The 56,819-nt window shown below is 73.0% G+C and carries 49 protein-coding genes (2 of these 49 cut by a window edge); 27 read left to right on the top strand and 22 right to left on the bottom strand.

The window, feature by feature from the left end:
- On the bottom strand, positions 1 to 1,713 hold the 5' portion of the coding sequence (gene htpG, locus ABD350_RS30090; RefSeq protein WP_344351957.1) for a molecular chaperone HtpG. It extends 189 nt beyond the left edge of the window; the window shows 1,713 of its 1,902 coding nt (coding positions 1-1,713); it begins with the start codon at positions 1,711 to 1,713; the stop codon falls past the left edge of the window.
- Between the two features lie 294 nt (positions 1,714 to 2,007).
- Between htpG and ABD350_RS30085 the strand changes: the two genes are divergently transcribed.
- On the top strand, positions 2,008 to 2,487 hold the full coding sequence (locus ABD350_RS30085; protein WP_344351955.1) for an SRPBCC family protein: 480 nt from the start codon (positions 2,008 to 2,010) through the stop codon (positions 2,485 to 2,487).
- Positions 2,488 to 2,618: 131 nt separating this feature from the next.
- Here ABD350_RS30085 and ABD350_RS30080 read toward each other — a convergent pair whose 3' ends face one another.
- The 6 genes from ABD350_RS30080 to ABD350_RS30055 all read right to left on the bottom strand — a co-directional run bounded on the left by ABD350_RS30080 (position 2,619) and on the right by ABD350_RS30055 (position 8,052).
- A complete protein-coding gene (locus ABD350_RS30080) occupies positions 2,619 to 2,828 on the bottom strand; it encodes a hypothetical protein (RefSeq protein WP_344351954.1) in 210 nt (69 codons plus the stop codon).
- 8 nt (positions 2,829 to 2,836) lie between these two features.
- On the bottom strand, positions 2,837 to 3,553 hold the full coding sequence (locus ABD350_RS30075; protein WP_344351952.1) for a hypothetical protein: 717 nt from the start codon (positions 3,551 to 3,553) through the stop codon (positions 2,837 to 2,839).
- A gap of 207 nt (positions 3,554 to 3,760) precedes the next feature.
- Positions 3,761 to 4,984, bottom strand: a complete 1,224-nt coding sequence (locus tag ABD350_RS30070) for an alginate lyase family protein (protein ID WP_344351950.1) — start codon at positions 4,982 to 4,984, stop codon at positions 3,761 to 3,763.
- Positions 4,985 to 5,107: 123 nt separating this feature from the next.
- Positions 5,108 to 6,037: a DUF6807 domain-containing protein gene (locus ABD350_RS30065; protein ID WP_344351948.1), complete on the bottom strand. Its 930-nt coding sequence runs from the start codon at positions 6,035 to 6,037 to the stop codon at positions 5,108 to 5,110.
- Complete coding sequence (locus tag ABD350_RS30060) at positions 6,034 to 7,149, bottom strand: Gfo/Idh/MocA family protein (RefSeq protein WP_344351946.1); 1,116 nt, start codon at positions 7,147 to 7,149, stop codon at positions 6,034 to 6,036. Before ABD350_RS30060 ends, ABD350_RS30065 begins: the two co-directional genes overlap by 4 nt.
- A gap of 621 nt (positions 7,150 to 7,770) precedes the next feature.
- Complete coding sequence (locus ABD350_RS30055; RefSeq protein WP_344351944.1) at positions 7,771 to 8,052, bottom strand: metal-sensitive transcriptional regulator; 282 nt, start codon at positions 8,050 to 8,052, stop codon at positions 7,771 to 7,773.
- Positions 8,053 to 8,403: 351 nt separating this feature from the next.
- Between ABD350_RS30055 and ABD350_RS30050 the strand changes: the two genes are divergently transcribed.
- Positions 8,404 to 10,659: a heavy metal translocating P-type ATPase gene (locus ABD350_RS30050; RefSeq protein ID WP_344351943.1), complete on the top strand. Its 2,256-nt coding sequence runs from the start codon at positions 8,404 to 8,406 to the stop codon at positions 10,657 to 10,659.
- A gap of 76 nt (positions 10,660 to 10,735) precedes the next feature.
- Here ABD350_RS30050 and ABD350_RS30045 read toward each other — a convergent pair whose 3' ends face one another.
- Positions 10,736 to 11,881, bottom strand: coding sequence for a MalY/PatB family protein (locus ABD350_RS30045; protein WP_344351941.1), 1,146 nt, complete (start codon positions 11,879 to 11,881; stop codon positions 10,736 to 10,738).
- Positions 11,882 to 12,971: 1,090 nt separating this feature from the next.
- Here ABD350_RS30045 and ABD350_RS30040 point away from each other — a divergent pair.
- The 9 genes from ABD350_RS30040 (at position 12,972) to ABD350_RS30000 (ending at position 25,034) form a co-directional block, all read left to right on the top strand.
- Positions 12,972 to 16,001: an amino acid adenylation domain-containing protein gene (locus ABD350_RS30040; RefSeq protein ID WP_344351939.1), complete on the top strand. Its 3,030-nt coding sequence runs from the start codon at positions 12,972 to 12,974 to the stop codon at positions 15,999 to 16,001.
- Between the two features lie 7 nt (positions 16,002 to 16,008).
- Positions 16,009 to 16,794 carry a leucyl/phenylalanyl-tRNA--protein transferase gene (locus ABD350_RS30035; protein ID WP_344351937.1) on the top strand — a complete coding sequence of 262 codons (786 nt, stop codon included), beginning with the start codon at positions 16,009 to 16,011 and terminating at the stop codon, positions 16,792 to 16,794.
- Positions 16,795 to 16,841: 47 nt separating this feature from the next.
- Positions 16,842 to 17,603 (top strand): N-acetyltransferase, encoded by a 762-nt coding sequence (locus ABD350_RS30030; protein WP_344351936.1) that lies wholly within the window; start codon positions 16,842 to 16,844, stop codon positions 17,601 to 17,603.
- 89 nt (positions 17,604 to 17,692) lie between these two features.
- Positions 17,693 to 18,751 carry a methyltransferase gene (locus tag ABD350_RS30025; RefSeq protein WP_344351935.1) on the top strand — a complete coding sequence of 353 codons (1,059 nt, stop codon included), beginning with the start codon at positions 17,693 to 17,695 and terminating at the stop codon, positions 18,749 to 18,751.
- An 11-nt stretch (positions 18,752 to 18,762) separates the two neighbouring features.
- The gene (locus tag ABD350_RS30020; RefSeq protein WP_344351933.1) at positions 18,763 to 20,628 is read left to right on the top strand and encodes an acyl-CoA dehydrogenase family protein; all 1,866 of its coding nucleotides are present in this window, start codon (positions 18,763 to 18,765) and stop codon (positions 20,626 to 20,628) included.
- On the top strand, positions 20,625 to 21,287 hold the full coding sequence (locus tag ABD350_RS30015) for a thiaminase II/PqqC family protein (RefSeq protein ID WP_344351931.1): 663 nt from the start codon (positions 20,625 to 20,627) through the stop codon (positions 21,285 to 21,287). Before ABD350_RS30020 ends, ABD350_RS30015 begins: the two co-directional genes overlap by 4 nt.
- Positions 21,288 to 21,462: 175 nt before the next feature.
- A complete protein-coding gene (locus ABD350_RS30010; protein WP_344351929.1) occupies positions 21,463 to 23,004 on the top strand; it encodes an MFS transporter in 1,542 nt (513 codons plus the stop codon).
- Positions 23,005 to 23,208: 204 nt separating this feature from the next.
- Positions 23,209 to 24,444 (top strand): cytochrome P450 family protein, encoded by a 1,236-nt coding sequence (locus ABD350_RS30005; protein ID WP_344351928.1) that lies wholly within the window; start codon positions 23,209 to 23,211, stop codon positions 24,442 to 24,444.
- A 29-nt stretch (positions 24,445 to 24,473) separates the two neighbouring features.
- The gene (locus tag ABD350_RS30000; protein WP_344351927.1) at positions 24,474 to 25,034 is read left to right on the top strand and encodes a pyridoxamine 5'-phosphate oxidase family protein; all 561 of its coding nucleotides are present in this window, start codon (positions 24,474 to 24,476) and stop codon (positions 25,032 to 25,034) included.
- A gap of 100 nt (positions 25,035 to 25,134) precedes the next feature.
- Here the strand turns inward: ABD350_RS30000 and ABD350_RS29995 are convergent, their stop codons facing one another.
- The gene (locus ABD350_RS29995) at positions 25,135 to 25,419 is read right to left on the bottom strand and encodes a heavy-metal-associated domain-containing protein (RefSeq protein ID WP_344351926.1); all 285 of its coding nucleotides are present in this window, start codon (positions 25,417 to 25,419) and stop codon (positions 25,135 to 25,137) included.
- 352 nt (positions 25,420 to 25,771) lie between these two features.
- Between ABD350_RS29995 and ABD350_RS29990 the strand changes: the two genes are divergently transcribed.
- The 5 genes from ABD350_RS29990 to ABD350_RS29970 all read left to right on the top strand — a co-directional run bounded on the left by ABD350_RS29990 (position 25,772) and on the right by ABD350_RS29970 (position 33,485).
- The gene (locus ABD350_RS29990) at positions 25,772 to 26,755 is read left to right on the top strand and encodes a hypothetical protein (protein ID WP_344351924.1); all 984 of its coding nucleotides are present in this window, start codon (positions 25,772 to 25,774) and stop codon (positions 26,753 to 26,755) included.
- Positions 26,756 to 26,898: 143 nt separating this feature from the next.
- A complete protein-coding gene (locus tag ABD350_RS29985) occupies positions 26,899 to 28,020 on the top strand; it encodes a hypothetical protein (protein WP_344351922.1) in 1,122 nt (373 codons plus the stop codon).
- Positions 28,017 to 30,146, top strand: a complete 2,130-nt coding sequence (locus ABD350_RS29980) for a bifunctional serine/threonine-protein kinase/ABC transporter substrate-binding protein (RefSeq protein WP_344351920.1) — start codon at positions 28,017 to 28,019, stop codon at positions 30,144 to 30,146. Before ABD350_RS29985 ends, ABD350_RS29980 begins: the two co-directional genes overlap by 4 nt.
- Positions 30,146 to 32,347: a bifunctional serine/threonine-protein kinase/ABC transporter substrate-binding protein gene (locus ABD350_RS29975; RefSeq protein ID WP_344351919.1), complete on the top strand. Its 2,202-nt coding sequence runs from the start codon at positions 30,146 to 30,148 to the stop codon at positions 32,345 to 32,347. The genes ABD350_RS29980 and ABD350_RS29975 overlap by 1 nt, the downstream gene beginning before the upstream one ends.
- A 157-nt stretch (positions 32,348 to 32,504) precedes the next feature.
- The gene (locus tag ABD350_RS29970) at positions 32,505 to 33,485 is read left to right on the top strand and encodes a hypothetical protein (protein ID WP_344352109.1); all 981 of its coding nucleotides are present in this window, start codon (positions 32,505 to 32,507) and stop codon (positions 33,483 to 33,485) included.
- Positions 33,486 to 33,865: 380 nt separating this feature from the next.
- Here the strand turns inward: ABD350_RS29970 and ABD350_RS29965 are convergent, their stop codons facing one another.
- Positions 33,866 to 35,110 carry an MFS transporter gene (locus ABD350_RS29965; RefSeq protein WP_344351918.1) on the bottom strand — a complete coding sequence of 415 codons (1,245 nt, stop codon included), beginning with the start codon at positions 35,108 to 35,110 and terminating at the stop codon, positions 33,866 to 33,868.
- Positions 35,111 to 35,207: 97 nt separating this feature from the next.
- Here ABD350_RS29965 and ABD350_RS29960 point away from each other — a divergent pair, with 97 nt between their 5' ends.
- Together ABD350_RS29960 and ABD350_RS29955 are read left to right on the top strand one after the other, a co-directional pair.
- Entirely contained in the window at positions 35,208 to 35,750 is a 543-nt protein-coding gene (locus tag ABD350_RS29960) for a TetR/AcrR family transcriptional regulator (RefSeq protein ID WP_344351917.1), read from the top strand.
- A 158-nt stretch (positions 35,751 to 35,908) separates the two neighbouring features.
- Positions 35,909 to 36,337, top strand: a complete 429-nt coding sequence (locus ABD350_RS29955; protein WP_344351916.1) for a hypothetical protein — start codon at positions 35,909 to 35,911, stop codon at positions 36,335 to 36,337.
- Positions 36,338 to 36,744: 407 nt separating this feature from the next.
- On the opposite strand, the gene ABD350_RS29950 is transcribed toward ABD350_RS29955, so the two are convergent.
- The 3 genes from ABD350_RS29950 to ABD350_RS29940 form a co-directional block, all read right to left on the bottom strand.
- The gene (locus ABD350_RS29950) at positions 36,745 to 37,614 is read right to left on the bottom strand and encodes an MBL fold metallo-hydrolase (protein WP_344351914.1); all 870 of its coding nucleotides are present in this window, start codon (positions 37,612 to 37,614) and stop codon (positions 36,745 to 36,747) included.
- A gap of 165 nt (positions 37,615 to 37,779) precedes the next feature.
- Complete coding sequence (locus ABD350_RS29945) at positions 37,780 to 38,268, bottom strand: AAA family ATPase (protein ID WP_344351912.1); 489 nt, start codon at positions 38,266 to 38,268, stop codon at positions 37,780 to 37,782.
- A gap of 79 nt (positions 38,269 to 38,347) precedes the next feature.
- On the bottom strand, positions 38,348 to 39,112 hold the full coding sequence (locus ABD350_RS29940; protein ID WP_344351911.1) for an FAD binding domain-containing protein: 765 nt from the start codon (positions 39,110 to 39,112) through the stop codon (positions 38,348 to 38,350).
- A gap of 347 nt (positions 39,113 to 39,459) precedes the next feature.
- Between ABD350_RS29940 and ABD350_RS29935 the strand changes: the two genes are divergently transcribed.
- Positions 39,460 to 39,879: a RidA family protein gene (locus ABD350_RS29935; protein WP_344351910.1), complete on the top strand. Its 420-nt coding sequence runs from the start codon at positions 39,460 to 39,462 to the stop codon at positions 39,877 to 39,879.
- Between the two features lie 228 nt (positions 39,880 to 40,107).
- Here ABD350_RS29935 and ABD350_RS29930 read toward each other — a convergent pair whose 3' ends face one another.
- Positions 40,108 to 42,291, bottom strand: a complete 2,184-nt coding sequence (locus tag ABD350_RS29930) for an MMPL family transporter (protein WP_344351909.1) — start codon at positions 42,289 to 42,291, stop codon at positions 40,108 to 40,110.
- Between the two features lie 293 nt (positions 42,292 to 42,584).
- On the opposite strand from ABD350_RS29930, the gene ABD350_RS29925 reads away from it, so the two are divergent.
- Together ABD350_RS29925 and ABD350_RS29920 are read left to right on the top strand one after the other, a co-directional pair.
- Positions 42,585 to 43,406, top strand: coding sequence for a DUF1684 domain-containing protein (locus ABD350_RS29925; RefSeq protein ID WP_344351908.1), 822 nt, complete (start codon positions 42,585 to 42,587; stop codon positions 43,404 to 43,406).
- A 76-nt stretch (positions 43,407 to 43,482) separates the two neighbouring features.
- Positions 43,483 to 44,286, top strand: coding sequence for an alpha/beta fold hydrolase (locus ABD350_RS29920; RefSeq protein ID WP_344351907.1), 804 nt, complete (start codon positions 43,483 to 43,485; stop codon positions 44,284 to 44,286).
- 112 nt (positions 44,287 to 44,398) lie between these two features.
- On the opposite strand, the gene ABD350_RS29915 is transcribed toward ABD350_RS29920, so the two are convergent.
- A complete protein-coding gene (locus tag ABD350_RS29915) occupies positions 44,399 to 45,061 on the bottom strand; it encodes a ScbR family autoregulator-binding transcription factor (RefSeq protein ID WP_344351906.1) in 663 nt (220 codons plus the stop codon).
- Positions 45,062 to 45,316: 255 nt separating this feature from the next.
- Between ABD350_RS29915 and ABD350_RS29910 the strand changes: the two genes are divergently transcribed.
- Together ABD350_RS29910 and ABD350_RS29905 are read left to right on the top strand one after the other, a co-directional pair.
- Positions 45,317 to 46,456, top strand: coding sequence for an MFS transporter (locus tag ABD350_RS29910; RefSeq protein WP_344352107.1), 1,140 nt, complete (start codon positions 45,317 to 45,319; stop codon positions 46,454 to 46,456).
- Positions 46,457 to 46,553: 97 nt separating this feature from the next.
- The gene (locus tag ABD350_RS29905) at positions 46,554 to 47,357 is read left to right on the top strand and encodes a DUF1206 domain-containing protein (RefSeq protein ID WP_344351905.1); all 804 of its coding nucleotides are present in this window, start codon (positions 46,554 to 46,556) and stop codon (positions 47,355 to 47,357) included.
- Between the two features lie 5 nt (positions 47,358 to 47,362).
- Here ABD350_RS29905 and ABD350_RS29900 read toward each other — a convergent pair whose 3' ends face one another.
- Both ABD350_RS29900 and ABD350_RS29895 read right to left on the bottom strand, forming a co-directional pair.
- Entirely contained in the window at positions 47,363 to 47,509 is a 147-nt protein-coding gene (locus tag ABD350_RS29900) for a hypothetical protein (protein ID WP_344351904.1), read from the bottom strand.
- 221 nt (positions 47,510 to 47,730) lie between these two features.
- A complete protein-coding gene (locus tag ABD350_RS29895) occupies positions 47,731 to 48,750 on the bottom strand; it encodes an urea transporter (protein ID WP_344351903.1) in 1,020 nt (339 codons plus the stop codon).
- A 307-nt stretch (positions 48,751 to 49,057) separates the two neighbouring features.
- Between ABD350_RS29895 and ABD350_RS29890 the strand changes: the two genes are divergently transcribed.
- Positions 49,058 to 49,429, top strand: a complete 372-nt coding sequence (locus tag ABD350_RS29890) for an STAS domain-containing protein (protein ID WP_344351902.1) — start codon at positions 49,058 to 49,060, stop codon at positions 49,427 to 49,429.
- Between the two features lie 16 nt (positions 49,430 to 49,445).
- On the opposite strand, the gene ABD350_RS38165 is transcribed toward ABD350_RS29890, so the two are convergent.
- Entirely contained in the window at positions 49,446 to 49,523 is a 78-nt protein-coding gene (locus ABD350_RS38165) for a hypothetical protein (RefSeq protein ID WP_465270406.1), read from the bottom strand.
- A 169-nt stretch (positions 49,524 to 49,692) separates the two neighbouring features.
- On the opposite strand from ABD350_RS38165, the gene ABD350_RS29885 reads away from it, so the two are divergent.
- Complete coding sequence (locus ABD350_RS29885; protein ID WP_344351901.1) at positions 49,693 to 50,169, top strand: GreA/GreB family elongation factor; 477 nt, start codon at positions 49,693 to 49,695, stop codon at positions 50,167 to 50,169.
- Between the two features lie 16 nt (positions 50,170 to 50,185).
- On the opposite strand, the gene ABD350_RS29880 is transcribed toward ABD350_RS29885, so the two are convergent.
- From ABD350_RS29880 to ABD350_RS29865, 4 genes are all read right to left on the bottom strand, one after another.
- Complete coding sequence (locus ABD350_RS29880) at positions 50,186 to 52,711, bottom strand: ATP-dependent Clp protease ATP-binding subunit (RefSeq protein ID WP_344351900.1); 2,526 nt, start codon at positions 52,709 to 52,711, stop codon at positions 50,186 to 50,188.
- 204 nt (positions 52,712 to 52,915) lie between these two features.
- Positions 52,916 to 53,287, bottom strand: a complete 372-nt coding sequence (locus tag ABD350_RS29875; RefSeq protein ID WP_344351899.1) for an NUDIX hydrolase — start codon at positions 53,285 to 53,287, stop codon at positions 52,916 to 52,918.
- A gap of 33 nt (positions 53,288 to 53,320) precedes the next feature.
- Positions 53,321 to 54,268, bottom strand: coding sequence for a diacylglycerol kinase family protein (locus tag ABD350_RS29870; RefSeq protein WP_344351898.1), 948 nt, complete (start codon positions 54,266 to 54,268; stop codon positions 53,321 to 53,323).
- Between the two features lie 37 nt (positions 54,269 to 54,305).
- Positions 54,306 to 55,898 carry an FAD-binding oxidoreductase gene (locus tag ABD350_RS29865; RefSeq protein ID WP_344351897.1) on the bottom strand — a complete coding sequence of 531 codons (1,593 nt, stop codon included), beginning with the start codon at positions 55,896 to 55,898 and terminating at the stop codon, positions 54,306 to 54,308.
- 155 nt (positions 55,899 to 56,053) lie between these two features.
- On the opposite strand from ABD350_RS29865, the gene ABD350_RS29860 reads away from it, so the two are divergent.
- Both ABD350_RS29860 and ABD350_RS29855 read left to right on the top strand, forming a co-directional pair.
- Positions 56,054 to 56,653: a TetR/AcrR family transcriptional regulator gene (locus tag ABD350_RS29860; RefSeq protein WP_344351896.1), complete on the top strand. Its 600-nt coding sequence runs from the start codon at positions 56,054 to 56,056 to the stop codon at positions 56,651 to 56,653.
- A protein-coding gene (locus tag ABD350_RS29855) for a glycerol-3-phosphate dehydrogenase/oxidase (protein WP_344351895.1) crosses the window boundary here: on the top strand, positions 56,650 to 56,819 show its start. Its footprint extends 1,411 nt past the window's final position; only the first 170 of its 1,581 coding nucleotides appear in the window; its start codon is at positions 56,650 to 56,652; its stop codon lies off the right edge, out of view. The genes ABD350_RS29860 and ABD350_RS29855 overlap by 4 nt, the downstream gene beginning before the upstream one ends.

Raw genomic sequence — 56,819 nt, 5'->3', positions numbered from 1 at the left:
CAGGATCCGCTTGGCGCGGGGCACCTCCTGGCCCATCGCGCGGTACATGTTCTCCAGCGCCGGGGTGAGGTCGTGCGCGTCGGAGACGACACAGGCCGGGGAGACGGTGAGGCGGGAGGACAGCCGTACGTCCTTGATGTCCTCGTCCAGTTGCTCCTTCATCCAGCCCAGCAGGCCGGCGTACTCCTCGGTCTGCTTCTCCCGGTCGTCGTCGGCGCCGTCCTCGTCCTTGGCGTCGAGGTCGATCTGCCCCTTGGCGACGGAGCGCAGCTTCTTGCCGTCGTACTCGCCGACGGCGTCGGCCCACACCTCGTCGACCGGGTCGGTGAGCAGCAGCACCTCGATGCCCCGCTCCCGGAAGGCCTCCATGTGCGGGGAGTTCTCGATGCTCTGCCGGGACTCGCCGGTCAGGTAGTAGATGTCCTCCTGGCCCTCCTTCATCCGCTCCACGTACCGCGCCAGGGTGGTCTGCTCGGTGTCGTGGTGCGTGCTGGCGAAGGAGGCGACGGCGAGGATGGCGTCACGGTTCTCCGCGTCGGTGACCAGTCCCTCCTTCAGGACCGTGCCGAACTCCCGCCAGAAGGTGCCGTAGCGCTCCTGGTCCTTGGTCATCATCTCCTTGACCGTGGACAGGACCTTCTTGGTCAGCCGGCGCCGCATCATCTCGATGTGGCGGTCCTGCTGGAGGATCTCGCGGGAGACGTTCAGCGACAGGTCGGCGGCGTCCACGACGCCCTTGACGAAGCGGAGGTACGGCGGCAGCAGCGCTTCGCAGTCGTCCATGATGAACACGCGCTTGACGTACAGCTGCACGCCCCGCTTGAAGTCGCGGGTGAACAGGTCGTGGGGGGCGTGCGCCGGGAGGAACAGCAGGGCCTGGTACTCGAAGGTGCCCTCCGCCTGGAGCCGGATCGTCTCCAGCGGGTCGCGCCAGTCGTGGCCGATGTGCTTGTACAGCTCGTGGTACTCGTCGTCGGACACCTCGTCGCGGGGCCGCGCCCACAGCGCCTTCATGGAGTTGAGCGTCTCGGGCTCGGGCGTCTCGTCGCCCTCGCCGGCCTTCTCGGGCACCATGCGGATCGGCCAGGTGATGAAGTCCGAGTACCGCTTGACGATCTCCCTGATCTTCCACGGGGAGGTGTAGTCGTGGAGCTGGTTCTCCGGGTCGGCGGGCTTGAGGTGCAGCGTGACCGACGTGCCCTGCGGCGCGTCGTCGACCTTCTCCAGCGTGTACGTGCCCTCGCCGCGCGAGGACCACCGGGTGCCCTGGCTCTCGCCGGCCCGCCGGGTCAGCAGGGTGACCTCGTCCGCCACCATGAAGCCGGAGTAGAAGCCGACGCCGAACTGGCCGATCAGCCCGTCCTCACCGGCCTTGTCCTTGGCCTCGCGCAGTTCCTGGAGGAACTTCGCGGTGCCCGAGTTGGCGATCGTGCCGATGAGCTGCCCGACCTCGTCGTACGACATTCCGATGCCGTTGTCGCGCACGGTGAGGGTGCGGGCGTCCTTGTCGATGTCGATCTCGATGTGCAGATCGGACGTGTCCGCGTCGAGCGAGTCGTCCCAGAGCTTCTCCAGACGCAGCTTGTCCAGCGCGTCGGAGGCGTTGGAGACGAGTTCCCGCAGGAAGACATCCTTGTTCGAGTAGACCGAGTGGATCATCAGCTGGAGCAGCTGACGGGCCTCTACCTGGAACTCAAACGTCTCGGTCGGCATGTTCGCGATTCCCTCACAGGTCCTGTTGCCCTGAACTGGTGGCAAACACTGTAAAACACCACGTCAGGCGGTGGCCCGAAGACGGGGGCGGTGGCCGGATCCGCACCCCGCCGGCCCGGTCGCGAGCGGCGGGCGCCGGGCCCGGCGCCGGGGGCCCCGGCGAGCCCGGCGGCGATGATCGAAGTCGGTGGCCATGACCGTCGGCTCCCCGGGTACCCGGCAGTTCCGGCCCGGGCGCGCCGCACGGACGGCCGGCCCGGGAGAGACCCCACCAGTGAGAACGGAGACCTCAAGATGAGCACGGTCAAGGAAGCGGTGGAAGTCGGCGTTCCGGTGCACACCGCCTACAACCAGTGGACGCAGTTCGAAAGCTTCCCGAACTTCATGGAAGGCGTCGAGGAGGTCACCCAGGTGGATGACCGGCACAACCACTGGACCACGAAGATCGGCGGGGTACGGCGGGAGTTCGACACCGAGATCGTCGACCAGCTGCCGGACGAGCGGATCACGTGGCGCACGGTCGGCGGCGACACCAGCCAGCGGGGCAGCGTCCGCTTCGAGCGGGTGGACGACAGCCACACCAGGGTGGAGCTGGTGATGGACGTCGAGACCAGCGGCCCCGTGGAGAAGGTCGGGGACCTGATCGGCACCATCGACCGCCGCGTCAAGGGCGACATGAAGCGGTTCAAGGAGTACATCGAGGAACACGGCGCGGAGTCCGGCGCGTGGCGCGGCCGGATCAAGCCGGGCGACACGGGCGGCCCGGCTCTGTGAGCGACGGAACGCCGGCGCGGGACCGCGGGTGAGGCCCTGCCGGAAAGCACCGGAAAGAGCAGCAGGTCGCGTACGACCTGACCGTGCCGGGCCGCGGGCGCAGCATCGACGCGGCCCGGCGCGGTGTTTCCTCAGCCTCCCTGGCAGTCCGCGAAATGATCCAGGCAGGGACCGTCGGCGGAGTCGGGCAGGCTGGCGTTGTAGGCCTCCTCGTCCGTTTCCTCATAGCCCAGCTCCCGGTACGCCGTGGCGTCACGGAGGTTGTGGACCACTTGGACGCCCTCACCCTGGCGGGTGAAGTAACGGGCGCGGAGGCCGGCGGGGGGTGTGCTGTCGCTCATGGCTCCCCCTAGTCGGAGATCTTGTGCCACGAGATGCGGGGCGCGCGGATCTCGGCACGTTGCAGCGTGCTGTTCTCGGCCACGCGCCCGGAGGCGGAGGCCACCAGGCGGAGGGTGGCCCGGTCACCGACGACGATGTTCCGCGTGATGGAGCCCTGGCCCACATGGCACGCCTGGTAGCCGTTGCCGAGCGGCGGAAAACCGTACTGGTGCTGCACCACACCGGACCCTGCCAGGATCACGTCGTTGTCGCGTTGCAGTGCGAACGTGATCCACACGTTGGTGCTGAACCTGGCGATGGCGCAGATCTGCCCCACGGCCATGGCCGTCACCTGGTACACGCCCGGCTCGGGCAGCGTCGCCACGCAGTCGGTGGGTGTCCACTCGCCGTTGAGGGGCAACGAGCGGTTCTGGCCGGCCGCCTGCCCGTAGACGGGGGTGAGCCGGGCACCGATGGCCCAGGTGTCCGGGCAGTTCTCGCCTCCGGTGTCGGTGACGTCGATGTCCACCGAGCGCGCGGCGCCGATGTTCCCGCCCCGCTCGATCCCGGCCGGTACCGTACGCGGAACGAGAAGCCCGTCGGGAGTGCACCTGAGCGCGTTGCAGTCGTCGGGGCTGATGACGGGTTCGAGCTGGTACGGGTCGTTGCGTCGGCCCGTTCCCGTGACCTCGATACAGGAGGTACTGACGATTTCCGTGTTGTTGGGCGGTGGAGGTGTTCCCATGTCACGTCCCTGGCGGTTTGCGCGGGGCTGTCCGGCCTACCGGCCGGCAAGCCGAACACTTCGTCAGATGACGCTAAGATCCACCAATTGAGCCCACAACGGCGCGAAGATGACCGTACGAGGCACGAAGGCAGCGAAAAGTAGTCATCCTATTATGAGAAGAGCAGGGCTGCGGGTCTCCGGTGCCGGCAGTCCGTCAGTGGGACGTCAGTTCGGGTTGTCCCCGTGGGTCAGGGTCTCCCAGGCGACGAAGAGGTTGTTGCTGCCCGCCGGGCGGTTTTGTCCGGTCAGGGTCGCGGTGTTGGTCATGGCGATGCCCAGGCGGTTGTGCAGCGCGTTGTAGCCGACCTCGGTGACCGGGCCCAGCCCGCGGTCGACGCTGCCGCCGCACAGCCAGCTCGGGACGGTGGCGCCCAGTTCGTACTTCGACTGGAAGCCGAGCGCCTGCCGCAGCCGCTCGCCGACGTCGGTGCCGTACAGGTCCTGGCCCTGGATCCGGCTGGTCTCGGCCACGTGCGAGAGGGCGGAGATGCCGTATCCGGTGTGGGTGAAGTCGCGGCAGGTCTCCTGGGTGAGGCCGGTGACGAAGGTCGACTGGCCCTGCCAGTAGGAGACGATCTTGTCGCGGGTGTCGAGGTTCTGGCTCGGGACGGTCTTCGGCAGGTCGCCGTCGGAGGCGAGGTACACATAGGCGGCGGCGCGGGTGCGGAACTTGGCCATGGCCGTGTCGTACGCCGTCTTGTCCTCCAGGAAGACGGAGATGCCCACGGCCGCCTCCATCATCGACAGCTCCCAGTTGCCGTTGGAGTTCGAGCCGTTGATGATCTCGGGCAGATAGACGTCGCGCAGCATGGCCGCGAACCGGCCCGAGCCGGCCCACGTACCGGTGTACGTGTACTTGATGATCTCGGCGGCCTTGGGCCAGGAGGAGCCCGCCCAGCCCGTCTGGAGCGGCGCGTTGCTGTTGGTGTGGTCCCGGAGCACGGCGGACCAGGCGTCCATCAGCTCGATCGCCTTCTTCGCGTAGCGCTCGTCGCGGGTGATGTACCAGGCGAGCGCGTCGGTGTACGCCGCGATCGCGTCCTCGCGCTCGTCCGTGCAGCCGTTGTTCGGGTCGGAGTACGAACCGCACTCGACGACGGCGCGGGGCTTCGGGGTGCGGCTGAGGCTCGCGTACTTGCTCGCCGCCATCTGGTCGTAGGCGCCCTTCCACGGCTGGGCGCCGGCCAGCACCTTGCCGCGGGCGAAGTCGAGTTGGGCTCGGGAGACGGTGACGCCGGGGTGCGTGAAGGTGGTGGGCGCGGCCTGCGCCCGCTGGGCGCCGGGCCAGGAGAGCAGCCCGGTGGCGAGCAGGGTCGCCGCCGCCGTGAGGGCGAGAGCGGAACGCGGGGACTTACGGCGACGGCGGGCGGGCATGTCCTTGTCCTGCATCTGATCCGTCCTCGTATGTGAACGCCATGCGGCTTCCTGAACGGCCGAGTTGACGAGACCATAGGTACGGACCAAGGGCCCGTCAAGGGGCGCCGCCGGCCGACGGCCGGGCTTGCGGTCCGGTCACCACGGCAGGGCCGCCAGGTGGGCGGTGATCCGGTCCCGGCTCCAGGCGCCGTCGGCGATCACCAGCCGGTAGCGGTAACCGAAGGACTCCCCCGGCCTCAGGGTGAACTCCTCGAAGAACGCCCAGGAGACGGCGACCGACGGGGCGGGTTCGGCGCGGACGAACCAGTGGCACTCGTGGATCGCCGACGCCTCGTCCAGGTTCTCCGGCGCGTGCGCGAAGACCAGCGTGGAGTGCCCGTCGACCTCGTCGTGCTCGGCGGTGAAGGCCAGCCAGGGCCCCTGACTGCCCATCAGTGCCTCCGCGTCGGCATCGCCGCGCCCTGGGGCGAGGACCCGGCCGCCGGTGAAGTCGCGCGGCCCGCGCCAGTGGAGACCGGTGTACCCGGCGAGCTCACGGCCCGCGGTGGTCGGGGAGCCGAACACCAGGGGCTCCGCACGAATGTTGGTGAGCCGGACCGACCAGTCCAGCACCCAGGCGCCGGCCTCCTCGTCGACCGAGTGCACCTCGATACCGCGTTCCTCGCGCGCCCACTCCTGCCCGCCGTTCGCGACCCAGGTCAACTCCTCGGCCAGGGCGAACCGTTCGGCCTCGGAGGTGAGAGCGGCGAAACCGTCGTGGCGCATGGAGCCGACCCGGTCGGGCAGCGCCAGGTAACCCCGGCCGGGCACATAGCTGTTGCCGCCCCAGAAGTTCTGACCGGACAGGTGGCTGGCCGTCATCTGTACGCCTTTGTGCCAGCGGTGGTCGCTCGGACGGTACCCGGTCACCGTGCGCCCGGACAGGGTGCGGACCGGGTGGGCGTAGGGCTTGGGGGACTCGAAGGGATCCGGGTCGGGACGGTAGACGTAGCGGAGGATCTCGGTGCCGTTCGGCGCCTGGACCGCGAGGTGCTCGCCGTGGACGTGGCTGACGCGGATGTTCACGCGCGCCCCTTCGGCGCCCAGCCGGGATGGCCGCCGTGCATGGCCGTGTAGTAAGGATCGCCAGGGCCGATCTCGCCGGCGCGCACGGGCCGCCCGGTGAACGCCGCCTTGTACAGGGCGGCGGCGAACTCCACCGCGGCGCGGGCGTCCCGGCCGCTGCCGGGCGGCCGTACCCCCTGGTCGTAGGCGTCGAGGAAAGTGCCGAGCTGCGCGGTGTGCGAGCTGGTCACGTTGTGCGCGGGGGCGCGCCAGGCGGCGACACGCTCGGGGTCGACGTGCGGGGCCGGGGTGTAGACCCAGTCGTCGTTGCCGTGTCCGTACAGGTGGGTCAACTCCACGGTCGCCTCGGCGCAGTCGACGCGGACGCGGCTCACCTCCTGGGGGGACAGCACGCTGTTGACGACGGTGGCGAGCGCGCCGTCGCGGAAGCGGACCAGGGCGGTGGAGACGTCCTCGCTCTCGACGTCGTGGACCAGGCGGGCCGCCATGGCCCGGATCTCCTCCCACTCGCCGAGCAGGTGCAGCAGCAGGTCGTACTGGTGGATGCCGTGGCCCATGGTGGGACCGCCGCCCTCGGTGGCCCATCGGCCGCGCCACGGCTCGGCGTAGTACGCGGCGTCCCGGTACCAGGTGGTCTGGCAGTGCGCCACCAGGGGGGCGCCCAGCTCGCCGCGTGCGATGAGGTCGCGGGCGTGCACGGCGCCCGAGCCGTAGCGGTGCTGGAAGACGACCGCGGCGTAGGCGCCGGACGCCTCCTCGGCGGCGGCGATGTCGTCCAGTTCGGCCTGGGACAGGCACAGCGGCTTCTCGCACAGCACCCAGGCGCCCGCCTTGAGCGCGGCCACGGTCTGCTCCCGGTGCAGTGCGGGCGGGGTGCCGATCAGCACCAGGTCGGGCCGGACCTCGTCCAGCATGGCCTCCGTCGAGGCGAACCCGGCGACATGCGCGCCCGCGAGCTGCCGGAAGGCGTCCAGTCTGCCCTCGTCCAGGTCGACGGCGGCGACCAGTTCGACCCGCTCGGCGTGAGCCCTGAGCGCGGGCAGATGACCGCCGGTGACGATGGCACCGGTGCCGATCACGGCGACGCGGCGGCGGGACGCGGGCAGGGGCATGCGGCGCTCCTCGGGGGATCGACGGGACGCGGGCGGCCATGGAGGACATGGAAGCCGTGGAAGAGACACGGAAAGCGCTTGCTGTCGTACGCGGACGACCCTAGGGGTGCGGGGTGGTCAGGACAAGCCCCGGGCGGGCGGTGAGCACGACCGGACCGGCGATTGCGACCGGTCCGTCGGTCGCGCGCCGGCACGCCTCGGGGGAACGCACATGCGGCCGGAGGGGCTCGCGCGCTGCACGGGGGTCCGCCGGGCCGAGGAGGTGCCGACGGGGGGCCCGGCCGGCCGGGAGGCTCCGACAGGAGGTCTGTTCGGGTCAGCGAGGTGCCGGCAGGAGGTCTTTTCGGACCGGCGAGGTGCCGACAGGGGGGGGCGCTCGCGTCAAAGGGGCGGCGAGAGACGGGCGGTGCCCCGGCGATCAGGGGCCGGCGATCCGGCGCCGGGGATCCGGTACCGGCGACCCGTCTCCCGGGGCCGACCCGGTCGGCGGCGTTCGACCGGCGGCCGGGCCGCCGCGGCCGCCTGCCGCCTGCCGGCCCGCCGACCCGTCCAGGGCCTGCCGTCCGCCACCCGCCGACCCACCTGCCGCCTCGTCCGCCACCTACCGTCCGCCGTCCGCCGTCAGGAACGCACCAGGCGGGCGATGGCGTCCGACGCCTCCTTCAGTTTCTGCTCGCGTTCCTCGCCGCCCTCCGCGACCGCGTTGCTCACGCAGGTGGCCATGTGCTCGTCGAGCATCTGCAGCGCGAACGACTGCAGCGCGCGGGTCACCGCCGACACCTGGGTGAGGACGTCGATGCAGTAGGTGTCCTCGGCCACCATGCGCTGCAGACCGCGGACCTGCCCCTCGATGCGACGGAGCCGCATCATCACGTCATCCTTGTGCTTCTTCTGCCCCGCCATGACTCCGCTTCCCTTCCCTCTCCCGAGGGATGCCCCGCACCGCGGCGAGCTCCCTCCAGCAAGATACCCACGACCCGTATAAACCACCCGCGACCGACCGGCCATACCCGGCGCGACATGCGAATTCGCGGAGACGCCCGGTGACTTGGCCCGGCACCGACGCGCAGGCGGGCCCTCGTCGGGTAGGCCCCCGGCATACCCCCCGGCTGTATACGGACAACGATCTTCCACGACCTTGCTTCCGTCCGGGACCGAGGGTATATATAGCTCTACCGATACCCCGTAGGGGTATGCAACCAGCCGCGGTCAGCCCCCTGACCGCGGCTCCGCAGTCCCCTGCCGAGGAGCATGATGGCAACAACCACCCAGGACCTGGCCCACGTCGAGCTGAACATCGGCGGGATGACATGCGCCTCCTGCGCCGCCCGCATCGAGAAGAAGCTCAACCGCATGGAGGGAGTCGAGGCCACCGTCAACTACGCCACCGAGAAGGCCAGGATCACCTACTCCCCCGTCCTTGAGGTGGCGGATCTGATCGCCACCGTCGAGGCCGTCGGCTACACCGCCGCGCCGCCCGCGCCCGCCGTACCGGAGGGCGGCGAGGCGGGTGAGACCGGCGGCCGGGCGGACGACGAACTGCGCTCGCTGCGCGAGCGGCTGATCACCGCCGTGGCGCTGGCCGTGCCGGTCATCGCCCTGGCCATGGTGCCCGCCTGGCAGTTCGACTACTGGCAATGGCTCTCCCTCACCCTGACGGCGCCGGTGGTCACCTACGCCGCCTGGCCGTTCCACCGCGCGGCCTTCACCAACCTGCGGCACGGCGCCGTCACCATGGACACCCTGATCTCGGTCGGCACCGCCGCCGCGTTCCTGTGGTCCCTGTGGGCGCTGTTCTTCGGCTCGGCCGGCACCCCGGGGATGACCCACGGCTTCGAGCTGACCATCTCCCCCTCGGACGGCGGCGGGAACCTCTATCTGGAGACCGCGGCCGGGGTCACCGCCTTTCTCCTGGCGGGCCGGTACTTCGAGGCGCGCTCCAAGCGCATGGCCGGTGCCGCCCTGCGGGCGCTGATGGAGCTGGGCGCCAAGGAGGTCACCGTGCTGCGCGGGGGCCGCGAGGAGCGGATCCGGATCGAGGACCTGGCCGTGGGCGACCGGTTCATCGTCCGGCCGGGCGAGAAGATCGCGACCGACGGGACCGTGGTCGAGGGCAGTTCGGCGGTCGACGCCTCCATGCTGACGGGTGAGTCGGTGCCCGTGGAGGTCGGCGAGGGCGACGCCGTCACCGGAGCGACCCTGAACGCCGGCGGCCGGCTCGTCGTCCAGGCGACCCGGGTCGGCTCCGACACCCAACTGGCCCGCATGGCCCGGATGGTGGAGGACGCGCAGAACGGCAAGGCCGCCGCGCAGCGGCTGGCCGACCGGATCTCCGCCGTCTTCGTGCCGATCGTGATCGGCCTGGCCGTGGCCACCCTCGGCTTCTGGCTCGGCAACGGCGCGGGCGCGACGGCCGCGTTCACCGCGGCGGTGGCGGTGCTCATCATCGCCTGCCCGTGCGCCCTGGGCCTGGCCACCCCGACGGCCCTGCTGGTCGGTACCGGCCGCGGCGCCCAGCTCGGCATCCTCATCAAGGGGCCGGAGGTGCTGGAGACCACCCGGAAGGTCGACACCATCGTGCTGGACAAGACCGGCACCGTGACCACCGGGCGGATGAGCCTGCTGGCCGTGCACCCCGCCGAGGGCGTGGCCGAGCACGAGGTACTGCGGCTGGCGGGCGCGCTGGAGCACGCCTCCGAGCACCCCATCGCACAGGCCGTCGCCGCGGGTGCCGCCGACCGGGTCGGCACGCTGCCGGCCCCCCGGGACTTCCGGAACCTGCCGGGGCTCGGCGTGGAGGGCGTGGTCGACGGGCACCGCGTCCTGGTCGGCCGGCGGAAGCTGCTCACCGAGCGGTCCATGGAGCTGCCCGCCGGTCTGGCGCGGGCCGGTGCCGAGGCCGAGGCCGCGGGCCGTACGGTCATCACGGTGGCCTGGGACGGTGAGCCGCGCGCCGTGCTGGAGGTCGCCGACGCCATCAAGGAGACCAGCGCCGAGGCCGTCCGGCGGCTGCGGGCGCTCGGGCTGACCCCGATCCTGCTCACCGGGGACAACGAGACCGTCGCCCGGTCCGCGGCCGCCGAGGCCGGCATCGACCAGGTGATAGCGGAGGTCATGCCCGAGGACAAGGTGGACGTGGTCAAGCGTCTGCAGGGCGAGGGACACGCCGTCGCGATGGTCGGGGACGGCGTCAACGACGCCGCCGCGCTGGCCCAGGCCGACCTGGGCCTGGCCATGGGCACCGGCACGGACGCGGCCATCGAGGCGGGCGACCTGACCCTGGTCCGGGGGGACCTGCGGGTCGCGGCGGACGCCTTCCGGCTCGCCCGGCGCACCCTCGGCACCATCAAGGGCAATCTGTTCTGGGCGTTCGCCTACAACGTCGCCGCCTTGCCGCTCGCCGCGAGCGGACTGCTCAACCCCATGATCGCCGGTGCCGCGATGGCGTTCTCGTCGGTGTTCGTGGTCAGCAACAGCCTGCGGCTGCGCCGGTTCCGGGCCGCGGCCTGAACCACGGCACGGTGGCGGGGCGGACCACACGGTCCGCCCCGCCGTCGTCGTACGTCCGCGAGGCCGGGGATGTGTGTCAGGTCAGGGACTCCCGGATCCGGCGCAGGATGTCCTCCAGAATGCTCCGGGAGGTGGCGAAGTTGAGGCGTACGAAGCCCTCGCCGCCCGGTCCGAAGGCGCGGCCGTCGTTGAGCAGGACCCGGGCCTTGTCCCGGAAGAACGTGAACGGGTCGGGTTCCAGCCCGGGTTCGCGGCAGTCCAGCCAGGCGAGGAACGTGGCCTGCGGCATCCGGTAGCCCACCCCGGCCGGGAGCCCGCCGCGTACCAGCGCGGCGTTGCGGGCCAGGACCTGCCGCAGCTCCGCCAGCCAGGCCTCCCCCTGCTCCCAGGCGGCCAGGGTGGCGGCCACCCCGAAGGTGTTGGGCTCACCGTACAGGTGGGTGGGACGGGCCAGCGCCTCGCGCACCCCGGCCGCGCCGACATGGGCGACGGCGCAGCGCACCCCGGGCACGTTGAACGTCTTCGTGGCCGAGGTCAGGGTCACCGTGCGGGCGGCCACCTCGTCCCCGAGGGAGGCGAACGGGATGTGCCGGTGCGGCTCGTGGACCAGATCGGCGTGGACCTCGTCGGCGACCACCAGCAGGTCGTGGCGCAGCGCGAGCCGGGCCAGCGCCCGCAGTTCCTCGGGGTCGAGCACCCGCCCCGTCGGGTTGTGCGGGTTGACCAGCAGCAGCACCCGGGAGGTGCCCTCGCGCAACTCCCGGTCCAGCCGGTCGGCGTCGAACGTCCAGCCGTCGCCGTCCGGGGTGTAGGGCACGGCGTGCGTGCGCCGGCCCATGCTCGCGATGGTCTCCAGGAACGGCGGGTAGGTCGGGGTGTGCACCACGACGCCGTCCCCCGGTCGCGTAGCGACGTTCAGCACGGCCTGCAGGCCCTGGTTGATGTCGGTGAACTCCCGTACGTGGGCGGGGTCGGGCTGCCAGCCGTGGCGTGCGCGCATCCGCTCGGCGAAGGCGGTGCGCAGCGGGTTCTCCTCGGCCCGTCCGTCCCAGGAGGGGTAGCCGAGGTCGTCCTCCACGCAGCGCAGCAGGGCCTCGCGCACGGCCGGGGCGGGCGGGAAGTCCATCTCCGCGATCCAGGCCGGGAGGACGCCCGGCTGGGCACGGCTCCACTTGGCGCCGGGGCGGCGGGACAGGGCGCGGACGTCGAGGTCGTCGAACATGAGGGTCCCTTTCTGCTGCGGTGCGTCGTTCCGCGGACCGGTCCGAGGCCGAACCTGTCCGCAGCCGAACCTGTCCGCAGCCGGACTGGGCCAAGCAAGCCGAGCAGAGCCAGGCCGGGCAGGGCCGCACAGGGCTGCCCAGCGCCCATCCAGGCCAGTCCGCGGTGGCGGCGGGAGCGGTGCGGCGGACGACGTGCGGGAGAACAGGCCGGCCCATGGATATCGCGGTCAACGCCCGGAATGTCGCTGATAATCGCCGGTTAACAGGACGTCAATTTCCGGGCGGTAACGACGACGGCCTCGTCCCGGCATTTCGGAAATCGTGGTGGGACGCGACCGGCCCGGGCCGGTCCGGAGAAGTTGCGCAAAAGCCGCTCCCGTCTGTGGATTGAAGTCCCGTTCCGCACCACTTATACCCATACCCCCTAGGGGAGGCAAGATGTTTGAGCACGATGAAGGGGTCGGCCACGGCCTGTCGGCGCTTCGGATAACCGCCCGATTACCGGCCGCCATCCTTCTGCACGGGGCGCGGATGTGAGCGGCCGCACCCCTCTCTTTTCCCCGCGTGTTCCCCTCTCCATCCCTCGTTCCACTCTCCGGAAAAGGAATGTCCCCCCGTTGACAACGCCTGCCGCCGTAGGGTTTCCTCGGCACGGTCGCAACAGAGCACAGTAGGCGCCGGGTCGAGTACCCGGCACGGAAACTGACGTTCGGTTGAAGATGGGGGACGGCAACGATGGAGACATCGACGATGCAGGGACCGAGCGACGCCGCACACCGCTGTCTGTGACGGCGTCGGGGCACGCTGACACCTCAGCGGCCGTTCGACTCGCCCACCCGATGCCCCCGAGCCGGCCGATCCCCTTCCGTGTGGCCGTCGAGCCGCACCCGCGCGCCCGCCGTGTGCCGGGCGCGGTGACTTCTTCCCTCTGAACTCCCGCCCGCAGCCAACGGATTCACCGCACACCGGCACTCCGGCCTGCCACCCGTTCCCTCAGGGCCGGCGCAATCCCAGGCACGAGTCCGCCGTGCGCCCACGCGCGTCGGCGGACAGTCAGCGTTCTCACACCCGTACTGGACGAGAGGACTCATGGACATCATCGGGAAGCCGTACGCACACGAGCGCTTCGCCGCGGTGGCGGCGGCCCGTGGCGAGGCCACAGCGGTGGAACACGACGGCCACCGGATCGGCTACGCCGAACTCGACGCGGCCGCGAGCCGGTTGGCCCACCGATTACGCCTGCGCGGAGTGGGGCGCGGAGCGGTGGTCCTGGTCCACCTGGAGCGCTCCATCGACCTCGTCGTGTCGTTGCTCGCGACGCTCAAGGCGGGGGCGGCCTACCTTCCGGTGGAGCCGGGCGTCCCGGACGACCGGATCGCCGCCTACGTCAAGGAGACGGGCTGCGCGGTCGCCGTCACCCGCCCCGAGCACACCGGCCGGTTCACCGGGCTGCCGGTGACGACCCTGGACCCGCGGGCCGCCGCGGACGCCGAGGACTCCCCCGGTGCCGGTCCCGTCGCCGTCGAGCCGGCGGACACCGCCTACATCATCTACACCTCGGGCTCCACCGGCTCCCCCAAGGCCGTACGGGTGGCCCACGCCTCCCTCGCCTATCTGTGCCGCGCCGTCAACGAGCGGTACGGGGTCGGGCCGGAGGACCGGGTGCTGCAGTTCGCCGCGCTGTCCTTCGACACCTCCATAGAACAGATCCTCAACACCCTGCTCAACGGCGCGACCCTCGTCCTGCCCGAGTACGCCTGGGCGCCGAGCGAGCTGCCCGGCCGGCTGGTGTCGCACGGTGTCACGGTGATGGACCTGACCCCATCGTACTGGCGCGCCTTCCTCGCCGAATTGGCCCGCGAACCCGTCGAGTTGCCGGTGCGGCTCACCATCGTGGGCGGCAGCGCGGTGCATGCCGAGGACTGCCGGACCGCGTTGCGGCTGATGCCGGACTCCCGCCTCGTCAACGCCTACGGGCTGACCGAGACGACGATCACCTCCTGCACGATGGAGATCACCGCCGAGGCGCTGCCGGCCCAGGGCCCCGCGCCCGTCGGACGGCCGCTGCCGGGGACCGTCGTGCGGGTCCTGGACGAGCGGCTGAACCCGGTCCCGCCCGGGCGGCACGGCGAGATCTACCTCGGCGGCCCCGGCGTCGCCCAGGGTTATCTCGGCGACGAGGAGCGGAGCCGGCAGCGGTTCGTCACCCTGCCGGGCGCGGCGGCCGGTACGGGGACCGTGTACCGCACCGGCGACCTGGGCGGCTGGACGGCCGACGGCAACCTGGAGATCGTGGGCCGGGCCGACCGGCAGCTCAAGATCCGCGGCTTCCGCGTCGAACCGGCCGAGATCGAGGCGGCCTTGTCCGCGCACGGCCTCGTCGACGACGCCGCGGTCACGTCCTTCGCCCACCGGGGGGAGGACCAGCTCGTCGCCTACTTCACCGCCCGGCGCGCCCCGCACCCCCTCGATCCCGGGGAACTGCGCGCCTTCACCGCCCGCCACCTGCCCGCCTACATGGTCCCGGCCCGGTTCGTCCAGCTCGACGCGATGCCGACGACCGCGCACGGCAAGACCGACTTCGCCGCGCTGCCCGATCCGTCCGAGCTGCCCGGGGCCCCTGCGGCGGCCGGTGCCGGGGCGTCCTCGGCGAACCTCGTGGAGCGCGCCGTCGCCGGTCTGTGGTGTCAGGTGCTCGGTGTGGAGTCGGTGGGGCCGGTCGACAACTTCTTCGATCTGGGCGGCAATTCGATCCTCGCGGCCGAGCTGATGGCGAAGGTACGGGCCTCGCTCGGTGTCCTGATCACCCAGGTGCGCCCGCTGATCCGGCTGCTGCTCGACGACGCCACGCTGCGCGGTTTCGCGGCGGCGGTGGAGTCGGCCCGGGCCGGCACGCTCAGCGCGGACGGCGCGGCCCCCACCGATCTGCGGGCGGACACCGTCGTAGGCGTGCCGATCCAGGCGCGGCCCACCGAGACCGCGTGGGCGGACCCGGCCCATGTCCTCCTCACCGGGGCCACCGGCTTCCTGGGCGTCTACCTGCTGCGCGACCTGCTCAGGACCACCGGCGCCACCGTGCACTGCCTGGTGCGGGCCCGCGACGCCCGGCATGCCGTCGAGCGCCTCCAGGGCACCGCGCGGCGCTATCTCGCCGAGGACCTGGCCGAGTACGCGGCGTCCGGACGGATCGCGGTCCTGCCGGGCGATCTGGACCGGCCGCGTCTGGGGCTGACCGAGGCGGAGTTCGACCACCTCGCCAGGACTATCGACGTCATCCACCACCCGGGCGGGCTGGTCAACTTCATCTACCCGTACTCCCATATGCGCCCGACCAACGTCGAGGGCACCCGGGAGATCGTCCGGATGGCCGCACGGTACCGGAACATCCCCGTGCACTACGTCTCCACCATGGCCGTGGTCTCCGGGTTCGGCACCGCCGGTGTCCGGCACGTGACCGAGGAGACACCGCCCGACCACCCCGACCGGCTGTCGGTGGGGTACGTCGAGAGCAAGTGGGTCGCCGAGGGACTGCTGCTGAACGCGGCCAGGCAGGGCCTGCCGGTCGCCGTCTACCGGGCCGCCGACATCTCCGGCGACCGCGCGACCGGCGCCTGGAACACGGCCACCGAGATGTGCGCGATGAAGAAGTTCATCGTGGACACCGGGACCTCGCCCGTCGCCGAACTCCCCCTGGACTACACCCCGGTGGACTGCTACTCCGCCGCGCTGCTGCACATCGCGTCGAGCAGGCCGCCGGCCGGCGAGATCTACCACCTGACCAATCCCGGGAAGGTGAACGTCTCCGTGCTGGCCGGCCGGCTGCGGGCACACGGCCACACCATTCGCGAGATCCCCTGGGAGGAGTGGGTCGACGGGATCGTCAGGATGGCGATCGAGCGGCCCGACCACCCCATGACACCGTTCGCCCCGCTGTTCATCGACCGCTGCTCCACCGGTGAGATGAGCGTGGCCGAGATGTACCTGGAGACGACGTTCCCCGTGTTCACCCGGGACAACGTCGACGCCGCGCTGCGCGGCAGCGGTATCGAGATCCCGCCCGTGGACGCGGAGCTGCTCGACCGCTACATCCGGTACCTGACCTCCATCGACTTCCTGTGAGGTGGACGTGTACATCCGTACCCTGGCGCGGACCCGCGGCTCATGGGAAGCGCTGGACGTCCTCGGCGGCCCGGCGGACGGGCCCGTCGCCTTCGGGGGCGACCTCGGTCCCCAGTCCCTCCTCGCCGCCTACCGGCGCGGCCTGTACCCCTTCCCGGCGGCGACGGCCGAACAGCGGATCGTCAACGAGCTGATGTACGAGGCCGAGGTCGAGGCCGGTGTGGTGAAGGTGCTGCCCGGCTGCGACGACCCCTACTCCATCGCCTGGTGCTCCCCCGACCCGCGGCCCGTCATCCACGTGGAACGGGCCCGTCTCCAGCGCAGCCTGCGCAGGCAGCTGCGCAGCACACCGGACTGGACCACCACGGCGGACAGGTGCTTCGAGCGGGTGGTCCGCCAGTGCCGCACCGGACGCAGCGAGCAGTGGCTCACCGACGACCTGCTGCGGGGGCTGTGCGTGCTGCACGGACTCGGCCACGCGCACAGCGTCGAGGTGTGGGAGGGGGACGAGCTGATCGGCGGCACCTTCGGCGTCCGGGTCGGCGGCGTGTTCAGCGCCGATTCCCAGTTCACGTTGCGCAGTGGCGCGGGCAAGACGGCGGTGGCCGACCTCGTCCGGCGCTTCGCCGCGGCCGGCGGGCGGGCCGTCGACGTCCAGCGCGACGGCGACCACGTCCGGCTCCTGGGCGCGCGGCCGGTCCCCCGGGAGGGGTATCTCGCCCTGCTCGCCGGCCGGCACGAGCCCCGGCCGCTGCCCACCGGGCGGCTGCCCGCCCGCCGGCTCGCCGGATGAGCACCACGACCGCCACCGCGCCCGCACTCACCGACGGGAGAGACGCCATGAGCACCACCAGCACCGGCCTGCGCGCGATCAGCCTCGCCGAGCGACCGGATCTGGAAGAGGCGATGATCACCATGGAGTCGTCGTGGCCCGCCTACATTCGCCCCGATCCGCTCCTGGTGGACTGGGCGCTGCGCCGCCACGCCGAGCACCAGTTCGTCGTACTCGACGAGGAGGACCGCGTCGTGGCGCGGGCGGCCGGCGTGCCCCTCGCCTGGGACGGCGCCTCGGACGAGCTGCCCGACACCGGCTGGGACGAGGCGTTGCGCCAGTGCCTGTCCGACACCGCCGCCGGCCGCGAACCCACCACGCTGTGCGCGCTGGAGATCGCCGTCGTCCCGGACCGCCTCGCCCGGAACCTGTCCGGGTACACCCTGCGCGCCCTGCTCGACCACGCCCGCGCCCAGGGGTTCCACGACGTCGTGGTCCCGCTGCGGCCGAGCGGCAAGCACCGTTACCCGCGGCTGCCGCTGGCCGCGTACACAGCGCTGCGCCGGCCCGACGGGCTGCCCGAGGATCCCTGGCTGCGGGTGCATGTGCGGGCGGGCGGCGAGGTGCTGCGGGTGTGCCCGGCGTCCATGACGGTCGCGGGGAGCCTGGCCCAGTGGCGCGAGTGGACCGGCCTTCCCCTGGACACCGACGGCCCGGTGGAGCTGCCCGGCGGCCTGGTCCCGCTCACCGTGAACACCACCCACGACCACGCCGTGTACGTCGAGCCCAACGTCTGGGTCCGGCACCGCCTCACCGGCCGGCGCCCCTGACGGTCCGCAGAAACACATGCCGGCCTCCCCGACCGACGGGGAAACCGGCCGGCCCTCCCCGAGCGACACCCACGACAAGGAGTACGACCATGAGCACGACTCCCCAGGACGTCCTCGCCGCCGGCACACCGGATCTGCGTGCCGCCCTGATCGAGCGGATCGGTGGCTACATGACCGCGCACGGCATCGGTGTGGCCGCCGAACTGGGCCTCGCGGACCTCATCGGCACCGGCTCGCGCACCAGCCGGGAGCTGGCCGACGCGACCGCCACGCACGAGCCCTCGCTGCGGCGGCTGCTGCGGATGCTGGTCGCCGTCGGCATCGCCGAGGAGCCCGAGCCGGGCCGCTTCACGCTGACCGACGTCGGCTCCCAGCTGCGCTCCGACTCCCCGGACTCCCTGCACAAGTTCGCCAGGATGTTCTGCCACCCCCTCTTCTTCACGTCCTGGCAGAGCCTGCGCCACACCGTCACCACCGGCGAACGCGCCTTCGACCACGTCCACGGGACGGGCATCTACGACTGGCTGGCCCGGCACGGCGAGACCAGCACGCTGTTCAACGAGGCGATGAGCGAGGAGTCCCGGCTCTCGGCCGCGCAGCTGGCCGCGGGCTACGACTTCCCGGCGACCGGCACCGTGGTGGACCTCGGCGGCGGCGACGGCACCCTGCTCACCGCGATCCTCCAGGCCCGGCCCGGCTTGCGGGGCGTCGTCTTCGACAGCCCGAGCGGCGTGGCCGAGGCCCCCGCCACCCTGGGCAAGGCCGGGCTCGCCGACCGGTGCGAGGTCCGGTCCGGGGACTTCTTCCAGTCCGTGCCGGGCGACGGCGACCTGTACATCATCAAGAGCGTGTTCCAGGACTGGGGCGACGACGAGGCCCGCGCGATCCTGCGTACGGTCCGGGCGCACATACCCGTCTCGGCCACCTTGCTGATCGTCGGTACGGTGCTGCCCGAGACCGCCGACACCGCCGCGCCCGTCGCGTACTTCACCGACGTCAACATGATGGTCACCACCGGCGGCCAGGAGCGTACCGAAGGGGAGTTCCGGGCGCTGCTGGCGGAGACCGGGTTCAGGGTGCGGTCGGTCGGGGTGGGGCAGGCCGGACCGCTGTCGGTCATCGAGGCCGTCCCCGCTTCCGCGGCATGACGGCGGCAGGCATGCCGGAGCCGCAGGCCCCGCCGGCCGCCCGGCGGCCGGGGTTCGCCACCGCGTTGTTCCTCGGCCGGCCGGAAACGGATCCGCTCACCGAGCCCGCGGGCGATCCACGGCGGCTGGAACCGGCGGAGGAGCGTTTCCTCGCGCGCCTGCGCGACTTCTGTGAGAAGGAAGTCGACAGCGCCGCGATCGAGCGCGAGGACCGTGTCCCGGACGAGGTGGTCGAGGGGCTGAAGGACATCGGGGCGCTCGCCATCCGGCTCCCGCGCCGCTACGGCGGGCTGGGCCTGTCCACCCACTGCTATCTGCGCGCCCTGATGCTCACCAGTACGACGCATCCGGCGCTGAGCGAACTGCTCGCGGCCCACCAGGCGATCGGGCTGGTCCAGCCGCTGCTGCTGTCCGGGACCGAGGCGCAGAAGCGGGCGTTCCTGCCGCGGTGCGTGCGGGAGATCTCCGCCTTCGCCCTCACCGAGGCCGGCATCGGCAACGACCCGTTCCGCATGCGCACCACGGCCGTGTACGACCCCGGCTCGGACACTTATGTGCTCGACGGGGTGAAGACATGGACCACCAACGGCGTCGTCGCGGACCTGCTCGTGGTGATGGCCGTCGTCCCCGCCCGGGAGGGCGGCGAGGGCGGGATGACGGCGTTCGTCGTGGAGGCGGACGCGCCCGGGGTGACGGTGGAGCGGCGCAACTCCTTCCTCGGGCTGCGCGGTCTGGAGAACGGCTGCATCCGTCTGCACCGGGTGGTCGTCCCGGCGGGCCACCGGATCGGCGCGGAGGGAGAGGGCCTCGCGATCGCCCTCGCCGCGCAGGACACCGGGCGGCTGTCGCTGCCGGCCGTGAGCGCCGCCGCGGCCAAGTGGAGCCTCGGGATCGCCCGGCAGTGGAGCGCGGCCCGGGTGCAGTTCGGGCGGCCCATCGCCGGGCACGACGCGGTGGCCGGCAAGGTGTCCTTCATCGCGGCCACCGCCTTCGCGCTGGAGGCGATGGTCGAGGTCATCGCCCGGCGCGCGGAGGCCGGCGGCACCGACACCCGGCTGGACGCGGAACTGGCCAAGCTGTTCGCGTCGGAACAGGCCTGCGTCATCGCGGACGAACTGGTGCAGCTCCGGGGCGGCCGCGGCTACGAGACGGCGGAGTCGGCCATCGCCCGCGGCGAACGCGGCGTACCGGCCGAACAGTTGCTGCGCGACGTCCGGGTCGGCCGCATCTTCGACGGCTCCAGCGAGGCACTGCGAGCTTTCCTCGCCCACGACTTGATCGAGGCCCACCGGGCCGCGGCGGGTGACCGGGAGAGGGCACCAACCGGAGACACGGCGCGAGCAGGGGACACGGCACCAGCAGGAGGGACAGCACTCCTGGACGACCATCTGGAGTTCGTCGCCCGGACCAGTCGGCGGATCGCCGGTGAACTCGCCGCTGTCGCCGCCGAGTCCGGTCCCGAGGGGGAGGGTCTCGACGGGCGGCAGCGGTTCCTCGGGCGGATCGTCGACGTCGGTGCCGAGCTGTACGCGATGAGCGCGAGCTGTGTCTACGCCAGGGCACTCGGCGGCGACGACGGCTCCCCGGCCGAACTCGCCGACGCCTTCTGCCGTCAGGCACGGCTGCGGGCGGCCGAGTCGCTGGCCAGGCTCGGCGAGAACACCGACGCCGTGGACCGCGAGGTGACGGGACATGTGCTGGACGGCCGCCACACCTGGCTGGAGGAAGGAGTGGTGGACGTCTGCGTGGACGGCCCCTGGATCGCCGAGCAGCGGCCGGGGCCGTCGACGGGCCCGAACCTCAGGCGCGTCATCGGGCCGGCGGGAACACCGCTCACCGCCCGGCCGTCCGACGAGACCACGAGGAGGACCCGGTGAACACCGTGACGGACGTCCTGGAGGCGGCACGGCTGCGGATCGCCGGGCATGCCGAGCCCAATCGCTTCCTGGAGGTGCTCGAACAGGGCGGTATGCCCGAGGAACGGCTCAAGTGGCTGGCCGGGGAGCTCTATCACCTGGTGGGCAGCGACCGCCGCAGTTTCGCGCTGCTCGCGTCGCGCTTCCCCGTCGCCCCGGCCGGAGACCTGTTCCTGGCCATGGCCCAGGGCGAGGCCCAGGCGCTGGCCCTGCTCGGGGACTTCGCGGCGGCGCTCGGCCTCACGACAGAGGACCTGCGGGCCTACGAACCGCGGCCGCTCACCCAGGCCTACCCCGCCTATCTCGCGCGTGCGGCCCTGTTCGGCACCGCGAGCGACACCGCGCTGGCGCTGCTGGCGAACGTGACGGACTCCGGCCTGACCTATGTCCGGGTGGCCGACGCCCTGGTGGCGCGGTACGGCATCGAGGAGCGCGCGCTGGGACACTTCCGCTATTTCGCCGACACCCCGCAGGCGTTGCTGGACCAGGCGACGGCGACCCTGGCGGACGGCCTGGCCGGCGGGGACGATCCGGTGGCCGCCGTGCGCTGCGCGGGGACCGTGCACGCGCTGGAGGGCGCGTTCTGGAACTGTCTGGCACGCGGTCTCGGCACGGGCTGAGCGCACGTGTGCCCGGGCTCTCCACCCCGGCTTGACACCCATACCCCCCATCCGTATTTTCACTGCAATACCCGGTAGGGGTATGCCTGCGTGCCAGGTCTCGACGAGGAGAGGAGTGCTGATGTCTTCGGCAGGAAGTCCGCAGTTACGCGCAGGGGGGAGGCAGTGGGCCGCGTTGGGCCTGCTGGTTCTTCCCGCGCTCCTGCTGTTCATGATGCTGACCATCCTGTTCCTGGCCATCCCTTATCTCGCGGCGGATCTGCGGCCCAGCAGCACGCAGACACTGTGGATTCTGGACATCTACGGCTTCCTGATGGCCAGCCTGCTGGTCCTGATGGGTACGGTGGCCGACCGCTTCGGCCACCGGAACCTCCTGATCACCGGGGCCCTGCTGTTCGGGGCGGTCTCGGCGGCGGCGGCCTTCACGGACTCGCCCGAGCTGATGATCGTCTGGCGTGCGCTGCTCGGCGTGGCGGCGGCCATGCAGATGCCGACCACGCTCGGCATGATCTTCACGCTGTTCCAGGACCCGAAGCAGCGGGGCGTGGCCATCGGCACCTGGGCGGCGGCCATCTCGGCCGGTGTCGCGCTCGGCCCGCTGCTCAGCGGTCTGCTGCTGGAGGCGTTCTCCTGGCGGGCGACGTTCTTCGTCGCCGTACCGGTGATGGCGGTCGTGGTGATCGGCGCGCCCCTGCTGCTGCCGGGCCGGCAGGGCCCCAGCAGGGGCCGGCTGGACCTGTTCAGCGCGCTGCTCATGCTGCTGACGCTGCTGCCGCTGATCTACGGCGTGAAGTCGTTCGCCACCACCGGCTCACCGCTGGTGTCGGCTCTGGCCGTCGTGGTGGGCGTGCTCTTCGGTGTCGTGTTCGTCGTCCGCCAGCTGCGCTCCGCCGAGCCGCTGCTGGACGTCCGGCTGTTCAAGAACCGGACGGTCAGCGGGGCGCTGGGCGTCTTCATCCTCTCGGCCATGGGGCTGGGCGGCGTGTATCTGATGTTCACCCAGTACCTCCAGCTGGTGAAGGCCCTGTCGCCGCTGAAGACCGGGTTCGCGATCCTGCCCGCGGCCCTCGCCCTGATCGTGGTCGCGATGCGCTCCCCGGTCCTCGCCCGGCGCGTCCGGCCGGGGTACGTCATCGCCACCGGGCTGGCCGTCCAGGTCGTCGGCTACCTCCTGTTCACCCTCGTCGACAGCACCACCGCGCTGCCCTGGGTGATCGTCGGCTTCATCGTGCTCTACCCGGCGGTCTCCCCGTCCATGGCGCTGACCACGGACCTCGTGGTCGGTTCGGTGCCGCCGGAGAAGGCGGGCGCGGCCGGAGGCCTGGCGTCGACCGTCAACGACCTCGGCATCTCGCTGGGCGTCGCCGTCATCGGCAGCATCGGCACCGCCGTCTACCGCGACGGCGTCGACGGCAAGTTGCCCGACGGTCTGTCGGACCCGGCGGCCTCCGCCGCCCGGGAGAACCTCGACGGCGCCGTGGCCGCCGCCCGGGACCTGCCCGGCCGGGTCGGGGACCAGTTGCTGGCCGTGGCGAGGGACGCCTTCACCAGCGGGCTCAACGTCGCCGCCGGCACGGCCGCGGTGATCGCGGCGGCGGGCGCCGTCGCCGCGGCGGTCTCGCTGCGCCATGTACCGCCGACCGGCTCGGCGGTGCCCGACGACGGACCGGCCGAGGCGAGCCCGGCCCGGTCGGTCCCCGCCGCGGACTCCGACTGACCGGCGGCCCCCGGCGGACCTCGACCGTCCGGCGGACCCCCGCACGAGCCCACCGGAACGACAGAACGGCACCAACAGCACCGTACGTACAGCCAATTCAGTGAACACCGCCGGACGTGGCGGGCGGGGCGGGCNNCGTGGCGGCCGGAGCGGTCCTGGATCCGCTCCGGCCGCCGCGTCCGGCCCCTCGTCAGGAGGCACGCGATGTCAGCGATTCCCTTCAGCGCAACGCCCACCGAGACGCTCGACAACAGGGGCGGCCGGTGCATGTACGCACAGGTCGAGCGCCTGCGGTCGCTGGGGCCCGCCGTCCCCGTGCGACTGCCGGAGGGGGTGGCGGCGTGGTCGGTGTCCCGAGGGGACGTCGTACGGATGCTCCTGACCCACCCCGGGGTCTCCCGGGACCTGAAGAAGACCGTTCCGGGTTATCAGCCCGGTACCGTGCCGTGGCTGTCGCCGTGGGTCGACCTGGACTCGATGGCCACGGCGGACGGACGGGAGCACGCGCGGCTGCGCAAGCTGATCACCCCGGCCTTCACCCCGCGCCGGGTGGAGAGGCTGCGCTCGCACATCGAGGCGGACGTCACCATGCTGCTGGACCGGCTGGCCACCCGGCCCGGCGACGAACCGGTGGACCTGCACGAGGAGTTCTCCTACAGCGTGCCCACCCAGGTGATCTGCGACCTCTTCGGCATCCCGGACGACCAGCGGCCCGAGGTGCTGCGGGTGTTCCGGGAGGTGGCCAGGACCGGCCTGTCCGAGGAGGAGGCGGTCGCGCTGTACGACGACCTGGTGGCCGCGATGCACCTGCTGATCACCACCAAGCGGAGCACGCCGGCGGACGACCTCACCAGCTTCCTGCTCGCCGCCCGGGAGGAGGGCGAGGAGTCGCTGAACGAGCACGAACTGGTGTCGACGCTGCTGCTGATGATCGGCGGCGGCAGCCAGACGACCATCAACCTCCTGGACCACACCATCCGCGAACTCCTGGCCCGGCCGGACCAGTTGGGCATTCTCCGGGCGGACCCGGCGCGCTGGGACGACGCCGTCGAGGAGTCGCTGCGCGTGCACTGCCCGGTGATGCACCTGCCGATGCGCTGGGCCAAGGAGGACATCGACCTCGGCGAGGGCGTGGTGATACGCGCCGGGGACGCCATCCTGGTCTGTTACGGCGCCCACGGCCGGGATCCCGGTGTGCACCACGATCCGGAGACCTTCGACATCGACCGGGAGGACAAGGACCACATCGCCTTCGGCCTCGGTGCGCACTTCTGCCCGGGCTCGCACCTCGCCCGGCTGGAGGCCCGTATCGCGCTGCCCGCCCTGTTCGACCGGTTCCCGCGGCTGGCCCTGGCCGTCGCCCCGGAGGACGTACCGCCCGGGCAGACCTTCATCGGCAACGACGTCGCGTCCCTGCCGGTCTTCCTGCGCCACAAGTGACCACGCCCCACGACACCGAAGGGTCGCGCATGGCGATCGACGAGAGCCTGATCGAGCGGACGGCACACCTGCTGGACCGTGCTCGCTATCTGAACCTGGCCACCTCGCGGGACGGAGCCCCGTGGGTGGCCACCCTGGAATACGCCTGGTTCGCCGGTCCGTTGCGTTTCGTCTTCGGTTCGTCCACCGGCGCCCGGCACAGCGGAGACATCCGCGCGGACCCCCGGGTGAGCGGTTCGCTGTTCGTGACCGAGGGGGCCGCCGGGGTGGCCTTCGCGTCCGTCGACGGCGCCCAGTTCACCGGCCGCTGCACGGAGATCGGCCCGGGGGAACTGGAGGCGTACCACGCGCCCTTCTACGAGACGGTGTTCCCCGACGCCGGGCAGCGCGCCCGGTGGCAGCTGCCGCCGGAGCGGTTGCGGGGGGCCGCGCCGCACCGTCTGTACCGGGTCGATGTCGAGCGCTGGTGGCTGATCGACACCCGGCACTGGGAGGAGGACCGTATCGACCGCCGGGTCCGGCTGCCCCTGGACGCCGGCACACAGGCCCGGCTGTCCGCCCGCGCACGGGTGCGGGCGGTGTCCCCCTGAGCGGGGACGACTGATCCGGCCGGGCTCGCCGACGGGGGTTGGGTGAGCCCGGCCGGACCGCTCCCCGCGCCGCGGCGAGGAGCGTCTCGGAGGGCCGGCGTCAGGCGGTGCGGCCGGTCAGCGCGTAGCCGGCCTCGTCGACGGCCTGGGCGATCAGGGCGTCATCGGGGTTCTTCTCGGCGACCACGGTGACCCGGCCCGTCTTCACGTCCACCTCGACCGACAGCACGCCGTCGACACCGCTGACGGCCTTGGTGACCGCGGCCTCGCAGTGGCCGCAGGTCATGCCCGTCACGGCGTAGACGGTCCTGGTGGCGTCGGTGGTGATCTGGGTGGTGGCCGCGCCGGAGTGGCAGCTGCCGTCGGGGCTGCAGCAGGACGACATGGGCTTCCTCCTGAGGGTTGTGATGAGACGGAGCGCGTCAAATACCCTTAGAGGGTTGGGGTATTGCAAGCGCTGACGAAGCATAGGTATACCCCCTACCCCTATCCAGCGGCAAGTCGTCCGGCCACGGGACGGGCGGCTCGGCCGGGCGACGACGCGCCCCCTGTCACATCGCGGCGCGCCCGCCAGTCATGCCCGGATCCTCTCGTCGCGCACTGATGGTGAAGCGACTTCACACATACCCCCGGCCCGTATCGACGAACAAGGTGTCGCCGACTTGACTACGTACCCCCCTGGGGTATGTTGAGGGTCGTTGGGCCGCCTGCCGGCAGGGAAGAGACGAGGAGTCACCATGAACACCGGGCTGCGGATCACCGCCTACGCCGCCGCGCTCGCCGCCGCGTTCGGCATCGCCTACGGCGTCGGCGGCGGGGTCGGCGAGATCTCCCTCCAGACCGAGAGCGCGGCACACGACGGGCACACGGACGCCGCACCGGGCGGAAAGCGCACCGCGGGCCCCGGCCCCACGCCGGGCCCCGGCGCCGCGGCGGCGCCCGGCGGACTGCAGACCTCGGAGCGGGGCTACACCCTCGACCTGAAGACCCCGGCCGTCACGGCGGGGCGGAAGACCGAGCTGCGGTTCGCGGTCGTACGGGACGCGACCGGACGCCCGCTCACCGCCTACGAGGAGGAGCACACCAAGGAACTGCACCTGATCATCGCCTCCCGGGACCTGACCCACTATCGGCACCTGCACCCGACGCGCGCCGCCGACGGCACCTGGTCCGCCCCCCTGACCCTGCCCAGGGCCGGTGTCTACCGGGTCTTCGCCGACTTCACACCGGACGGCGGCCAGGGCCTGACCCTCGGCGCCGACCTCACCGCCTCCGGCGCCTACGCGCCCGCGCCCCTGCCCGCCCCCGCCACCACGGCCGAGGTCGACGGGTACCAGGTCGGCCTCCGGGGCCGGCTCTCCCCCGGCCGGGACGGCGAGCTGACGCTCGCTGTGACCCGGAACGGCAAGCCGGTGCGTGACCTCCAGCCCTACCTCGGTGCCTACGGCCACCTGGTGGCGCTGCGCTCCGGAGACCTCGGCTATCTGCACGTGCACCCGGGCGGCGAGCCCGGGGACGGCACGACGCGGCCGGGACCGGACATCTCGTTCACCACGACGGCGCCCAGCACCGGCACCTACCGGCTGTTCCTGGACTTCAAGCACGCCGGCCGGGTCCACACCGCCGCGTTCACCGTCCGGGTGGACCGGCCCGCCGAGCAGCCGGACACCCCGGCGGCGCCCTCCCCGGAGTCCGGCGAGCACTCGGAGCACAGCCACTGACCGCGGCGGTGACACCGTCCCGACTTGGCGACAGCCGTGGCACAGCCGGGCCACGCCATCGTCAACTGCCCTACGTGGCCGGCCTGTTGCCGCCTAGCATGAGGTCCGACGCATGATGGTCGGGCGACCCCCGGGGGGACTTCGTGGTGCTGGGAGGGTCGGCGGCGGGCCTCGGCTGCGCCGTCGCGCTGTGCGGCTTACTGCTGGCCGGCTGCACCTCCGGCGGGGACGGCCCCGACCGGCCGGCGACCGGGACGAGGAGCGGCGGGACCGCCCGCCCCGGCCCGTCGCCGACCAGCGTGGTCGACGCCGACCCGGCCCGACTCCCCCGGACCCGGGACCAGGCCGCCGCCCTGGTCCGCGCCATCATGCCGGGGCCCTCCGCGTTCGGCCCCGGCACCGTCCGCCGTGAACCGTACGAGAGCGACCCGCGGCGGTGGGCGGTGCTCGGGGATTCCTGCGTCTGGGAACAGCGGGCGCTCCCGGCGGACGTCCTCGCCAGTCTGACCCGCCACTACGAGATTCCGGCGCGCGGGGGCAGGGGCCCGCTGCGGCTGAGCGCCGTCGTCACGGTGCACCGCGACGCCGAGCAGGCCGACTGGGAGAACGCCGAGGTGCTGGAGGAGATGATGCGCTGCCCCTCCCAGCTGCTGCGCCCCGGTGAGATGCTCGGGAACCTGACCGACGTACCGAACGCCCTCGGCGACTCGGGCAACGGTTTCGCCGACGATTTCCTGGCCGAGTCCGGCACGTACACCGGCGAGGATGTCGGCGGTCCGCACCCGTACGTCTGGGAGCAGAGCCGCATCGGCCGCTTCACCCTCGCCGTCTCGGCCCGGGGCGCCGAGGGCTGGACCAAGCGCGACCTGCTGGACCTGCTGCGCCGACCGCACGCCACGATGCGCGCGAGCCTCCGCGCCGCCATCGAACGGCGGACGCCGACAGGATCGGTACCGCCTCCCGCGACCGGCCCCACCACCCCGGCGGCGACCGGCCCCACCACCCCGGAGACGACCGGGGCCAGCACCCGGGAAATGGTCGGGGCCCCGGCTCCGGAGGCCGCCGGAACCGAGCCCCTGACGGCACCGGGGACCATGGGCGCAAGGACGGCCGGGACCCCGCGACCGACGGCAACCGGGGCGACCTCCCCGGCGACGACCGGCCCCACCACCCCCGGGAAACCCCGACCAGCCACCCCCGAGGAACACGAGCCCGACGCCGCCGAGGAACCCGGACTCGAAATCCCCGAGGACGGTCGCCGGTGACTGAGGAGCTCAGGCCCTCCGACCCCTCCCGGATCGGGGGGCACCGGCTGCTCGCACGGCTCGGCGCCGGGGGCATGGGCGTCGTGTACCTCGGGCGGGCGCGGTCCGGGGAGCTGGCCGCCGTCAAGGTGATCCTGCCGGAGTACGCCGACCGGCCCGAGTTCCGCGCCCGGTTCCGCCGCGAGGTCGCCGCCGCCCGCCGGGTGGACAGCCCCTGGGCCGTGCCGGTGACCGGCGCCGACCCGGACGCGCCCGCGCCCTGGCTGGCCACCGCCTTCGTGCCGGGCCCCTCGCTCGCCGAGGCGGTCGCCGCCCGCGGGCCACTGCCGCCGGCCGCGGTGCGCGCGCTCGGCCGGATGCTGGCCCGGGCGCTGACCGCCGTGCACGCCGCGGGACTGGTGCACCGCGACGTCAAGCCCGGCAACGTCCTCCTCGCCCTGGACGGCCCCCGCCTGATCGACTTCGGTATCGCCCGCGCCCCCGAGGAGACCGCCCTCACCTCGGACGGCATGGTCGTCGGCACCCCCGGTTTCCTGGCGCCGGAACAGGCGCGGGCCCGCCCGGCCACCCCCGCCAGTGATGTCTTCGCCCTCGGCTGCCTCCTCTCCTACGCGGCCACCGGGCGCCCGCCCTTCGGCACCGGGGCCGTGCACGCCCTGCTCTACCGCACCGTCCACGACGAGCCCGACCTCGAAGGGCTCCCCGCCGGTCTGCGCGAGCCGCTGGAACGGTGTCTCGCCAAGGACCCGGCCGCCCGGCCCACCGCCCGCGAGGTGGACGAGGCGCTCGGCGGTAAGACGCCCGCCGGCACCGCCGACTGGCTGCCCGACGACGTCGTACGGCTGGTCGCGGACCGGTCCGCCGCGATGCTCGCGCTGCCGGACGTCGAGGCGACGGCCCTCGACACGGAGGCGGACGAACCGCCGGCGGACGGTGCCGGGGGCCCGGACCCGTCGCCGCGCCCCGGCGGCCGCCGCCGCTTCCTGCTCCTCGGTGGCGCGGCCCTGCTGGCGGCTGGCGGCGGGGCCGCCTTCTGGGCGAGCCGCCGCGACGACGGCCCCGCACCCGCCGCCCACCGCCCGCTGCTCGGCGTCCAGGCGGACCTGACGGGGCCGCAGAGGGCCGTCGGACAGGCCCAGGAACGCGGTGTGCGGCTGGCCGTCGAGCAGTTCAACGCGCGGAAGGACAGGCCGTTCACGCTCGCCCTCACGGTCGCCGACGACGGCGGCGACGAGTCCCGCGCGGTGCGGGCCGCCCGGTCCCTGGCCGCCGACCGCGACCTGCTCGCCGTCATCGGCTCGACCGGTGACCGGACCACCGGCGCGAGCCTGGACGCCTACGACGCACAGCTCGTCCCCCAGGTGACGGCCTCCTCCGCGCAGTCGGTGTACGGCGTGTCGGAGCCGCGCCACTTCCTCCAGGCCGTGCCCGGATACCTGGTGTCGCCCGCGCTGATCGCCCTGGCGCTCGCCAAGGCGGGCGTTCGGCGGGCGGGCATCCTGATCGACCGAGACGGCGGCATCCCGTCCTGGCAGATCGGCCACACCACGTTCCAGGCCCTCGGCACCGTCAGGATCCCGGCCGAGCCACGGGTCGTACCCCGGCTCGCCGGTGACCTCGCCCCGGTGGTCGCCCGGATGCTGGCGCGCGAGCCGGACGGGTTCGTCTACACGGGCACCCCGGCGCGTGCGGCGGCCGTCGCCCGCGCGCTCGCCGAGAGGCGCTTCACCGGCGTACGCGTCCTCGGCTACCCGGCCGCCGGCCAGGAGTTCCCGGCCGCCGCGGGCGAGGCCGCCGAGGGCTGGCAGGTGTTCGCGCCGTACATCGACCCGTCGGCCGCGCGCGTACGCGGCTTCGCCGCCGCCTACCGCGGGCGCTACGGCTCCGCGCCCCCGTACTGGGCGGCGGAGGCCTACGACGTGGCCCGCATGGTCATCGCCCGGATCACCGAGGCGGGCGGGCGGCCCTCCCGGACCCGGCTGTACGGCCTGCTGGCGAAGGGCACGTACAAGGGGCTGGTGCGCACCTACGCGTTCGATGAGAACCGGCAGCTCAAGGGGTACGACGTGTTCCGCTACGAGGTGAGGGGCGGCCGGTACGCCTACGCGGGCGAGGCGACCTTGTGATGCGCCCGCTCGCCGCGGACGACCCAAAGGACATCGGCGGCCACCGGCTGCTGGCCCGGCTCGGCGCCGGCGGCATGGGTGTCGTCTATCTCGCCCGGAGCACCGGCGGAGCGCTCGTCGCGCTGAAGGTGATCCGCGCCGAGCACGCGGCGGACCCCGCCTTCCGGGCCCGGTTCCGGCGCGAGGTGACGGCCGTACGCGGGCTGTCCGGACGGTGGCTGGTGCCGGTCGTGGCCGCCGACCCGGAGGCCCGTTCGCCCTGGCTGGCCACGGAGTTCGTGCCGGGCCCCGCCCTGGCGGAAGCGGTCGACGGGCACGGAGCGCTGCCCGTGGCCGCGGTACGGGTGCTGGGCTCCCGGCTGGCCGAGGCACTGACCGCCGTGCACGCGGCGGGTCTGGTGCACCGTGATGTGAAGCCGGGGAACGTGCTGTTGGGCCTCGACGGCCCCCGGCTCATCGACTTCGGCATCGCCCTCGCCGCCGGTGCCACCGCGCTCACCGCGCCCGACGCCGTCGTGGGGACACCCGGTTTCCTGTCGCCGGAACAGGCCCGCGCCCGCGCCGAGGAGGTCGGCCCGCCGAGCGACGTCTTCTCCCTCGGGTGCGTGCTGGCGTACGCGGCCTCGGCCCGGCGCCCGTTCGGCACCGGGCACGCGGCGGCGGTGCTGTTCCGCACGGTGCACGAGGACCCGGACCTGGCGGGCGTACCCGCCGGATTGCGCCCGCTGATCGGCGGCTGCCTCGCCAAGGACCCCGCGCGCCGCCCGAGTGCCGCACGGGTCCGGGCGGCGCTGGTGGATCCCCGGTCGCGGCCGGCGCGGGACGCAGGGGCCGCCGAAAGCGGTGCCGAAGGCTGGCTGCCGCCCGCCGTGGTGCGCCTGGTCGCCGAACGCTCCGCACGCGCGCTGGACGTACCCGCTCCCCGGCGCGCCCCCGTCCGGCCGGATGACGAGGAGACCGTCGCGGACCCGGCGCCGACGGCCGCGGCCGGGGACCGCGCGCCGGCCCGGCGGCGGGTGCTGGCGGTGGGGGGCGCGGCGGCCTCGGTGCTGGCCCTCGGCGGCGGGGCCGCAGCCTATCTGACGCTCGGCCGGGGGCCCGGCGGCGGGCCGCCCGTGCACACCCTCGGCTTCCAGGCCGATCTGAGCGGTGCGGACCAGGCGGACGGCGTGGCCCAGGAGCGCGGCGCGCGTCTCGCCGTAGCGCGTCACAACGCGCGCGCGGGCATCGCCTTCCGGCTCGCCCTCGACACCTTCGACGACCGGGGCGACGCCACCGGGGCCCGGCGGGCCGCCGAGCACTTCACCGAGGCCGCCGTGCGCGCGGTCCTCGGACCGAACACGCTCCCCGCGGCACTGGCCGCGGCGCCGCGCTACCAAGCCGAGCGCACCGCCATGGTCCTGGTCTCCCTGGACGATCCCCGGCTGGACGACGACGACACCCTGCGGACCCTGCGCGTCACCCGCTCCCCGGAGCAGTTCCTGGCGGTTGCGCTGATCGCGTACCTGACCGCCGTACGGCCGGTGGACCGTACCGCCGTGATCGACGACCGGGCGGCGGGCCGCGTGGGCTCCGACCTGGTCGACTCGCTCACAGAGCGTCCGCCCGGCGAGGGCACGACCCGCGTGTACCCCGTGCCGGCCGGGAGCGACGACTTCTCCCCCGCCGTCCGTGCCGCGCTCGCCGGCCGGGCCCAGGCCGTCGTCTTCACCGGGACATCGGCGCGGCGCGCGGCGCGCTGCGCCCGCGCCCTCACGGAGGCCGGTTTCACCGGGCCGCGCCTCGGCACCTGGCACCTCATGCGCCCGGCCTTCCTCCGGCAGGCCGGTGCGGCGGCCCAGGGCTGGGTGTTCGGCGCCCCGTTCACCGATCCCGGCAGCGTGTCCGGCGCCTTCCGGTCCGCCCACCGCGCGGCCTACGGCACCGCGCCCGGCCGCTGGGCTGCGGAGGCGTACGACGCGGTGGGACTGGTCGCGCGGGCCCTGGAGTCGCTGGGCGACCCGGCCGGCGTCACCTCCGGGGCGGTCGCCGAGCGGCTGTCGGACCTCACGTACCAGGGGCTCGCCAAGTCCCTCCGCTTCACCGCCGACAGCCCCCGGAGCATCGACACACCGCGCGGCGAGGGGTACTTCCTCTATCAGACGGAAGGAAACGGCTTCCGGTTCCTCGGGCGGTGCGACCGGATCACCGGACGCGGTTGAAAAATGGGGTGCAACCTTGTGCGCGGCTTGTGAGTCTTCTGATCGATCACACCGTGGTCGCGTCTACAAGGAGACCATCATCAGCGCCATACGCAAGACCCTCACCGCCACCGCCGTCGTCGGTGCCGTCCTCGCGGGCTCCGCCGCCTGCGGAACGGTGGAGCAGCTCTCCGCCGGCAAGAAGCTCGACCAGGCCTTCGACAAGCTCGGCGAGAAGAAGACGCTCTCCTTCGAGCTGGACCTGGACACCGACGCCGCCTCCCTGAAGGCGCTGGACGCCAAGTCCGAGCCCGAGCCCGGCGACGAGATGCCGGACGAGGTCGCGAAGCTGATCGGCGACGCGAAGATCACGCTCACCGTGCAGTCGAAGAAGCCGCTCGCCGAGTCCGGTGAGAAGGACCTCGTCGGCATGGCCATGAAGATCAGCAGCCCGGACGGTGACCTCGCCGAGTACCGGATGATCGGTGACTACGTCTACCTCCGCGCCGACACCGACGCCATCGGCAGGCTGACGGGCACCCCCGTGATGCCCGCCGACGAACTGCCCGCGGAGGCCGGGGCGTTCAAGGACGTCCTTGAGGGCAAGTGGGTGAAGTACGGCATCAAGGAGATGAAGAAGGCCGGTTTCGCCGGCCAGGAGGACGAGGACGGCCCCTCGCCCGCCCCGTCCCTGGACGCCAAGACGCAGAAGAAGCTCATGAAGTCGCTGCGCGAGGTCGTCGCCCGCGAGGTGAAGCTGAAGACGGCCGACGGGGACGGTGACACCGAGCACATCACCGCCACGGCTCCCTTCCGCACCCTGATGACCGAGATGATCGGTGAGCTCCGCCCGCTGGCGAAGGATCTGCCCCCGGGCATGGACCTGCCGACGGACAAGGACCTGAAGGACGCCCCGAACGCCAAGGTGACGGCGGACTTCACGCTCAAGAACGGTGAGCTGTCCGAGGTGAACGTGGACCTCGCCAAGCTGGCCGAGACCGCCAAGGTCAAGAAGCTCGGTCTGATCGTGCGGATGAGCGACGGCATCGCGCCCACCGTTCCGGCCGGCGCCAAGGAGCTGGACCTGGAGGGGATGATGCAGGGCCTCTTCTCCTCGTCCGAGCTGAACGAGGACGACTTCGCCGACGAGGAGTTCTGAGCACGCCGAGCGTGCGGGACGGTGGTGAACCGGCCCCGGCGGCACGGGTGCGCCGGAAGAGGTCCCGGCGGGGCCCCTTCCAGCGCACACCGCGGGCCCCGGGGCCCAGACCGGCAGGCTCCGCGTGTCGACGCCGTGGAGTTCCATCCAGGCGTTCAGCCGGACGGGGATCTCCGTATAGACGGGACGCTGCATCATCGAGTACCGGGTGTCGACCGGCTCGGCGAGGTGGGAGCGGATCGCCTCGACGTTCAGCAGCGGCGGCGCCCGCGCGTTCGGGTCGGCGACGATCCGGCTCAGTCGCGTTCGAAGTCCGCCCATCCAGCGATTCCGCACACATGGAACGGCCTTCCCCACGGGTTGAATGACACGTCGGCCGACTACGCGGTGGCCTTGGCCGTCCGCGCCCGGGCGTTCTGGGCCAGCCGGTGGCCCAGTTCGGACAGGCCCAGCGCGAGCACGGCCACCGCGGCGCCGACCAGGCTGATGTTCCGGGCCCCGATGGTGCTGATGCCCACCGCGCCGATGACGCCGGACAGGGCGATGGCAAGGTAGAGGAACGCGGCGTTGAGGGAGATCAGGAGGGGCGCCGACTCCGGGTCGAGGGAGATCAGGCGCGACTGCTGCGGCGCCGTGATGCCCCATGCCGCGATGCCGTACACCACGATGACGACGGCGGCCGCGGCGAACGAGCCAGTGGCGAGCGGCAGTACGAGGAGGCTGGCCGCGAGCAGCGTGACCGCGCCGCCCACCACCACACGTGCCCCGAACCGGTCGGCCAGCGTCCCGGCGTAGAAGTTGCCGACCATGCCCGTCAGGCCGAAGGCGAACATCAGGATGGCCAGTTTCCTGCCGTCGCCGCCGGTGGCGGGGTGGAACACCTCGGCCATATAGGTGTAGACGATGTAGGCCGCGGTGAAGGCGACGAGCGTCGCGGCGAGCACGGCGACCACGCGGCGGTCGCCGAGCGGGGCGAGGCGCCGGCGCAGACCTCCCGGAGCCCCTGCGACCACCGCCGGCACGAGGGTGAACACGCCGAACAGACTCAGCACGGCGAGGAGGGCGATGAACCACATCGTCGCCCGCCAGTCCAGGACGCTGCCCACGACGGTGCCGATGGGCGCGCCCAGTGCGGTGGCGGCGGTGAGTCCCGTCGTGACGGCCGCGATGGCCCGGCCGCGGCGTTCGGGCCCCATCAGCGCGGAGGCGGTGACACTGGCCGCCGGGATGTAGAGGCCGGCGCCGACCGCGGCGACGACCTGGGCCGCCAGGACCACGGGGAACGAGGGCGCGAGACCGGTCCCCACGACGCCCAGCAGGTAGATCAGCACGGACAGCTTGAGCACTTTGTGACGCGGCCAGGCCGCGGTGAGGGTGGCCAGGGCCGGCGCCATCACCGCGCAGGTCAGCGCGAACACGGTGACCACCTGCCCGGCGGTGGTGATGCCGACGGACAGGGAGTCGCCCAACTCGGGCAGGACACCGGCGAGCACGAACTCGTCCGTACCGATGGCGAAGGCGCCGAATGCCAGGACGAGGACTCCCCGCCACGGCGCGGCGGACTCTGTCTCGCCGGTCTTCCTCCGGGGCGTCCCGCTCTTCGGGTCCGGGACGGACTTACCCACGATGAACCCTCCTCGATTTCGGTACCGATCGGTACCATCTTGGCCGGGACGGTATCGGTCGGTTCCGTTTAGCGTCAAGGGCGACTACCCTGGCCCCATGCCGACGCGCGCACGTGACCGCCTGCTGCAGGCAGCCGATGAGCTCTTCTACGAGGAGGGCATCAACGGAGTCGGCCTGGAGCGCCTCCTGACCCACTCCGGCGTCGGGCGCGCCTCCCTCTACCGGCACTTCGACGGCAAGGACGATCTGGTGTCCGCGGTCCTGGAGCGCCGGGACGAGCACTGGAGGCAGTGGCTGCGGGAACGGGTGGAGGCCCTCGGCGGCGCACCCCTGGCCGTCTTCGACGCCCTGGCCGAGGGGGCGCGGGACAGCGCGTTCCGCGGCTGCGCCTTCATCAACGCCATGGCGGAGATGGCGAAGGAACCCGGCAGCGCCGTCCACCGGCTCGCGGTCGAGCACAAGCGCAAGGTCGCCGACTACGTGCGCGGCCTGATCGAGGACGCCGGCCACACCGGGGCGCCGGAGCTGGCGGAGCAGTTCACGCTGCTCATGGACGGGGCCGTGGTCACCGCGATGAGCGAGCGCAGCGTCGAACCCTTCCGGCGGGCGCGGCAGATGGCGGAGCGGCTGCTGTCCTGACCGCCGTACCGCCCCACCGGCGCGCGTGCCGGCCGGTCCGCTCCCGGGCCGCTCGGCGCTCGCGCCCTTCTCCGGCCGGCGCCCACCCGGCCGTCCGTGGTCTGCGTCCTTCCCCCCGGTTCGGCGTTCGATAGGGGGAGATCCTCACGATGTGGCCGGTGTGCAGTTATGAGACGCAGACCCTCAAAGACACCCTCCGGCTCTCCTACGACGCGGTCCGGCGCGGGGTGCGACTGCGGACGCTGTACCCCCACTCGGCCAGGTGCCCTCCCAGTTTCCGGGCGATCCTCCAGCAGAACCTGGACTCGGGGGCGGAGGTCCGGACGTCGGACGAGGCCCAGCACTTCATCATCATCGTCGACCAGGAGACGGCGTTCCTGCCCACCGACTCCTCCGACGGGGGGACCTCCGCGGTCACCGTCGTCTACGAACCGGCGATCGTGAAGGCGCTGTGCGGCATCTACCGCAACACCTGGCAGCCGGCCTGCGTCGCCGTCGAGCGTGAGGGCGGAGATGCGCGCGCCGCGCATCCCGACGGTCGGGATCAGCTCGGCCCGGAAACCGGGGTCCCGGGTGTCGACGATTAGGAGCGCGCCCACTGGTTCTCCACCTCGAAGTTGCACAGCCATACGAACCGGGCGTCCCGGTCGCCGGTGAGCGCCTCTTTCCGGCCTCGGCGCGCAGCAGTTCGCCCGCCAGGTCGATCGCGCCCCGGCTGCTGACGCACGCTTGGTGGGTCAGCGCGAAGGCCTCCGCGTCGTGCAGTCCCAGGCCCTCGCGGATCGTCGCGGCGGTGTCGACGTGCGGCGGGGCGACGGCCTGCACGGTGTGCGCGCGCCGAGTTCTGCCTGCGCTACGGCAAGAAGATCTACCGTCAGCCCACCGGCGGCGCGAGCGTGGAGATCCCCCGCTCGGACGTGGAGAGCCTGCTGGTGTGCCGCGCGCGGCACGGGCCGTTACTGATGCCCCGTCAGCGAAGTGCGGCCGCTCCCGCCTACCAGCGCACCGCCGTGAAGTCGACCGGCCGGGGGCGCAGCAGGCGCGCGCGTTCCGTCAGGGCGCGCAGCCGCCGGGACATCTCGTCGGCCGGCAGCCGACGCCGGTCCCCGTGGCCCGGCAGCACCCACTCGAACCGCAGCCGGTCCGCCGTCCTGGCCAGGGACGCGGCCAGTTCCTCGATGGAGTGCCAGGTCACGCTGTCGGCGACTTCCAGGTCCCCGGTCGTCCGCGACCAGTAGAAGCTGTCGCCGCTGAAGCAGTACCGGTCGTCGGCGAGGTACAGGACGCTGCCCCGGGTGTGTCCGGGCAGGGGGTGGACGGTGACGCCTTCGGCGATCTCCACCGGTTCCAGGCCGCGGATCACCCGGTCGGCGTCCGGTGCCGCGTCCAGGTCGCCTTCGTGGATCCACAGCCGGGCGCCGAAATGGTCGGCGTAGCGGCGGCCGTGCGCGGCGTGGTCGCGATGGGTGAGCAGCACATCGGTGACGGGGCCGCCGGCCGTGTAGCGCCCGGCGAGTTCACGGCTCCAGCGCGGGGTGTCGATCATCATCCGGGTGCCGGACGGCCGCAGCAGCAGGTACGCGTTGGCGCCGGCGGTGTGCGTCGAGTTGTGGCCGCAGATCAGCACACCGTCGTCCAGGGCCAGCGGGAACGGGTCCAGCGACCGGTCCACACGGCCGGTCACCGGCCGGATCGAGCGGGTCTGGCAGGCGAACACCGCCGCGTGCAGGCGCCGGTTCTCCGCCTCGTCGGCCGGCCGGCGCAGGATCCGCGACTTCCCGTCGACCTCGCCGATCAGCTCGGGCGCGAACTGCCGGGCCACGTCGCAGTTCGTGCAGCGGTCGTCCACGTACCAACCGTCCACGGCTGGGCTCCTTCCCTCGCGGGCGGCCCCGGCCGGGCCGCCCCCACCAGGGGTATCCCGTCGGCCGCCGAAACCGGAAGCCCGTGCCGATCTTGTACTTTCCGCGCCCGGACGCTCTTGGAGACAGGCAAGGAAGCGGACGAAACAGACAATTCTCCGGCTAGCTCAGGGCCGCACCTCGAAGCCGTCCCGGCCGTCGAACCGCACCTCGTACACCGCGTCGAACCCGTCCGCCACCGTGGGTCTGCGCAGCCGCCCGAGGGTGGCCAGGACGCCGACGTCGGGGACCCGGTCGCGGCCCTCGCGGGCGGCGTTGCGGCGCAGGGAACCCGGTACGTCCGGCGGGAACCAGTACGCCGTGACGGTCGCCCCGTGGGCGCGGGCCACCGCCACCAGCGGCGCCCACTCCCGCGGCGACGGATTGGTGTTGTCCACGGCCACGGACCGGCCCGCCGCCAGGTGCTCCGTGACCAGCCGCAGCTGCCGGGCCTGCTTGTTCCGCGCCCCGCGCGGGAACAGATCCTTGCCGACCAGCTCGTACCGGTCGGACAGGCACCGCGCGTAGAAAGTGGACTTCCCGGAGGCCTGCAGCCCCACCAGCACCGCCAGATCCACCACGTCCGCCAGGTCCGCCAGGTCCGCCTGTGTCGCCATACCCGCCACTGTGGCACGCCGGCGGTCCCGGCCGTGGCACGCCGCCGGCCCCGCGCCGAGCGTCCGCCGAAGGCGGCCCTCAGCCCCGGCCGCCGGCCTCCAGCAGGCCGGTGACCTGCGGGCGGACGATCTCCCACGCGGTGGCCGGCAAGTCGCGCAGAGCCGTGTCGCGCAGGGCGCCGAGGACATCCCCGGCGCCGCTGCCCGTGTCGGCGCCCGTGTTGGTGCCGGTGTCGGCGTCGGTATCGCACCAGGTGGTGCCGGTGAGCACGTCGTAGCCGTCCCGTACGGCGACGCGCAGGCGGCGCCGCCCACCGTCCTCGGTGTGCAGGGCCGAGGCCACGACGAGGGGCGGCTCCCCGCCGGGCTCGGCGGGCAGCTTGCGGTAGGCCGAGGCGAGGGGCGTGCGCCAGCGCAGACCGAGCAGCACGGGACGCTTGGCGACCACCTCGGCCAGGTCCGCCTCGCGGACGCCGTCGGGCTCCAGGACCGTGGCCCGGGCGTCCAGGACGAGGGCGGCCGGCAGCAGACAGCGCAGCGTACTGCCGACGATGTTGCCGCCGACCGTGGCGGTCCGCCGTACGGCACCGGTGCCGATGGTGGCGGCGGCCAGCCGCAGCACGTCGGGCACCGTCGCGTCGATACGGTGCAGCAGCACGGCGCCGCCCAGGGTCTCCCGCCCGACGACGTTCGCCTCCGGCACCTCGCGGAGCGACATCGCGAGTTCGGGGAAACCGTCGCGCTGCCAGGTCGCCCAGACGAGCGTCGCCCCGCCTATCGGCACGGCCCCGTCGGCGAGGCACTGCCGGGCTTCCGGTATGGACGTGGGCAGACGCAGCAGCACAGCGGCCGACCTGCCTTTCCGGGCTCGGGAGAGGGAGCGGGCGGCGGACGGCCAACCGCCCGCCGAGAGCGCAGTCTTGCCGTGCGGCGGGGGGCGCGTACAGGGCTCACACGAGCATGTGGCGCGCGCTCACCGAGCGCCGCGCCGAGCGCCGGCCGATCGCCGGATCAATTGCCGGTCGATCGCCGGATCAACGGGGCCAGGAAGGGGACGTGGGCCCCCGGGGAGGGGGAATGGCAGGGGCCTGCCGGGCGTTGCGGTGGCTGGAGGCGGCTGTCGCCCTCGTACCGCATACGGCGTACCCCGTCTGCCGGGGCCGCCGTGCCCGACGGAAGGAAGCACCATCCATGGCCCGCGACGTGCGCACGATCACCAACCCGGCCACCCTGCACGACCCCACCCCCTTCGGCTACAGCCACGCCGTCTCGGCACCGGGCCCGCTCGTCTTCATCGCGGGCCAGTACGCCTCCGACGCCACCGGCGCCCCGGTGCCCGGCGATTTCGCCACCCAGGTCGAGCTGGCCTTCGACCGGCTGCGGCTGGCGCTGGAGGCGGAGGGGCTCGGGTACGAACACGTCGTCCGGCTCGGCACGTTCATCGTCGACCACGACGCCGCGAAGCTGGAGGTCCTCGGCAAGGCCCTGCACGCGCGCTTCGGGGACCGGCTGCCGGCCCAGACACTGAGCGGCGTGGCGTGCCTCGCGCTGCCCGGCATGCTGTTCGAGGTCGACGCGGTCGCCGTCCGGCCCCTCTCGCCGGAGGCGTGACACACACACGCGCCCGGATCACCCCCTCCGGCTCCCGAGGACCCGGCCGGCCACACCACCGGCCGGGCCACACCATCGGCCGGGCCGCGTCCTGAGCGGGCCACCTGGCGAGCCGCACATCTCGCCGCGCCCCGTCCTGACCGGACCGCGACCTGACCGGTTCGGGGCAGAAAAGAGTCCTGCCGGGCCAAGCGGCCCGGCAGGACTCGTCACTCCTTGTGGCTGCCGCTAGCCGCGGCGGCCGGCCGGATCGTGGGCGGTGGTGTCCCGGTCCTCGTCACTCCGGACCGGACCGGAACCGGCGGCTCCGGCGTCCGGCGTGCGGGCCCGGTCCCCGTGGCCCGGCCACCAGGCGGCGTGGCCGATCAGGGCCGTGAGGCTCGGGGTGAAGAACATCGCCATGACGAACGCGGCCACCACGATGCCGAAGGAGACCGCGAAGCCCATCTCCGACAGCAGCGAGTTGCCCGCCAGCATCATCGTGGCGAAGGTGGCCGCCAGGATGAAGCCCGCCGCGGCCACGGTCGGTCCGGCGTGCCGGAGGGCCATGCCGGCCGCCTCGCGCGGCTCCCGGCCCTCACGGGCCTCCTCGCGCAGCCGGGCGATCATGAGGATGTTGTAGTCGGTGCCGATCGCGACCACGAAGAGGTACATGATCACCGGCAGCATGAACATCAGCCCCGAGTGGCCCTGCCAGTCCTGGAAGATCCACACGGTGGCGCCGAGGGTGGCACCGAAGCCGAGGCCCACGGAGGCGATCAGGTACCAGGGGGCGACCACACTGCGCAGCAGCAGCCCCAGGATGATCATGATGAGGATGGCGGCGACCGGGAAGACCGTCCGGTAGTCGTGGTTGACCGCCGCGTCGATGTCCTTGTAGATCGAGGACATGCCGCCGACGAACGCCTCGGTGCCGTCGGGCGCCGCCGAGTGCGCGACGTCGCGGACCCGGCCCACGGCGTCGATCGCCTTGTCCGTCGACGCCTCGTACTTCAGCGTGACGGTGAAGTCGGCGGTGGTGCCCTCCTTGTTGAGCTGGGTCATCCGGGCGCTCGCGACGCCGTCCACCTCACCCAGCTTCCGCGCGTACTCCTTGAACCGGGACCCGTCCAGCTGCTTGCCGTCGGTGCTGGTCAGATAGACGTCGGTGGGAGCCGCCGCGCCCGCCGAGTACGCCTTCTGCATCTGGTCCTGGACGACCATGGACTCCTTGGTGTCGGGCATGGAGCCCGAGGCCAGGTCGAAGGTGGCCTTGTAGCCGAGGGTGCCGATCGACAGGACCAGCAGGACGAGCCCGGAGACGACGGCGGTCAGCGCCGGGCGGCGCTGGACACCGCGCCCGAGGGCGGCGAAGCGGGCGTTCTGCGGCTCCTTCTGCCAGGACTTCGACGGCCAGAAGACCTTCGGGCCGATCAGCGAGACCACGGCGGGGATCAGGGTCAGGCCGGCGACCAGGGTGGCGCCGACCGCGATGGCGAGCGCCGGGCCCATCTGCTTCAGGAAGCCCAGCGTGGAGAGCACCAGGGCGAGGAAGGCGATGATGACCGCTCCGGCCGCCGAGGCGATGGCCTCGCCGACCCGGTCCACCGCGTTGATCATGGCCTGCTTGGGTTCGTCCCCGGCGCGCAGACTCTCGCGGTAGCGGAATATCAGGAACAGGAAGTAGTCGGTACCGACGCCGAAGAGTACGACGATGAGGATCGACGAGATCGAGCTGTTGGCCTGGAGGCCGAACAGCTTGGTGGCGTAGGCGATCAGACCGTTGGCGACAGCCGACACCAGGCCGATCAGCACCAAGGGGAGCACGGCCAGGATCGGCGCCCGGAAGATGATCAGCAGGGTCACCAGGATGATGACGAAGGTGCCGATGCCGATCAGCGCCTCGCCCCGCTTGGACGAGTCCTGCTGGTCGAGTGCCTGCGCGGCGGAACCGCCGAGCTTGACGTCGAGGTGCGTGCCCTTGGCCAATTGCTTGGCTTGTTCACGCAACTCCTTCGCCGCGTCGGCCTGTTTGGGCTGACCGGCGTTCTTGCTGTCCATCTGCACCAGGGTCATGGTGTACTTGCCGTCCTTCGACGGCGGGCCGGGGACGACCTTCTGGACCTGGTCGATGTGCTTCTTGCCCAGCTCGGTGGTGATCCGGGCGACATCCTTCTGGTCGGCGGCGGTGAGCTTGCCGCCGTCGGTGCGCTGGTAGAGCGCGATCGCGGACGGGGTGAAGGCGCTGGGGAACGCCTTCTGCTGGAGATCCGCCGCTTTGATGGACTCGTAACTCTTGGGTAGGAAACTGCTCTCGTCACTGTTGGAGGGCAGGCTCGGGGCGGTGGCGACTATCGCCACCGCGGCTATCAGCCACGCCACGATCGTCCAAATGGGATGACGGACGACGGCGTTGCCTATTCGTCGGAACATGCGGAGGGTCCTCCTGGGAAGGAAGATCACCGCAGCCCGGGGAGCGGTCCCTGGCATCGGCGACCCCGACCGGCACGCATGGAACGGGCCGGTCGCATGGTTGTCTTGGTGTCACATCCTAGTGACCGGCTCCACACAACCCCGCACCGGACGGTCCCGGCGCGCGGCGAAACGTTCGCATCACCGGGATATGCCCCTGACACAGCGGTGCCGTGCCCGGGATGAACGGCCGGGGCACGGTGGTTGGAACGGACGCGGGACTCCACCGGCAGCACCGACGTGAAGGAGTGGACATGACCGTCCAGGACATCGACCGGCCGGCCTTCGTCAAGGAGTGGGAGGAGTGGCACCGGGCCAAGGAGGAGGCGCTGGCCGGACCGCACGGCTTCCTCGCCATCACCGGCCTGCACTGGCTGGGCCCGGAGCCGGCCCGGTTCGACGACGCCCCCGGCACCTGGTCGGCCACCGGGGACGGAGTGGTGGTCGAACTGGCCGAGGGCGAGGAACTGACCGTGGACGGCACGGTGGTGCGCGGCCGGTACGCGTTCGGGGCCGTCCCCGAGCGGGAGAGCCGGTACGCCGACTGGGGGGAGGCCCGGCTGGAAGTCGCCCGGCGCGGCGGCCACGACATCCTGCGGCCCCGCCACCCCGGCAACCCGCTGCGCACCGCCTTCCGCCACACCCCCGTCTACGCCCCGGACCCGCGCTGGGTCGTCACCGGCCGGTTCCTGCCCTACGAGGAGCCGCGGCCGGTCACCGTCAGCGCCGCCGTGGAGGGGCTGGAGCACGTCTACGACTCCCCCGGCGAGGTCGAGTTCGAGCTGGCCGGCGCGCGGCACCGGCTCACCGCGTTCGACGGCGGCGGTCCCCGCGGTCTCATGGTGCTGTTCACGGACGCCACTTCGGGCGTGACGACGTACGCGGCGAACCGCTCGCTGTACATCGACGCGCCGGGCCCCGACGGTACCGTCACGCTCGACTTCAACCGCGCCGGGAACCTGCCGTGCGCCTACACCGACCTGGCGACCTGCCCGCTGCCGCCCGCCGGGAACCGGCTGCCGGTGGCGGTGGAGGCCGGCGAGCGGATCCCACTGGAGCGCGGCGGACAGCCGTGAGCCGGACGGACGCCCATCGGCGGGCCGTGGGGCGCGCGGCCGGCAGTGACGAACCGCGGTAGGCGAGGAACGGGTCATGGAGTGGTCGGAGCGGGTGGTCGTGCGGGACGGGGTCCGGCTGGTCTGCCGTGACGGGGGCGGCGGGCCGGGCCCCGCCGTGGTGCTGTTGCACGGGCTGGCCGGCCACACCGGCGAATGGGACGCCCTGGCCGAGAGGTTGTCGGGGCGTCACCGGATGGTCGCGGTCGACCAGCGCGGGCACGGCGCGAGCGAGCGGCACCCCGGCGATGTCTCGCGCGCGGCCTTCGTGGCGGACGTGGTGGCGGTCGCCGGGCAGCTGGGGCTGGACCGGCCCGTGCTGGTGGGGCAGTCGCTGGGCGGTCACACGGCGCTGCTGACCGCCGCCGCCCACCCCGCGCTGGTCCGCGCGCTCGTCCTGGTCGAGGCCGCGCCCCGCGACCCCGATCCCCGCGCGCCCCGGGACATCGGCGCGTGGCTGGACTCGTGGCCGGTGCCGTTCCCCTCCCGGGCGGCGGCGGTCTCCTTCTTCGGCGGCGGCCCGGTGGGCGAGGGCTGGGCGGCCGGCCTGGAGCGTCACGAGGACGGCTGGCGCCCCCGGTTCGACCGGGACGTGATGGTCGCCGCGCTGGCGGAGACCGCCCGGTGTTCCTCCCTGCCCGCGTGGCGGCGGGTCCGCTGTCCCACCCTCGCCGTCTTCGCCCGGTCCAGCCTGGTCCCGCGGCCGGACATCGACGCGATGCTCGCGCTGCGACCGCCGGCCGTGGCGGTGAGTGTCCCCGGTACCGGGCACGACCTGCACATGGAACGGCCGGAGCTCCTGCACGCCCTGCTGAAGGGATTCCTGGCCGGCTTCGTCTGACGCGCGATCCGGCCTGGGGGATGCCTCGCCTACCTCGTATGACGCGCGCGCGATCCGGCCTCGCCGGGAACAAACCAGCTGCGCGGTTTACCGGGCGAGGCGGCCGGCCGGGTCAGCAGGCGATGCCCGCCAGGTCCCCGGACCGCCGCCGGGCCTCGGCGATCACCCGGGCGCCGCGGTCCGGCGCGGTGTCGATCCGGGTGAGGACGGGCGGGGCCGCGATCGCGGCGAGGAGGTGGCTGTACAGCGCGGCCGTGCGGTCGTCCAGGTCCGCCCAGCCGGCCAGGGTCTGCGAGACGAACTGCGCGCCCACCCAGGCGCCGAGGAACACCTGGGCGGTCTCCTCGGGCACCACGTGCGGCAGCACCTCGCCTCGTTTCTTGGCCTCGGTGAGCACGCGCGAGGTCAGCCGCGCCCAGGCAGGCCAGGCGCTGCCGAGCACGTCACGGCCGGGCCGGTCGGCGGAGATGCGGACACCGGCGAGCAGGAAGGGCTCCCTGGGCAGCCGCCTGGCCAGGGTCATGCCCGCGTCCACCCACTCCTGTAACTTCAACTCGCGGGGCAGGTGGTACTGGGGTGTCAGCTGCTCCTGTAACACCCCTTGGGCGAGGGCCGCCTTGGAGTCGAAGTGGAAGTACAGGGCGCCCTTGGTGACACCGGCCCGCTTGAGGATCTCGGAGATGGTGGCCGCCGCGTAGCCGCGCTCGGCGAATACCGCCGCCGCTGCCCGCAGCACGGCGCGCCGGGTCCGGACAGCCCGGTCCTGCTGAGCCACACGTCCTCCCCCGGCCGGAAATCAAACCAAACAGTACGTACTGTACCGCACGGTGAGTCAACGCCACGGTGGACGGCGGCCGTTGAGGGCGGGCCCGGCGGCGGGCGAATTCGGTTGCGGCGGGTCGGGCGGGCCGGGTGGAGTACTGCCATGAACGGTGCCGTGCGACAGGCGCGACGGGCCGGGGCGCAGGAGGCGCGCGGGGTCACGGCGCGGCCGGCGCCCTGGCACAGGGCGGCCGTGCTCGCGGCCCTGATGCTGGCCGCCTTCACCCTCAACACCGTGGAGAGCCTGCCGGTCGGCCTGTTGGAGCCCGTCGCCGCGGGCCTGCGGGTGTCCGTGCCGGCGGCCGGTCTCCTGGTCACGGGGTACGGCCTGACGGTGGCCGTGGCCTCGGTACCGCTCGCCCGCCTCCTGCGGGCGGTGCCCCGGCGCCATGTGCTCGCCGGGCTGCTGGCCGCGCTGGTCGTGTCCAGCGTGGTGTCGGCGCTGGCCGCCTCCTACGGCGTCCTGCTCGCGGCACGGATGACGGCCGCCCTCGCGCAGGCGCTGTTCTGGGCCGTGATGGGGCCGGTCGCGGTGGGCCTGTTCGCGCCCGAGGTGCGCGGGCGGGTGGTCGGGGCGCTGTCCGTGGCCGGCTCGCTCGCCCTGGTGCTCGGCGTTCCGGCCGCGACCTGGCTGGGCCGGCACGGCGGCTGGCGGCTGCCGTTCGCGCTGCCGGCCGTACTGGGGCTGGTCTCCCTGGTGACGATCGCCGCACTGCTGCCGACCTCGCGCCCGGAGGAGGAGCCCGCCGCCTACGCGGCCGGCCCGGACGCCCGCCGGTTCGGGACCGTGCTCGCGGCGGGGTTCCTCTCCGCCACCGGCGCGTTCGCGGGGTACACGTACATCGTGGCGTTCCTGGGCCGGGTGAGCGGTTTCGCCCCGGGCACGGTCGACGTGCTGCTCTCGGTCTTCGGTGCAGCGTGCCTGGCCGGGGTGAGCCTCACCGCCGTGGCGCTGGACCGCTTCCCGCATTCGTCGCTGACCACCGCCGTGACCGTACAGACCGTGGGCATGCTCGGCCTGTACGCGGCCGGTGACCGGCCCGCGGCGGCGGTGGTGTTCCTGGTGCTGACGGGCGGCGCGCTCGGCCCGGTGTTCATGGCCGCCCAGCACGCGATGCTGCAGTGCGCCCCGGGCCGTACGGACCTCGCGCTCGCGGCGAACTCCGCCTGTTACCACGCCGGGATCGCGGCGGGCGCCGCGCTGGGGGCGCTGATCCTGCCGCACGCCGGCCCGCGGGGTGTCTTCCTGGCCGGGGGGCTGCTGACCGCGGGCGCCGCTGTGGTGCTGCTCGGCGGACACCCGCCGCGCCGGCGGCCCAGCGGCCGTGCCGGGGCCGCACCGCGCTGAGCGGCCTTTCGCGGGCAGGTGTCGGGCCGGGAGGCGGGGGCACCGGCGGTGTATGGACGTACTACGCTCTTCGGCCCGGGCCGCGGACAGCAGACCCATGGCCGTGGCGGCCCGGGCCGGTTTCGCGGCCCGTGGCCTGATCTACGTACTGGTGGCGGTGATCGCGCTGCGGATCGCCCTGGGGGGTGGGGGTGGCGAGCGGCAGGCCGACCGGGGCGGCGCGCTCGGCGAGCTGGCCGGACGGCCGTTCGGGGTGGCACTGCTGTGGATCGTGGGCATCGCACTGGCCGGGATGGCCGTATGGCGGCTGTCGGAGGCGGTGTTCGGCGCGGCGGGCCCCGACGGGTCCAAGCTCTCCCGGCGGGCGATGGCCCTGATCCGTTGCCTGTTCTACGGTTTCTTCTCCTATTCGGTGCTCGCCTACGCGGCCGGGGACCGGGGCAGCGGCAGCGGCTCGTCCGACCGGCAGACCGACGATGTGACCGCCCGGGTGCTGGAGTGGCCCGGCGGGCAGTGGCTGGTCGGTCTCGCCGGAGCCGGCGTGGTGGTCGCCGGGCTGTGGATCTCGGTACGGGCCGTGCGCCGGAAGTTCCTGGAGGACCTGCGGACCGAGGCGCTGCCCGCGCGGGCCCGGCCGATCACCGTGGCCCTCGGGGTGATCGGCGGTACGGCCCGTGGCGTGGTGTTCGCGGCGGCCGGGGTGTTCGCCGTGGTGGCAGCCGTGCGGCACCAGCCGGGCCAGGCGAAGGGCCTGGACGACACCCTGCGCGGGTTCCGGGACCTGCCGGCCGGACCGTGGCTGCTCGCGCTGGTCGCGCTCGGTCTGGCCGCGTTCGGCCTGTTCTGCTGGTGCGAGGCCCGCTGGCGCAGGGTCCGGCCCGGCGGCCGGACGGTCGGCTGAGCGGGTCAGTCGTCGGAGTCGGGCCTGCCGCGGGCCGCGGCGTAGGCCTGGGCCGGGGTCATGGGGACGCCGTGCAGGCCGACCGTCTTGTAGGGGCTCACCTTGGCGCAGGTCCTGCCCTGGTCGGCGGTGGCGGCGTGGGCGCCGCCCACGGTGGCCTTGCGGGCGGCGGGCGCCGGGGAGGCCGCCGTGCCCGGGTAGCTGTTCCCGCGGGGCCAGTCGCCGCCGACGACCAGGGTCGGACCGGGCGCGGTGCCCTGCCTCAGGCGGGCCGACGGCAGCCCGAGCGCGCGGGCGACGGTCCGGGCGGCGGCCTGGCCACCGGAGCGGCGGCACGGGAGGCGCGGCCCGTGACCCGTAGACTCCCCGGAACCTACGCTGCCCGCGCCGTCGCCCCGGGCAGCGGCGGGCGGGCCTCGTCCGGGGCGGGGGGCCGGCCGGTCAGCCGGGGGAAGGAGCGGGCGGCGGCCAGGAAGCAGAGCGTCGTCAGGACGAACGGCCAGGTGAACGCCCGGCCGCCGGAGGGGGCGAGCAGGTGGGCGACGGCCGGGGTCACGGCGGTCGCCGTCGCGGCGCCGAGCAGCGCGTACAGCAGGGTGGCCGGGGCCGCCGCGAGGAACACCCCGCCCAGGGCCACGGCGACGAGCACCGCGTTGCAGCCCGATGTGCCGTCGGCGATGCCGGCCGCCGGTGCGCCGAGCGCCCACGCGGTCAGGGTGCCCGTGACGCTGCCGGCGCAGGCCAGCAGCGCCACCGTCCGGCCGGCCAGGAACAGCCCCACGAGCAGCAGCGCTCCGGCGTACCACTGGTGAAGGAAGAAGACCTGGGAGATGTTGCGGAAGAAGGCCCGCCACAGCTCGTCCGGGTGCGGCGTGGTCGGACCGGTGGCCGGGCCGGGGAGCGCGGCACGGCCGGTGTCGTGCGGCCGCACGCGCCGGAAGGCGGGCGCGGCGATGGTGACCGCGCTCGCCAGCAGGCAGTACGGCAGGGTCAGCGGCGGCAGCCGCCATACGCGCAGCAGCCGGGCCACGGCGGCGGTGGCGACCGGGGTCACCACGCAGCCCGCGGCGGCGAGCAGCGCCGTGGACAGCCGGCCCGCGCCCAGGAACACCGCGCACCACAGGGCGACGAGGCAGGAGTTGAAGCCCTCCAGCCCCTGCCCGACCCGGTCCCGGGCGACGTGCAGCAGCCGTGCCGTGCCGGTTCCCAGGGCGGCGCCGCCGAGGGCGTAGCCGCTGTAGCGCCAGTCGGCCGTGGCCAGGGCGAGGCAGAAGACGGCGCCGGTCCGCGCGTCGGCCAGGAACATCACCTGGGCGGGGCCGCGCAGCAGCGCCCGTCCGAAGCCGTCGCGCCGTCCCCGACGCCCCCACCGGACACCGTCCGACCACCGCACGTTCCGCCCCCTCACCGACGCCCCCACAATTCCGTAGTTCGGTAGGCATTTTCCGACATGCGGTACCGAACTGTCGAGATGCCCTGACGAGGGACGCGGGGACGTGCGGGAAGGGGCGGACTCGCAGCCCGTCCGCGGCCGTGCACCGGAGCCCGGCACGATGGGCGGGCATCTTCCGCGCGATCCGGGGCAGCCGCCCGCTGAGGAATGCGCGGGGCGGGGCCCGGCAGGGAACGCGCCGGGCCGGACCCGGCACGCGAGGCACGGGACCAGGCCCCTTGAGCGGCTAGCGGAGACGAGGAAACGCGTGGCGGACACGGCGGAGATGAACGAGCAGGCGGGACCGGAGCGGCTGTCCGTCTTCCGGTCCACCGTCGACGGGGTCACCGTCGTCACGGTGACCGGCGAGATCGACCACCACACCTCGGGGGCGCTGCACGACGCCATCACCCCGGCGGACCCCGCCCGGGGGGCCCGCACGGTCGCGGATCTCAGCGGGGTGCCTTTCATGGACTCCAGCGGGATCAACGTCCTGATCGCCGGGCACCAGGCCCATCAGCCGACGGGCTGGCTACGGCTCGCGGGCGTCCGCGGGTCCGTCCTGCGCACCCTGGAGATCGTCGGCCTCACCCCGCTGATCGCCTGCTACCCGAGCGTCCGGGACGCCCTGGAGGACTGAGGGGCCGCCGCGGGTGTCAGGACTGCGGGCGCCGCCCGTGGTTGGCCGCGTGGTTGCGGCGCGACTTCTTCTTCCTGCGTCGCTTCGAGGACATGGGCACCTCCCTCCGCGCCTTCCGGGGGCCGGCATCAGCCCGGAGACCGGAACACAAGCACATTATCCCGGTACGCCCCTTTGCACACTCCGAATGCGATTGATCCGCTTATGATGCGCAACGCCGGACTCTTCCTTCCGGTTACCCGTCCCGCAGAGGAGCAGACGCCATGACCGGTGATCCGGAGCCGATCAGCGCACAGGCCCGCCGTGCGCTGGAGCAGGAGCTGGCCGACCTGCGGGACGAACGCCGGGTGGTCGCCGGAACGCTCCGGGAGTCCTCCGCGTCGGCCGGCGACCAGGCCGACCAGGCCGACCAGTTGCGGCGCGCCGACCAACTGGGGCGTCTGGACCGCCGGATCGAGGACATCACCGAGCGGCTGCGCGAGGCGGCGACGGCCGGTCCGGCCCCGACCGACGTGGTGGGCGTGGGCAGCACCGTGACCGTCCGCTTCCCGGACGGCGAGACGGAGACGCTGCGGATCGGCGAGGTGGCCGAGGCGCTGGACCAGACGCTGGTCACCGCCGACAGCCCGCTCGGCCGGGCCCTGCTCGGCCGCCGGCCCGGGGACACCGTGCGCTACCACACCCCCGACGGGCCGACGCGAGCGGTCCTGGTCTCGATCGGCGAGCCCCCGGCCCCCTGACGCGTCCTCGGGACTCTCATCCGGCCGGCGCGGGCGCGGCGCCGGCGGATGCCTTGCCGGCGCCGCGGCGCACCGAGCAGTGCAGCGAGTCGTCCCGCACGTCTGCCACGATGGTGTCCCCGGGCTCGGCCTCGCCGCCGAGCAGCAGGGTGGCGATGCGGTTGTCCAGCTCCGCCTGGATCGTGCGACGCAGCGGGCGGGCCCCGAACTCCGGCTGGTGGCCGTGGGCGATGAGCAGCTTCTTGGCGCTCCCGGTGACCTCCAGGTCCAGGCCCTGGGCGCGCACCTTGTGCTTGCTCCGGTCGAGCAGATGGTCCACGATCCGGCCCAGGTCGTCCCCGGTCAGGCCGTGGAAGACGATGATGTCGTCGATCCGGTTGAGGAACTCCGGCAGGAACCGGGAGCGCAGATCGTCCATCAACTCGCCCTTGAGGTCGGACACATCGCCCTTGTGCTGGAGGATGCGGTGCGCGCCGATGTTGGAGGTCATGATGACGACGCAGTGCCGGAAGTCGACGGTGCGGCCCTGGGCATCGGTCAGCCGCCCGTCGTCCAGGATCTGCAGCAGGGTGTTGAAGATATCGGGGTGGGCCTTCTCCACCTCGTCGAAGAGCACCACGCTGTAGGGCCGGCGGCGGACCTTCTCCGTGAGCTGGCCCGCCTCCTCGTAGCCGACGTATCCGGGAGGCGCGCCGACCAGCCGGGCGACGGTGTGCTTCTCCTGGAACTCGCTCATGTCGAAGCGGATCATGCGGTCCTCGTTCCCGAACAGCAGGGCGGCGAGGGTCTTGGCGAGTTCGGTCTTGCCGACACCGGTCGGGCCGAGGAAGAGGAACGACCCCACGGGGCGGTTCGGGTCGCCCATGCCGGCGCGGTTGCGGCGTACGGCCTGGGAGACGGCGGTGACCGCCTCGTCCTGGCCGACGATCCTCTCGTGCATCTCCTCTTCGAGCCGCAGCAGTTTCTCCTTCTCGCTCGCGGTGAGCTGGGAGACGGGGATGCCGGTGCGGCGGGAGACGATGTCGGCGATGTCGGAGGCCGTGACGGAGACGACGCCCTCGCGGCGCTCCTCGATGCCGGCGAGTTCGCCCTCCACCTCGGCGATCTGCCGCTTGACCTCCGACGCCTTCTCGAAGTCCTCGGCGGACACGGCCTGGTCGAGTTCCCGGCGCAGCTTGGCGATGTGGTCCTCGCGGCTGACGATCTCGGTGGAGCGCCCGGTGCCGCGCAGCCGCACCCGGGCGCCGGCCTGGTCCATCACGTCGATGGCCTTGTCGGGCAGGAAGCGATCGCCGACGTACCGGTCGGAGAGTTCGGCGGCGGCGGTCAACGCGCCGTCCTCGAAGCGGACTTGGTGGTGGGCCTCGTAGGCGTCGCGCAGCCCTTCGAGGATCTGCACCGTCTCCTCGACGGTGGGTTCGGGGACCAGCACCGGCTGGAAGCGGCGTTCCAGGGCGGCGTCCTTCTCGATGTACCTGCGGTACTCGTCGATGGTCGTGGCGCCCACGACGTGCAGTTCGCCGCGGGCGAGGGCGGGCTTGAGCATGTTGCCGGCGTCCATGGCGCCCTCTCCGGTGGCGCCGGCGCCGACGACCGTGTGCAGTTCGTCGATGAACAGGATGATGTCGCCGCCGGCCGCCTGGACGTCCTCGATGACCTTCTTCAGCCGCTCCTCGAACTGCCCCCGGTACTGGGCGCCGGCGACCATGCCCGACAGGTCCAGGACGACGACCCGCTTGTCCTTCAGCGTGTCGGGGACCTCGCCGGCGACGATGCGCTGGGCGAGTCCCTCCACGATCGCGGTCTTGCCGACGCCCGGTTCGCCGATCAGCACGGGGTTGTTCTTGGAGCGCCGGGAGAGGATCTCCACCGTCTGCTCGATCTCCCCGGCCCGCCCGACGACCGGGTCCAGCTTGCCGGCCTTGGCCTCTTCGGTCAGGTCGCGGCCGAACTCGTCCAGGGTGGTGGCCGGCCGGCCGCGCTCGGGGGAGGCTACCTCGGGGCGCGGCGCCGTCTGTTCGGTGAGGCCGGCCAGGCGTCCCGCGTCCAGGCCCTCGGCCCGCAGCAGCCGGGCCGCACCGGTGTCGCTGTCGCCGATCAGGGCGCCGAGGATGTGCTCGGGGCCGATGTAGGAGACACCGGCGGACTGTGACCGGGCGTAGGCGGCGCGCAGCGTGCGCTTGGCCGCGGGGGTCAGGCCCGGCTGTGCGGAGGGGGTGCCGGACTCGCGGGGCAGCACCTTGGCCAGCTCGGCGGCGAGCGCGTCGGGCTCCAGGCCCGCCTGGGCCAGCAGCCGGCGCGAGGGCTCGACCCGGGTGGCCGCCCACAGCAGGTGTTCGGTGTCCAGGTCGGAGGTGCCGTCGTCGGCGGCCCGCTGCGCGGCCTGGTTGAGCAGTTCCTGCGACGATTCGGTCAGCAGCCGTCCGATGGGCACGCGTTGCACCGCCGGGGGCGATGACGTCGGCGACATTCCGAAGAACCGGTTCAGCAGCTCGCTGAAGGGGTCCGACGAACCGAACGGTGCACCGAACGACATCGACATGACAGCTCCTGGCGCGCATGGGGGCCGGCCCGTCCGCGGGGCGCATCCGCGAGCGGCCTCCGCGAGGGGATCCGCGCTGTCGGCAACGCGAGGGACCCACGAGGGGTCCCTACATCACTGAAACCCCCGGCGGTCGGCACCGCAAGCCGAGCCTCGGGGCGGCCCCGGTCGCCGGGCGGGCCGGGGATGGGGTGAACCGGCGGTTCAGATGGAGGGTGTGTGGCCCTGGAGGTAGTGGCGTACGGGGGCCGGCAGGGGCGTGTCGGCGGCCTCCTCCGCCGATGCCCAGCGCAGGTGGTCCGGGCCGAGGCGGCCGCCGTCGGACGGCGACCCGGTCAGCAGCCGGCACAGGATGGCCGTACCGCCGCCGGCGTCCCGTTGTTCCAGCGGCTCGGTGCCGTCGACCAGGTAGCCGGTGATCTCGTAGACGACCCGCGCGGCGGTGGCCTGGGGGGTCTCGGCCGGCTGCGGGGTGCCCGAGGGCAGACCCCAGCCGTCTTTCTCCGGGACCAGCAGCAGTCGCCCGTCGTACACGACGACCGCCCGCACCACGCCCTCGGCCCGCTCCGCTGTCATCCGGCCCACCACCCCTCCCCAGGCACCTTCCGCCTACCCGGGTACGGGCGGGTGATGCCCCGTAAAGTGCCGGGATCCGCGGCGAGTTGGCGGGTGGGGTCGGTACAGGACGGGCAGGTCGGCGGGGCGGACCCGCAGGGTGACCGGCAAGGTGGCCTCCACCTCGCCGTCGGCGCCGTACGGGACGGGCCGTGCGGCCTCGATGCGCAGTTCCCGGCCGCGCAGGACCCGTACCTCGGGGCGGAGGACGTGGGCGCCGGTCCGCAACTCGTTCATCAGGGCGAAGAACAGCCGGCGCGGGGCCTCGCGGATCAGCACGATGTCGAGCAGCCCGTCGTCCACCCGCGCGTCCGGGGCGATGAGCCGGCCCGAGCCGTAATAAGGGGAGTTGGCCGCCACGACGGTGTAGCCGCGGTGGGTGTGCTCCGCTCCGTCGACGGTGACGCGATAGTCAACGGGCCGCCAGGAGGTGACGGCGCGCAGTCCGCCCGCGTAGTAGGAGGCGGCGCCGCGCAGCAGCCGGGCGTTGTTGGCGTGCCGGTTGGCCTCCGCGTCGACACCGGCGTACACGCTGCCCAGCACCACCGTGCGCGGGTGGACGGCCGACTCCACCTCGATGGTGTCGACGGGCCGGGGCTCGGCGTGCAGCAGGATCTCCGCCAGTGCCTCGGGCTCGGCCGGCAGACGCAGCGCGCGGGCGAAGTCGTTGCCGCGTCCGGCGGGTACGAGGCCCAGGACGGTGCCGGTGCCGCTGAGCGCGCCGCCGATGCCGCCGGCGATGCCGTCGCCGCCCACGGCCAGCACGATCCGGCCGCGCTCACCGGCCGTACGGGCGAGGTCCTGGGCGTGGGCGAGGCTGTGGCTGTACTCCGTCTCCAGTCCGGCCCCGGCCTCGCGGAGCAGCCGGGCCAGCCGGAGCAGGGTCGCCGCCCCGGTGGAGCCGCCCGCGGTGGGGTTGACGACGGCGGTGAACTGGCGCATCGGTGGGCCTCCGAGGCAGGCGGTCGGATCGGGCGGGTCAGTCGGTGGGCAGCAGGACGCCGGGGTTGAGCAGGCCGTCGGGGTCCAGGCGGCGCTTGACGGCGCGCAGCGCCGAGACGCCGAGCGGTCCCGCCTCGCGGACGTACCAGTCGCGGTGGTCCGTGCCCACCCCGTGGTGGTGGGAGATGGTGCCGCCGGCGGCGAGTACGGCCTCGTTGGCGGCGTGCTTGGCGGGCGTCCAGTGGGCCACCGGGTCCTCGCCCTGGGCGCTGACGACGGTGAAGTACAGCGAGGCGCCGTTCTCGTAGACGTGGGAGATGTGGCACATCACCAAAGGCGGGGTGCCCGCCTGGGTGAGGGTGTCGGTCAGGGCGGTGCGTACGGCGGTGTACAGCTCGGGGATCCGGGACCAGAACGCGGCGGTCTCCAGGGTCTCGGCGAAGGCTCCGGCGTCGAGCAGGGCGTCGCGCAGATAGGGCGCGAAGTAGCGGCCGTGGGCCCAGTGTTCGCCGGGTTCGGCGCCGATGAGGGTGCCGCCGCCGTCCGTCAGGACGTCCGCGGCCCGGGCGCGGCGGTGCGCGGTGTCCTCCGCCGTGCCCTCGTAGCCGGTGATCGCCAGGCATCCGGCGCCGCTCTGCTCCGGGCCGGCGCCGATCGCGTCGGGCCGGGCGAGTCCGATGAGCGTCTCGGTCTCGTCGGACAGGCGCAGCACGGTGGGCCGGGGCCCGTCCTGGGCGAGCCGGCGCAGCGCGGCGGTCCCCTCCTGGAAGGAGCCGAAGCGCCAGCCCTCGTACACCCGGGCCTCGGGCAGCGGGCGGATCCGTACGGTGACGGAGGTGATGACGCCGAAGGCGCCCTCCGAGCCGAGGATCAGCTGGCGCAGGTCGGGTCCGGCGGCGGAGCGCGGGGCGCGGCCGGTGTCGAGGGTGCCCTCGGGGGTGGCGAGGGTGAGGGCGAGCACCATCTCGTCGAAGCGGCCGTAGCCGGCGGACGCCTGACCGCTGGAGCGGGCCGCGGCGAAGCCGCCGATGGTGGCCCACTCGAAGGACTGCGGGAAGTGGCCGAGGGTGTAGCCGTGTCCGTTGAGCCGCTGTTCGGCCTCGGGGGCGCGCAGGCCGGGCTGGAGGACGGCGGTGCGCGAGACGGGGTCGAGGTCGAGCAGGCCGCTCATGCGGCGCAGGTCCAGGGCGACGAACAGGGCGGATCGCGGGGCGAGTCCGCCCACCACGGAGGTGCCGCCGCCGAAGGGGACGACGGCCAGGCCGTGCGCGGCGCAGGCCCGCAGCACGGCGAGGACCTCGTCGTGGCCGGCGGGCAGGACGACGGCCTGGGGGATGTCGGTGAGGTCCCCGGCGCGGATCCGCAGCAGGTCGGGGGTGGACTTGCCGCGGGTGTGCCGGATACGGCTCTCGGCGTCGGTGCGGACGTGCTCCTCGCCGCCGACGGCCTCGGCGAGGGCCTTCAGGGCGGCGGGCCGGGCCGTGACGGCGGGCGGCCGGAGGTCCGCCAGGGCGGGGGCGGGCGTGCCGCGCGGTGTGACTCCGAGCAGGTCGCGCAGCAGCCCGGTCACCGTGTCGGGCAGCGGTGCCGCCTTGGCCGGGTCGCCCCAGCCGTTCCACAGCATGTCCATCGAACGGTCGTCCTCACAGGGTTGGCGGGCCGGTCTTCGTGCGGCTCGGTGTGACGGTGGTCGGGGGACTCGGCGGGGTCGGCTGCCGTGGCTCGGGCGCCGCAGGCAGGCGCGGTCCGCTTCCGTCCCGACCCTGGGGCGTTACACTGTGACACATGACGCCTATTCGTCACAACGGTTCGGACGGGGATCCCGTGCTCGACGCGGCACGCGACTGCGTGCTGGCCGTCGGGGTACGGCGCACCACGCTCGCCGACGTCGCCCGCCGCGCCGGCGTCTCCCGGATGACGCTCTACCGGCGCTGGCCGGACCTGCGGACACTGGTGGGCGATCTGATGACCCGGGAGTGGATCGACGTGGCCACCCGGGCGATCCCGGAGCCCGCGCCCGGCGTCGCCACCCGCACCCGGATCGTGGACGGGCTGGTGGCCGGGGTCGAGGCGTTCCGGGCGCATCCCCTCTTCCGCAAGATCGTCGACGTCGATCCGGAACTGCTGCTGCCGTACGTCCTCGACCGGCGGGGCGCGAGCCAGGAGGCGCTGCTGGCGCTGCTGGGCGACGCGCTGCGCGAGGGCCACACGGACGGCTCCGTACGGCCCGGCCACACCGAACGGCAGGCGCGCGCCCTGCTGTTGACCGTGCAGTCCTTCACCCTGTCCCTGCGCACGATGACCGACGAGGACGATCCGGAGCTGGACTCCGCGGCCTTCCTCGGCGAGCTGCGCGCCCTTCTGGAGAGGACCCTGACGCCATGAGCCACACCGAGGCCGCGCCCGGCTCGTCCCTGAGCGCACACCGGCGCGGCCGGGAACTGGCCGAGTCCGCCGACGGCCGGGTGGCCGACGTACTGGTGGTCGGGCTCGGCGCGACGGGCGCCGGGGCGGCGCTGGACGCGGCGGCCCGCGGGCTGGACGTCGTCGC

The organism is Streptomyces nogalater (assembly GCF_039532885.1).
Classification (GTDB): domain Bacteria; phylum Actinomycetota; class Actinomycetes; order Streptomycetales; family Streptomycetaceae; genus Streptomyces; species Streptomyces nogalater.
Note: the sequence above shows the minus strand (reverse complement) of the source record. Positions and strands in the feature narration are given on the sequence as shown.

What these genes read in the sequence shown, in the direction of transcription:
- ABD350_RS30085 (WP_344351955.1), top strand. Translation starts at nt 2,008, where the DNA reads ATGAGCACGGTCAAGGAAGCGGTGGAAGTCGGCGTTCCGGTGCACACC.
- ABD350_RS30080 (WP_344351954.1), bottom strand. Translation starts at nt 2,828, where the DNA reads ATGAGCGACAGCACACCCCCCGCCGGCCTCCGCGCCCGTTACTTCACC.
- ABD350_RS30075 (WP_344351952.1), bottom strand. Translation starts at nt 3,553, where the DNA reads ATGGGAACACCTCCACCGCCCAACAACACGGAAATCGTCAGTACCTCC.
- ABD350_RS30070 (WP_344351950.1), bottom strand. Translation starts at nt 4,984, where the DNA reads ATGCAGGACAAGGACATGCCCGCCCGCCGTCGCCGTAAGTCCCCGCGT.
- ABD350_RS30060 (WP_344351946.1), bottom strand. Translation starts at nt 7,149, where the DNA reads ATGCCCCTGCCCGCGTCCCGCCGCCGCGTCGCCGTGATCGGCACCGGT.
- ABD350_RS30055 (WP_344351944.1), bottom strand. Translation starts at nt 8,052, where the DNA reads ATGGCGGGGCAGAAGAAGCACAAGGATGACGTGATGATGCGGCTCCGT.
- ABD350_RS30050 (WP_344351943.1), top strand. Translation starts at nt 8,404, where the DNA reads ATGGCAACAACCACCCAGGACCTGGCCCACGTCGAGCTGAACATCGGC.
- ABD350_RS30045 (WP_344351941.1), bottom strand. Translation starts at nt 11,881, where the DNA reads ATGTTCGACGACCTCGACGTCCGCGCCCTGTCCCGCCGCCCCGGCGCC.
- ABD350_RS30040 (WP_344351939.1), top strand. Translation starts at nt 12,972, where the DNA reads ATGGACATCATCGGGAAGCCGTACGCACACGAGCGCTTCGCCGCGGTG.
- ABD350_RS30030 (WP_344351936.1), top strand. Translation starts at nt 16,842, where the DNA reads ATGAGCACCACCAGCACCGGCCTGCGCGCGATCAGCCTCGCCGAGCGA.
- ABD350_RS30025 (WP_344351935.1), top strand. Translation starts at nt 17,693, where the DNA reads ATGAGCACGACTCCCCAGGACGTCCTCGCCGCCGGCACACCGGATCTG.
- ABD350_RS30020 (WP_344351933.1), top strand. Translation starts at nt 18,763, where the DNA reads ATGCCGGAGCCGCAGGCCCCGCCGGCCGCCCGGCGGCCGGGGTTCGCC.
- ABD350_RS30005 (WP_344351928.1), top strand. Translation starts at nt 23,209, where the DNA reads ATGTCAGCGATTCCCTTCAGCGCAACGCCCACCGAGACGCTCGACAAC.
- ABD350_RS30000 (WP_344351927.1), top strand. Translation starts at nt 24,474, where the DNA reads ATGGCGATCGACGAGAGCCTGATCGAGCGGACGGCACACCTGCTGGAC.
- ABD350_RS29995 (WP_344351926.1), bottom strand. Translation starts at nt 25,419, where the DNA reads ATGTCGTCCTGCTGCAGCCCCGACGGCAGCTGCCACTCCGGCGCGGCC.
- ABD350_RS29990 (WP_344351924.1), top strand. Translation starts at nt 25,772, where the DNA reads ATGAACACCGGGCTGCGGATCACCGCCTACGCCGCCGCGCTCGCCGCC.
- ABD350_RS29975 (WP_344351919.1), top strand. Translation starts at nt 30,146, where the DNA reads ATGCGCCCGCTCGCCGCGGACGACCCAAAGGACATCGGCGGCCACCGG.
- ABD350_RS29960 (WP_344351917.1), top strand. Translation starts at nt 35,208, where the DNA reads ATGCCGACGCGCGCACGTGACCGCCTGCTGCAGGCAGCCGATGAGCTC.
- ABD350_RS29945 (WP_344351912.1), bottom strand. Translation starts at nt 38,268, where the DNA reads ATGGCGACACAGGCGGACCTGGCGGACCTGGCGGACGTGGTGGATCTG.
- ABD350_RS29935 (WP_344351910.1), top strand. Translation starts at nt 39,460, where the DNA reads ATGGCCCGCGACGTGCGCACGATCACCAACCCGGCCACCCTGCACGAC.
- ABD350_RS29930 (WP_344351909.1), bottom strand. Translation starts at nt 42,291, where the DNA reads ATGTTCCGACGAATAGGCAACGCCGTCGTCCGTCATCCCATTTGGACG.
- ABD350_RS29925 (WP_344351908.1), top strand. Translation starts at nt 42,585, where the DNA reads ATGACCGTCCAGGACATCGACCGGCCGGCCTTCGTCAAGGAGTGGGAG.
- ABD350_RS29920 (WP_344351907.1), top strand. Translation starts at nt 43,483, where the DNA reads ATGGAGTGGTCGGAGCGGGTGGTCGTGCGGGACGGGGTCCGGCTGGTC.
- ABD350_RS29910 (WP_344352107.1), top strand. Translation starts at nt 45,317, where the DNA reads ATGCTGGCCGCCTTCACCCTCAACACCGTGGAGAGCCTGCCGGTCGGC.
- ABD350_RS29905 (WP_344351905.1), top strand. Translation starts at nt 46,554, where the DNA reads ATGGCCGTGGCGGCCCGGGCCGGTTTCGCGGCCCGTGGCCTGATCTAC.
- ABD350_RS38165 (WP_465270406.1), bottom strand. Translation starts at nt 49,523, where the DNA reads ATGTCCTCGAAGCGACGCAGGAAGAAGAAGTCGCGCCGCAACCACGCG.
- ABD350_RS29885 (WP_344351901.1), top strand. Translation starts at nt 49,693, where the DNA reads ATGACCGGTGATCCGGAGCCGATCAGCGCACAGGCCCGCCGTGCGCTG.
- ABD350_RS29880 (WP_344351900.1), bottom strand. Translation starts at nt 52,711, where the DNA reads ATGTCGATGTCGTTCGGTGCACCGTTCGGTTCGTCGGACCCCTTCAGC.
- ABD350_RS29875 (WP_344351899.1), bottom strand. Translation starts at nt 53,287, where the DNA reads ATGACAGCGGAGCGGGCCGAGGGCGTGGTGCGGGCGGTCGTCGTGTAC.
- ABD350_RS29870 (WP_344351898.1), bottom strand. Translation starts at nt 54,268, where the DNA reads ATGCGCCAGTTCACCGCCGTCGTCAACCCCACCGCGGGCGGCTCCACC.
- ABD350_RS29865 (WP_344351897.1), bottom strand. Translation starts at nt 55,898, where the DNA reads ATGGACATGCTGTGGAACGGCTGGGGCGACCCGGCCAAGGCGGCACCG.
- ABD350_RS29860 (WP_344351896.1), top strand. Translation starts at nt 56,054, where the DNA reads ATGACGCCTATTCGTCACAACGGTTCGGACGGGGATCCCGTGCTCGAC.